At 70.5% G+C, this 56,191-nt stretch carries 50 protein-coding genes and 1 tRNA gene (1 of these 51 only partly in view); 30 read left to right on the top strand and 21 right to left on the bottom strand.

Translation table 11 applies throughout. From position 1 onward, the window contains the following. Positions 1-557 carry the 5' portion of a DUF2066 domain-containing protein gene (locus ABKA19_RS13400; protein WP_162377583.1) on the bottom strand. It extends 541 nt beyond the left edge of the window, so the window shows 557 of its 1,098 coding nt (coding positions 1-557); it begins with the start codon at positions 555-557; its stop codon lies beyond the left edge, outside the window. A gap of 161 nt (positions 558-718) precedes the next feature. On the opposite strand from ABKA19_RS13400, the gene purM reads away from it, so the two are divergent. From purM to ABKA19_RS13380, 4 genes are read left to right on the top strand one after another with little or no spacing between them, the layout of a single operon-like run. Next, on the top strand, positions 719-1,768 hold the full coding sequence (gene purM, locus ABKA19_RS13395) for a phosphoribosylformylglycinamidine cyclo-ligase (protein WP_353689313.1): 1,050 nt from the start codon (positions 719-721) through the stop codon (positions 1,766-1,768). A gap of 10 nt (positions 1,769-1,778) precedes the next feature. Continuing rightward, complete coding sequence (gene purN / locus ABKA19_RS13390; RefSeq protein WP_353689312.1) at positions 1,779-2,462, top strand: phosphoribosylglycinamide formyltransferase; 684 nt, start codon at positions 1,779-1,781, stop codon at positions 2,460-2,462. Positions 2,463-2,509: 47 nt separating this feature from the next. Beyond that, a complete protein-coding gene (locus tag ABKA19_RS13385) occupies positions 2,510-3,310 on the top strand; it encodes a DUF3108 domain-containing protein (RefSeq protein ID WP_353689311.1) in 801 nt (266 codons plus the stop codon). Between the two features lie 5 nt (positions 3,311-3,315). Then, positions 3,316-4,002 (top strand): DUF3108 domain-containing protein, encoded by a 687-nt coding sequence (locus ABKA19_RS13380; protein WP_353689310.1) that lies wholly within the window; start codon positions 3,316-3,318, stop codon positions 4,000-4,002. 51 nt (positions 4,003-4,053) lie between these two features. Here the strand turns inward: ABKA19_RS13380 and ABKA19_RS13375 are convergent, their stop codons facing one another. From ABKA19_RS13375 to ABKA19_RS13365, 3 genes are read right to left on the bottom strand one after another with little or no spacing between them, the layout of a single operon-like run. Further along, a complete protein-coding gene (locus tag ABKA19_RS13375) occupies positions 4,054-4,371 on the bottom strand; it encodes a hypothetical protein (protein WP_353689309.1) in 318 nt (105 codons plus the stop codon). Beyond that, the gene (murA, locus tag ABKA19_RS13370; RefSeq protein ID WP_162377578.1) at positions 4,371-5,645 is read right to left on the bottom strand and encodes a UDP-N-acetylglucosamine 1-carboxyvinyltransferase; all 1,275 of its coding nucleotides are present in this window, start codon (positions 5,643-5,645) and stop codon (positions 4,371-4,373) included. Before murA ends, ABKA19_RS13375 begins: the two co-directional genes overlap by 1 nt. A 32-nt stretch (positions 5,646-5,677) precedes the next feature. Next, complete coding sequence (locus ABKA19_RS13365) at positions 5,678-5,908, bottom strand: BolA family protein (protein ID WP_136260146.1); 231 nt, start codon at positions 5,906-5,908, stop codon at positions 5,678-5,680. 65 nt (positions 5,909-5,973) lie between these two features. On the opposite strand from ABKA19_RS13365, the gene ABKA19_RS13360 reads away from it, so the two are divergent. The 16 genes from ABKA19_RS13360 (at position 5,974) to ABKA19_RS13285 (ending at position 19,596) form a co-directional block, all read left to right on the top strand. Then, positions 5,974-6,993 carry a KpsF/GutQ family sugar-phosphate isomerase gene (locus ABKA19_RS13360; RefSeq protein ID WP_353689308.1) on the top strand — a complete coding sequence of 340 codons (1,020 nt, stop codon included), beginning with the start codon at positions 5,974-5,976 and terminating at the stop codon, positions 6,991-6,993. Positions 6,994-7,018: 25 nt separating this feature from the next. Next, complete coding sequence (locus ABKA19_RS13355; protein WP_162377576.1) at positions 7,019-7,588, top strand: KdsC family phosphatase; 570 nt, start codon at positions 7,019-7,021, stop codon at positions 7,586-7,588. Further along, positions 7,585-8,145 carry an LPS export ABC transporter periplasmic protein LptC gene (lptC, locus tag ABKA19_RS13350; protein ID WP_353689307.1) on the top strand — a complete coding sequence of 187 codons (561 nt, stop codon included), beginning with the start codon at positions 7,585-7,587 and terminating at the stop codon, positions 8,143-8,145. Before ABKA19_RS13355 ends, lptC begins: the two co-directional genes overlap by 4 nt. Continuing rightward, positions 8,123-8,656 (top strand): lipopolysaccharide transport periplasmic protein LptA, encoded by a 534-nt coding sequence (lptA, locus tag ABKA19_RS13345; RefSeq protein ID WP_353689306.1) that lies wholly within the window; start codon positions 8,123-8,125, stop codon positions 8,654-8,656. The genes lptC and lptA overlap by 23 nt, the downstream gene beginning before the upstream one ends. Further along, a complete protein-coding gene (gene lptB, locus ABKA19_RS13340; RefSeq protein WP_353689305.1) occupies positions 8,656-9,375 on the top strand; it encodes an LPS export ABC transporter ATP-binding protein in 720 nt (239 codons plus the stop codon). Before lptA ends, lptB begins: the two co-directional genes overlap by 1 nt. A gap of 59 nt (positions 9,376-9,434) precedes the next feature. After that, complete coding sequence (locus ABKA19_RS13335) at positions 9,435-10,889, top strand: RNA polymerase factor sigma-54 (protein ID WP_162377573.1); 1,455 nt, start codon at positions 9,435-9,437, stop codon at positions 10,887-10,889. Between the two features lie 71 nt (positions 10,890-10,960). After that, entirely contained in the window at positions 10,961-11,278 is a 318-nt protein-coding gene (hpf, locus tag ABKA19_RS13330) for a ribosome hibernation-promoting factor, HPF/YfiA family (protein ID WP_162377572.1), read from the top strand. A gap of 108 nt (positions 11,279-11,386) precedes the next feature. Further along, entirely contained in the window at positions 11,387-12,340 is a 954-nt protein-coding gene (gene hprK / locus ABKA19_RS13325; RefSeq protein WP_162377571.1) for an HPr(Ser) kinase/phosphatase, read from the top strand. After that, positions 12,337-13,209, top strand: coding sequence for an RNase adapter RapZ (rapZ, locus tag ABKA19_RS13320; protein ID WP_353689304.1), 873 nt, complete (start codon positions 12,337-12,339; stop codon positions 13,207-13,209). The genes hprK and rapZ overlap by 4 nt, the downstream gene beginning before the upstream one ends. A 152-nt stretch (positions 13,210-13,361) precedes the next feature. Then, positions 13,362-13,754 (top strand): PTS sugar transporter subunit IIA, encoded by a 393-nt coding sequence (locus tag ABKA19_RS13315; protein WP_162377569.1) that lies wholly within the window; start codon positions 13,362-13,364, stop codon positions 13,752-13,754. Next, positions 13,747-14,016: an HPr family phosphocarrier protein gene (locus ABKA19_RS13310; protein WP_162377568.1), complete on the top strand. Its 270-nt coding sequence runs from the start codon at positions 13,747-13,749 to the stop codon at positions 14,014-14,016. Before ABKA19_RS13315 ends, ABKA19_RS13310 begins: the two co-directional genes overlap by 8 nt. A gap of 82 nt (positions 14,017-14,098) precedes the next feature. Beyond that, entirely contained in the window at positions 14,099-15,817 is a 1,719-nt protein-coding gene (ptsP, locus tag ABKA19_RS13305) for a phosphoenolpyruvate--protein phosphotransferase (RefSeq protein WP_353689303.1), read from the top strand. A 205-nt stretch (positions 15,818-16,022) separates the two neighbouring features. Beyond that, positions 16,023-17,384 (top strand): magnesium transporter, encoded by a 1,362-nt coding sequence (mgtE, locus tag ABKA19_RS13300; RefSeq protein ID WP_353689302.1) that lies wholly within the window; start codon positions 16,023-16,025, stop codon positions 17,382-17,384. A 106-nt stretch (positions 17,385-17,490) separates the two neighbouring features. Beyond that, a complete protein-coding gene (locus ABKA19_RS13295) occupies positions 17,491-18,342 on the top strand; it encodes a DNA ligase (protein ID WP_353689301.1) in 852 nt (283 codons plus the stop codon). A 161-nt stretch (positions 18,343-18,503) separates the two neighbouring features. Beyond that, the gene (locus ABKA19_RS13290; RefSeq protein ID WP_353689300.1) at positions 18,504-19,301 is read left to right on the top strand and encodes a carboxylesterase family protein; all 798 of its coding nucleotides are present in this window, start codon (positions 18,504-18,506) and stop codon (positions 19,299-19,301) included. A 19-nt stretch (positions 19,302-19,320) separates the two neighbouring features. Then, complete coding sequence (locus ABKA19_RS13285; RefSeq protein ID WP_353689299.1) at positions 19,321-19,596, top strand: hypothetical protein; 276 nt, start codon at positions 19,321-19,323, stop codon at positions 19,594-19,596. Between the two features lie 104 nt (positions 19,597-19,700). Here the strand turns inward: ABKA19_RS13285 and pgi are convergent, their stop codons facing one another. The 6 genes from pgi to pcnB form a co-directional block, all read right to left on the bottom strand. Continuing rightward, on the bottom strand, positions 19,701-21,215 hold the full coding sequence (gene pgi, locus ABKA19_RS13280; RefSeq protein WP_353689298.1) for a glucose-6-phosphate isomerase: 1,515 nt from the start codon (positions 21,213-21,215) through the stop codon (positions 19,701-19,703). Further along, on the bottom strand, positions 21,215-21,595 hold the full coding sequence (gene panD, locus ABKA19_RS13275) for an aspartate 1-decarboxylase (RefSeq protein WP_162377561.1): 381 nt from the start codon (positions 21,593-21,595) through the stop codon (positions 21,215-21,217). Before panD ends, pgi begins: the two co-directional genes overlap by 1 nt. Positions 21,596-21,692: 97 nt before the next feature. Beyond that, positions 21,693-22,535, bottom strand: coding sequence for a pantoate--beta-alanine ligase (gene panC / locus ABKA19_RS13270; RefSeq protein ID WP_353689297.1), 843 nt, complete (start codon positions 22,533-22,535; stop codon positions 21,693-21,695). A 36-nt stretch (positions 22,536-22,571) separates the two neighbouring features. Next, entirely contained in the window at positions 22,572-23,387 is an 816-nt protein-coding gene (gene panB, locus ABKA19_RS13265) for a 3-methyl-2-oxobutanoate hydroxymethyltransferase (protein WP_353689296.1), read from the bottom strand. 106 nt (positions 23,388-23,493) lie between these two features. After that, positions 23,494-24,015, bottom strand: coding sequence for a 2-amino-4-hydroxy-6-hydroxymethyldihydropteridine diphosphokinase (folK, locus tag ABKA19_RS13260; protein ID WP_353689295.1), 522 nt, complete (start codon positions 24,013-24,015; stop codon positions 23,494-23,496). After that, positions 24,012-25,355 (bottom strand): polynucleotide adenylyltransferase PcnB, encoded by a 1,344-nt coding sequence (gene pcnB / locus ABKA19_RS13255; protein ID WP_502945787.1) that lies wholly within the window; start codon positions 25,353-25,355, stop codon positions 24,012-24,014. The genes folK and pcnB overlap by 4 nt, the downstream gene beginning before the upstream one ends. An 88-nt stretch (positions 25,356-25,443) precedes the next feature. Between pcnB and ABKA19_RS13250 the strand changes: the two genes are divergently transcribed. Continuing rightward, positions 25,444-25,518 (top strand) — tRNA-Glu (locus tag ABKA19_RS13250). 189 nt (positions 25,519-25,707) lie between these two features. Here ABKA19_RS13250 and ABKA19_RS13245 read toward each other — a convergent pair. From ABKA19_RS13245 to ABKA19_RS13205, 9 genes are all read right to left on the bottom strand, one after another. Continuing rightward, positions 25,708-27,141, bottom strand: a complete 1,434-nt coding sequence (locus ABKA19_RS13245; RefSeq protein ID WP_353689294.1) for a sugar porter family MFS transporter — start codon at positions 27,139-27,141, stop codon at positions 25,708-25,710. Between the two features lie 438 nt (positions 27,142-27,579). After that, complete coding sequence (locus ABKA19_RS13240; protein WP_353689293.1) at positions 27,580-30,003, bottom strand: glycoside hydrolase family 95 protein; 2,424 nt, start codon at positions 30,001-30,003, stop codon at positions 27,580-27,582. Positions 30,004-30,010: 7 nt separating this feature from the next. Then, a complete protein-coding gene (locus ABKA19_RS13235; RefSeq protein WP_353689292.1) occupies positions 30,011-32,857 on the bottom strand; it encodes a TIM-barrel domain-containing protein in 2,847 nt (948 codons plus the stop codon). Positions 32,858-32,901: 44 nt separating this feature from the next. Beyond that, entirely contained in the window at positions 32,902-34,644 is a 1,743-nt protein-coding gene (locus ABKA19_RS13230) for a GH35 family beta-galactosidase (RefSeq protein WP_502945800.1), read from the bottom strand. Between the two features lie 22 nt (positions 34,645-34,666). Continuing rightward, positions 34,667-36,613 carry a sialate O-acetylesterase gene (locus ABKA19_RS13225; RefSeq protein ID WP_353689290.1) on the bottom strand — a complete coding sequence of 649 codons (1,947 nt, stop codon included), beginning with the start codon at positions 36,611-36,613 and terminating at the stop codon, positions 34,667-34,669. Further along, entirely contained in the window at positions 36,610-38,787 is a 2,178-nt protein-coding gene (locus ABKA19_RS13220) for a WD40/YVTN/BNR-like repeat-containing protein (protein WP_502945799.1), read from the bottom strand. The genes ABKA19_RS13225 and ABKA19_RS13220 overlap by 4 nt, the downstream gene beginning before the upstream one ends. Before the next feature lie 325 nt (positions 38,788-39,112). Beyond that, entirely contained in the window at positions 39,113-42,088 is a 2,976-nt protein-coding gene (locus tag ABKA19_RS13215; RefSeq protein WP_353689288.1) for a TonB-dependent receptor, read from the bottom strand. 309 nt (positions 42,089-42,397) lie between these two features. After that, the gene (locus ABKA19_RS13210; RefSeq protein WP_353689287.1) at positions 42,398-45,568 is read right to left on the bottom strand and encodes a TonB-dependent receptor; all 3,171 of its coding nucleotides are present in this window, start codon (positions 45,566-45,568) and stop codon (positions 42,398-42,400) included. Between the two features lie 215 nt (positions 45,569-45,783). Continuing rightward, positions 45,784-46,764 carry a LysR substrate-binding domain-containing protein gene (locus ABKA19_RS13205; protein WP_353689286.1) on the bottom strand — a complete coding sequence of 327 codons (981 nt, stop codon included), beginning with the start codon at positions 46,762-46,764 and terminating at the stop codon, positions 45,784-45,786. A gap of 253 nt (positions 46,765-47,017) precedes the next feature. Here ABKA19_RS13205 and ABKA19_RS13200 point away from each other — a divergent pair, with 253 nt between their 5' ends. The 5 genes from ABKA19_RS13200 to fdxA all read left to right on the top strand — a co-directional run bounded on the left by ABKA19_RS13200 (position 47,018) and on the right by fdxA (position 51,091). Beyond that, positions 47,018-47,674 (top strand): 2-dehydro-3-deoxy-6-phosphogalactonate aldolase, encoded by a 657-nt coding sequence (locus ABKA19_RS13200; protein ID WP_353689285.1) that lies wholly within the window; start codon positions 47,018-47,020, stop codon positions 47,672-47,674. A gap of 40 nt (positions 47,675-47,714) precedes the next feature. Beyond that, on the top strand, positions 47,715-48,863 hold the full coding sequence (dgoD, locus tag ABKA19_RS13195) for a galactonate dehydratase (RefSeq protein WP_353689284.1): 1,149 nt from the start codon (positions 47,715-47,717) through the stop codon (positions 48,861-48,863). Between the two features lie 10 nt (positions 48,864-48,873). After that, positions 48,874-49,797, top strand: a complete 924-nt coding sequence (locus ABKA19_RS13190) for an SMP-30/gluconolactonase/LRE family protein (RefSeq protein WP_353689283.1) — start codon at positions 48,874-48,876, stop codon at positions 49,795-49,797. Next, a complete protein-coding gene (locus tag ABKA19_RS13185) occupies positions 49,794-50,693 on the top strand; it encodes a 2-dehydro-3-deoxygalactonokinase (protein ID WP_353689282.1) in 900 nt (299 codons plus the stop codon). The genes ABKA19_RS13190 and ABKA19_RS13185 overlap by 4 nt, the downstream gene beginning before the upstream one ends. A 74-nt stretch (positions 50,694-50,767) precedes the next feature. Continuing rightward, positions 50,768-51,091, top strand: a complete 324-nt coding sequence (fdxA, locus tag ABKA19_RS13180; RefSeq protein WP_162377546.1) for a ferredoxin FdxA — start codon at positions 50,768-50,770, stop codon at positions 51,089-51,091. Between the two features lie 130 nt (positions 51,092-51,221). Here the strand turns inward: fdxA and ABKA19_RS13175 are convergent, their stop codons facing one another. Then, positions 51,222-51,749, bottom strand: a complete 528-nt coding sequence (locus ABKA19_RS13175) for a hypothetical protein (protein ID WP_353689281.1) — start codon at positions 51,747-51,749, stop codon at positions 51,222-51,224. A gap of 24 nt (positions 51,750-51,773) precedes the next feature. Continuing rightward, on the bottom strand, positions 51,774-52,682 hold the full coding sequence (gene dapA, locus ABKA19_RS13170) for a 4-hydroxy-tetrahydrodipicolinate synthase (RefSeq protein ID WP_502945786.1): 909 nt from the start codon (positions 52,680-52,682) through the stop codon (positions 51,774-51,776). 144 nt (positions 52,683-52,826) lie between these two features. Here dapA and ABKA19_RS13165 point away from each other — a divergent pair, with 144 nt between their 5' ends. The 4 genes from ABKA19_RS13165 (at position 52,827) to ABKA19_RS13150 (ending at position 56,170) form a co-directional block, all read left to right on the top strand. Further along, the gene (locus ABKA19_RS13165; protein WP_353689280.1) at positions 52,827-53,402 is read left to right on the top strand and encodes a glycine cleavage system transcriptional repressor; all 576 of its coding nucleotides are present in this window, start codon (positions 52,827-52,829) and stop codon (positions 53,400-53,402) included. 21 nt (positions 53,403-53,423) lie between these two features. Further along, a complete protein-coding gene (locus ABKA19_RS13160) occupies positions 53,424-53,900 on the top strand; it encodes a peroxiredoxin (RefSeq protein WP_353689279.1) in 477 nt (158 codons plus the stop codon). 145 nt (positions 53,901-54,045) lie between these two features. Next, positions 54,046-55,446, top strand: a complete 1,401-nt coding sequence (locus ABKA19_RS13155) for a PhoH family protein (protein WP_353689278.1) — start codon at positions 54,046-54,048, stop codon at positions 55,444-55,446. A gap of 16 nt (positions 55,447-55,462) precedes the next feature. Next, positions 55,463-56,170, top strand: a complete 708-nt coding sequence (locus tag ABKA19_RS13150) for a YoaK family protein (RefSeq protein ID WP_353689277.1) — start codon at positions 55,463-55,465, stop codon at positions 56,168-56,170. Positions 56,171-56,191 lie beyond the last annotated feature (21 nt).

The raw sequence follows: 56,191 nt of genomic DNA, 5'->3' as shown, positions 1-56,191 counted from the left end.
TAGCCGCGGTCCTGGGCGCGATCGAGCACGCTGCGCGCCGCGTTGACCTGGCCGGTCGTGAGCAGGCGCGGGCCGCTGCCATCGTCGATCGCCAGCCACAGCACCGGCTTGGGCCGCGGCTGCGCCCAGACCGGCAGGCCGAGCGCGGCGACCATCGTGTCCACCGCCTCCGGGACGAAGCGCACGACCAGCATGGTCCTGAAGGTCGGCGCACCGGCCGGCGACAGGCCCTGGTCCTGGCGGAAGTCGTAGCTGTCCACGTAGCCGCGGGCATTGCGCAGCTCCTGCGCCACGCCCGGCCGGTTGACCACGCCGGCATCGCCGGAGAGCTTCTCCAGCACCTGCGCCAATGCGCGGGCGTAGCCGGCCTCGCGCGCCTGCTCGGTCTGGCTGTTGACCGGCACCTCGGCCGCGTACAGGCCCTGCGCGCTGGCGACGTCGCCTTCCGTGCGCAGCGCCTCCTGGGCATGGACCGGCGCGAGGACGGCCGCCAGCAGGCACAGCCCGGCGAGGGCGATAAGCGGGAACCGGATGCTCGGGGCACGGCTTGCGCGCATGCGGGGTCCTCAGGGGCGGTCGATGCCGGAATTGTTGCGCGAATGCCGTCAGTGCGCCAATCACGCGCCGGCGCAGGAGCGGCTGCAGGCCCGGGAGGACGGGCCGGCCGCAGGCCCGGCTGGTAGAATCCGCTCCCCGATCCCCGCCGCAGGCCCTGCACGTGAGCCAGACCCCCACGCCCGCCCCCCTGACCTACCGCGACGCGGGCGTGGACATCGACGCCGGCAACGAGGTGGTCGAGCGGATCAAGCCGCTGGTCAAGCGCAGCTTCCGCCCGGAGGTGATGGGCGGCCTCGGTGGTTTCGGCGCGCTGTTCGACCTGTCGAACAAGTACCGCGAGCCGGTGCTGGTCTCGGGCACCGACGGCGTCGGCACCAAGCTCAAGCTGGCCCAGCAGCTGGGCCGGCACGACACCATCGGCATCGACCTGGTCGGCATGTGCGTCAACGACATCCTGGTCCAGGGCGCCGAGCCGCTGTTCTTCCTGGACTACTTCGCCACCGGCAAGCTGGACGTGGAGACCACCGTGGCCGTGGTCGGCGGGATCGCCGCCGGCTGCACCGAGTCCGGATGCGCCCTGATCGGCGGCGAGACCGCCGAGATGCCCGACATGTACCCGCCTGGCGAGTACGACCTGGCCGGCTTCGCGGTCGGCGCGGTGGAGAAATCGCAGCTGCTGGACGGCGCGAAGGTGCGCAAGGGCGACGTGTTGCTCGGCATCGCCTCCTCCGGCCCGCACTCCAACGGCTATTCGCTGATCCGCCGGATCTACGACCGCGCAGGCCGCCCGGCGGACCTGCAGGTCGGCGGCGTGGCCCTGGCCGACGCGCTCATGGCGCCGACCCGGCTGTACGTGAAGCCGGTGCTGGCGCTGCTGCGCGAACACGGCGAGTCGATCCACGCCATGGCCCACATCACCGGCGGCGGCCTGACCGAGAACATCATCCGCGTGATCCCCGACGGCCTGGGCCTGCGGATCGAGGCGTCCGCGATCGTGCTGCCGCCGGTGTTCGACTGGCTGCAGCGCGAAGGGGCGGTGGCCGACGCGGAGATGTGGCGCACCTTCAACTGCGGCGTCGGCTTCGTGCTGGTGGTCCCGCAGGCGGCGATGGCGGCCGTGTCCTCCAGCCTCGACGCGCAGGGGCTGGCCCATCGCGCGATCGGCCAGGTCGTGGACGCCGGCGACGGCGAACGCGTCCACATCGGCTGACCCGCGCCAGATGACCCGCGCGAGCGGAGGCAAGCCGCGCCTGGCGGTGCTGGCGTCCGGTCGCGGCAGCAACCTGCAGGCGGTGCTCGACGCCATCGCCACCGGCCACCTGCAGGCGGAAGTGACCGGCGTGTTCTCCGACCGGCCCGGCGCGCCGGCGCTGGAGCGCGTGCCGCCGGCGCTGCGCTGGAGCGGGCGGCCGCGCGACTACCCGGACCGCGCCGCGTTCGATGCGGCCCTCGCCGCGGCCGTAGAGGCCAGCAGGCCGGACTGGGTGTTCTGCGCCGGCTACATGCGCATCCTCGGCGATGCCTTCGTGCGCCAGTTCGACGGTCGCCTGCTCAACGTGCATCCCTCGCTGCTGCCCCGCTACAAGGGCCTGCACACCCACGCCCGCGCGCTGGAGGCCGGCGATGCCGAACACGGCGCCAGCGTGCACTTCGTGGTGCCCGAACTGGATGCGGGCGCGGTCGTGTCCCAGGTACGGATTCCGGTGCTGCCCGGCGATGCGCCCGAAACGCTGGCCGCGCGGCTGCTGCCACGCGAACACGCGCTGGTGGTGGCGACGCTGGCCCTGGCCACCGCCGGCCGCCTGGCTGAACAGGGCGGTCAGGTCCGGCTCGATGGTCAGACCCTGTTTAGTCCGCTGGCACTAGATTCCGCCGGGAGCCTGCGCCCGGAATCACGCAGCTGACACCGCTTTCCGGGCATGCTGGACCCGCCATCCGAAGCCTGTTCCCCATGCCCCCCTTCCCGCCGCTTCCGCGCCTGCCGCTGTTCGCCTTCTGCCTGGCCCTGGCCGGGCCCCTGTGCGCGCAGGAAGCGGCACCCGTCCCGGCCCCGGCGGTCGCGGCCGAAACGGTGGCGGCACCGGCCGAGCGCCAGGCGCCGACCCTGGAACCGTTCCTGGCGACCTACGAAGCGCTCTACCAGGGCAAGCCCGCGGGCAGCGCGACCATGCAACTGGTGCGCGGCGACGGCCCCGGCCGCTGGCGTATCGACCTGACCATCCACGGCGAACGCGGCATCGCAGGCCTGGCACGACTGAACCTGCAGCAGAGCACGGTGTTCGACCTGCATGAAGGCGAATACCGACCGCTGACCCAGGCCACCGCGCGCAAGGCGATGCTGTTCGGCAAGGAAGTCAGCGGCGTCTACGACTGGTCTACGATGCAGGCGCACTGGCAGGGCGACCTGAAGAAGGAGCGCCGCCGTCCCCTGCCGCTGCAGGCCGGCGACATGAGCGCCCTGCTGATCAACCTGGCCATCATGCGCGACGCCGTGCCGGGCGCGACCCTGAACTACCGCATGGTCGACCTGGGGCGCGCGCGCGACTACGTGTACCAGGCCGCGGGCGAACCGGAGATCATGGCCGTTGGCGACATGAGCTACGACGCGCTGCGCGTGGCTCGCACGTCCAGCGACGGCGACCAGACCGTGCTGTGGGTCGCCAGCGGCGTACCCACGCCGATCCGCATCCTGCAACGCAAGGACGGCGAAGACGAAATCGACCTGCGACTGGTCGAATACCGAGGAGTGTAGAAACGATGAGTGGACGTATCCGATTCGCCCCGGCCCTGGCCGTATTGCTGGCAGCGGCCGGCACCAGCGCGCATGCCGCCAGCCTGGAGCCGTTCACCGCCGACTACCAGGCCCGCTACCTGGGCATGCAGGCCACCGGCAGCATGACCCTGGCCGCCCAAGGCGAGAACCGCTGGAAGTACAGCCTCGACATCAGCAACCAGCTCGGCAGCCTGAGCCAGAGCACGGTGTTCGAGGAGCACCAGGGCCGGCTGCGTCCGCTCAGCAGCAGCGATCGCGCCGCGGCACTGATGAAGAAGAAGAACGTCGATGCCACCTACGACTGGGAAACCGGCCAGGCCACCTGGAGCGGCGACGTCAAGCCCGAGCGCCGCGGCCCGGTGAAGCTGCAGCCCGGCGACATGGATGCGCTGCTGATCAACCTCGCGGTCACCCGCGACCTGGCCGACGGCAAGCCGCTGAGCTACCGCATGGTCGACGAGGGCCGGGTGCGGCAGATGCAGTGGGAGGTCGTCGGCAAGGAAGCGGTCACCGTGGATGGCGCCAGCAAGCAGGCCACCAAGGTCGTCCGCCGCACCGACAAGCGCGAGATGTACGTGTGGCTGGTGCCGGGCATGCCGGTGCCGGCGCGGGTGCTGCAGCGCGAGAACGGCATCGACACGGTCGACCTCACGGTGAAGTCGGTGCGCTGAAGCGCGGCTCCTTCTCGACGCCATCCATGCGGCGTCGGCGGAAACCCGCGGTTACCGACCGCCGGCCGGAGTGCCCGTGTCGAACACGGTCCTGCAGTCGACCCGGATCACCTCGCCACTGCGGTACCAGCGGAAGGTGGTGCACTCCCGCCGGCCTTGCCGCTCGCGGCTGGCGGTGACCGCGTAGAGCGACTGCGCGATCTCGGTGCGGGTGACCGTGCCGTCCTCGTTCCAGTCCATGTCCGCGGTCTCGATGCCGCGGGTGGCGGCCATCCCGGCCCAGCCGGCCCAGGCCACGGCCAGCAGCAGCACCGCCATGATCGCCAGCAGCAGCTTGCGGCGCGGCGTCAGCTTGCCCTTGAGCAGCATCAGCCGGTGATCCTGCGGATCTTGGCGCCCAGCGCACCGAGCTTCTCCTCGATGTTCTCGTAGCCGCGGTCGAGGTGGTAGATGCGGTCGATCGTGGTCTCGCCCTCGGCCACCAGCCCGGCCAGGATCAGCGACGCCGACGCGCGCAGGTCGGTCGCCATCACCGGCGCGCCGCTCAGGCGCTCGTTGCCGCGCACGATCGCCGTGTGCCCGTCGATCTGGATGTCCGCGCCCAGGCGCAGCAGCTCGTTGACGTGCATGAAGCGGTTTTCGAAGATCGTTTCGCTGATTACGCCCACGCCCTCGGCCACGCAGTTGAGCGCCATGAACTGGGCCTGCATGTCGGTCGGGAACGCCGGATACGGCGCGGTGGTCAGGCTCACCGCCCGAGGCCGCTTGCCATGCATGTCCACGGTGATGCTGTCCGCGGTCGTGGTGACCTCGGCGCCGGCCTCGGCCAGCTTGACCAGCACCGCGTCCAGGGTGTCCGGTCGCGCCTTGCGCGCGGTCACGCGGCCGCCGGTCATGGCCGCGGCGACCAGGAAGGTGCCGGTTTCGATCCGGTCGGGCAGCACGGCGTGGCGGCCGCCGCTGAGGCGTTCGACGCCGTGGATGGTGATGCGCGACGTGCCCGCGCCTTCGATCCGCGCGCCCAACGCGTTGAGGCAATCGGCCAGGTCGACGACCTCCGGCTCCATCGCCGCGTTCTCGAGCACGGTGGTGCCTTCGGCCAGGGTCGCGGCGGCCATCACGTTCTCGGTGCCGGTCACGGTGACCATGTCGAAGACGAAGCGCGCACCCTTCAGCCGCTGCGCCCTGGCCTTGATGAAGCCGTTCTCGACCGTGATCTCCGCGCCCAGCGCCTGCAGGCCCTTGATGTGCTGGTCGACCGGGCGCGAACCGATCGCGCAGCCGCCCGGCAGCGAGACTTCCGCGGCGCCGTGGCGGGCCAGCAACGGGCCGAGCACCAGGATCGAGGCGCGCATGGTCTTGACCAGCTCGTAGGGCGCCACGTGCTGGTTGACGCTGCGCGGATCGACCACCAGGCTGCTGCCGCGCGCCAGCGTGCCCTGGTCGAACTCGACCCCGGCGCCGAGCTCGCTGAGCAGCTTGATCGTGGTGACCACGTCGTGCAGGTGCGGGACGTTGAGGATCTCCACCGGCGCATCGGCCAGCAGGGTCGCGCACAGGATGGGGAGCACGGCGTTCTTGGCGCCGGAAATGACGACTTCGCCCTGGAGCGGCGCGCCGCCGGTGACAACGATCTTCTGCATCTGCAATCCGATTGGGGTGGCGGCGCGGCGGCTCAGGCCGTCTCGTCGGGGGTGACGGTCTTCAGGGCCAGGGCGTGGATCGCCCCGCCCATGAGCTCGCCCAGGGTCGCGTAGACCATGCGGTGGCGGGCCAGCGGCAGCTTGCCGCGGAAGGCCTCGGCGACCACGGTCGCCTCGAAGTGCACGCCGTCGTCGCCCTGCACCTGGGCGCGGGCGCCCGGCAGGCCGTCCTCGATCATGCGGCGGATGGTGTCGGCGTCCATGGATCGCTTGGCCTAGAATGAAGCCCCGCATTCTAGCGAATCCGGCCGCCCCGGACCGAGCCCGCATGAGCCAGCCGCCCCAGACGGCCGCCACCGCACCGACCACACCGGCACCGACCCCGGCCAGCCTGGCCGCCAGCGGCCGCCGCGTGCTGGAGATCGAGCGCCAGGCGCTGGCCGCCGTCGGCGAACGCATCGGCGGGGAGTTCGCCCGCGCCTGCGCGCTGGTCATGGCCGGGCGTGGCCGCGTGGTCGCCACGGGCATGGGCAAGTCCGGCCACATCGCGCGCAAGATCGCCGCCACCCTGGCCTCCACCGGCACCCCGGCGTTCTTCGTCCATCCCGGCGAGGCCGGCCACGGCGACCTGGGCATGATCACCGACGCCGACGTGGTCCTGGCGATTTCCTACTCGGGCGAGTCCGACGAGATCCTGATGCTGCTGCCGGCGCTGCGCCGCCAGGGCAACACCGTCATCGCGATGACCGGCCGGCCGCAGTCGACGCTGGCGCGCGAGGCCGACGTGCACCTGGACGTGTCGGTGCCCGCCGAAGCCTGCCCGCTGCACCTGGCGCCCACGTCCAGCACCACCGCCACCCTCGCCCTGGGCGACGCGCTGGCGGTGGCGCTGCTCGAGGCGCGCGGCTTCACCGCCGACGACTTCGCCCGCTCGCACCCGGCCGGCAGCCTCGGCCGCCGCCTGCTGCTGCACATCGACGACGTCATGCACGGCGGCGATGCCCTGCCCCGGGTCGATGCCGGCGCCAGCGTGGCCGAAGCGCTGGTTGAGATGAGCCGCAAGCGCCTGGGCATGACCGCGGTCGTCGACGACGGCGGCAGGCTGCTGGGCCTGTTCACCGACGGCGACCTTCGCCGCGCGCTCGACCAGGGCGTGGACGTGCGCCAGACCCCGATCGCCGAGGTCATGACCCGCAACCCACGGACCGTCCGCGCCGGGCAGATGGCCACCGAGGCGGCGCACCTGATGGAGCAGCACCGCATCAACGGCCTGGTCGTGGTCGACGCCGACGGCCGCGCGGTCGGCGCGCTCAACATTCACGACCTGTTGCGCGCGCGCGTGGTTTAACGGCCCATCCGCAACAGGACCCCCCGTGCCCTACGATCCCCTCGCCCACGTCGATGCCCAGATCCGCGAACGCGCCGCGCGCATCGGCCTGGTCTGCCTGGACGTGGACGGCACCCTGACCGACGGGCGCCTGTACTTCGACGGCGACGGCCGCGAGATCAAGTCCTTCAACGTCCTGGACGGCCAGGGGCTGACACAGCTGCGGCGCTTCGGCATCCATGTCGCGCTGATCACCGCCCGCAACAGCCAGGCCGCGAAGCGGCGCGGCGACGACCTGCGCCTGGAGACCTTCATCGGGGTCAAGGACAAGCTGACCTGCATGGACGAGCTGGCCGCGCGCCATGGCCTGGACCGCCAGCGCACCGCCTTCGTCGGCGACGACCTGCCGGACCTGGACTGCCTGCGCGTGGCCGGCCTGTCGGTCGCGCCGGCCAACGCCCACCCGTGGATCGCCGAGATCGTGCACTGGCGCACCCGGGCGCGCGCCGGCGAGGGCGCGGTCCGCGAAGTCTGCGACGTGCTGCTGGCCGCGCAGGGCCACGTGCCCGCGATCCTGGCAGGCGCGGCCCATTCGCGCGACGGATCCCGCGCATGAGCTGGCGCAAGCTGCTGGGCCTGGCGCTCCTGGTGGCGGCCGTGGCCACCGGCTGGCTGGCCTGGAACCGGCGCGACCGCGGCGAACCGCAAGCCGACGTCACGGAGCGGTCCGACTACGTATTGCGCGATTTCGAGATGGCGATGCTCGGCAAGGACGGCATCGAATCGGTGCGGCTGCAGGCGCCGGAACTGCAGCGCAATCGCGAGGACCAAAGCCTGGCCATCCTCCAGCCGCTGTTCCTGATGCCCGGCGAGGACGGCGGCTGGCGGCTGGCGGCCGACCAGGGCTGGGTCAATTCCGACGGCAGCCTGGCAAGGCTCGAAGGTAATGTGAAAGGCGACAGCGCCGAAGGCCACCCGGTGCCGACCACCCTCCGCACCGACCGGCTGGAGCTGCTGCCGGACAAGCACCTGGCCCGGACCGACGACCGCGTCACCCTGACCCAGCCGGGTATCATGCAGACCGGCGTAGGCTTCGAGGCCAACCTGCGGACCCAGCGGTACAAGTTCCTCTCCCAAGTCAAGACCCGCTATGAACCCTCTTCGCGCCGCTGACCTGCGCCGCCTCCTGGCCGCGACCCTCCTGTCGGCCGTCGTGCTGCCCGCGCTGGCGCTGGCCAAGACCTCCGATCGCGACCAGCCGATGACGCTGGACGCCGACGCGTCCGTCTGCAACCAGGCCGACGCCAACTCGCGCTGCGTGTTCAACGGCAACGTCGTCATCGTCCAGGGCACGCTGGAGATCCGGGCGGACCGCGCGGAGATCGTGCGCAGCAACGGCGACATCGCCCAGGTCATCCTCACCGGCAAGCAGGCGACGATGAAGCAGCAGATGGACGACGGCACGATGATGAACGCGCGCGCCGACCGCATCGTCTTCGAGCCGCCCAAGGACCTGCTGACCCTGACCGGCAACTTCAACATCGAGTCGCCGCGCGGCAGCAACAGCGGCCAGCGGATGGTCTACAACATGGGCACCGGGCAGATGCAGAGCGGCGGCGACGGCACCCGCGTGCGCACCGTCATCCAGCCGCGCGCCGCGGCCCCGGCCAAGGGAAGCAACTGATGCTCGTCGCCGAAGGCCTGCGCAAGAAGTACAGGCAGCGCGAGGTGGTCAGGGAGTTCGGCCTGACCCTGGACGCGGGCGAAGTGGTCGGCCTGCTCGGCCCCAACGGCGCCGGCAAGACCACCTGCTTTTACATGATCGTCGGCCTGGTGGCCGCCGATGCCGGCCGGATCGTCCTGGATGGCCGCGACATCACCTCCGAACCGATGTACACGCGCGCCCGCCTCGGCGTGGGCTACCTGCCGCAGGAAGCCTCGGTGTTCCGCAAGCTCACCGTGGCCGACAACCTGCGCCTGGTGCTGGAGCTGCGCCAGGACCTGGACGGCGAAGGGATCGAGCGCGAGCTGTCCTCGCTGCTGGACGAACTGCAGATCGGCCACGTCGCCGACCAGCTCGGCGCCAGCCTGTCCGGCGGCGAACGCCGCCGCTGCGAGATCGCCCGCGCGCTGGCCGCCAAACCGCGGCTGATGCTGCTGGACGAGCCCTTCGCCGGCGTCGACCCGATCTCGGTCGGGGAGATCCAGCGCATCGTGACCCACCTCAAGAACCGCGGCATCGGCGTGCTGATCACCGACCACAACGTGCGCGAGACCTTGGGAATCTGCGACCGTGCGTATATCCTCGCCGAGGGAAGCGTACTGGCGCAGGGGGCGCCGGACGCGCTGCTGGCCGATCCGGACGTGCGCCGGGTCTACCTGGGGGATGAGTTCCGCCTGTAACCCCCCCGGGGGGAACATCCCCTTGCCGGCAGTCCCGTCGCCCCACTACTGGCAGGGACATGAAGGCACGGCTGCAGACATCGCTGGGACAGCAACTGGTCATGACGCCGCAGCTGCGCCAGGCCATCCGCCTGTTGCAGATGTCCACCCTCGAACTGCAGGCCGAGGTCGCCGAGGCGATCGAGACCAACCCGTTGCTGGAATGGACCGAGGACGCGCCGTACGACGCGCCCACCCCGGTCGATGGCACGTCCCCCGGCAGCGGGGCCAGCGGCGCGGACGACGCCGGCGACAGCAGCCGCGACGACCGCGACGGCGAAGACTGGACCCCGGACGAAGCCAGCTGGGATGGGGTCGGCAGCGGCAGCGGTGGCGGCGGCGGTTCCGACGACGACCGCGAAGGTGCCGCCGAGCGCATGGCCGAGCCGGAAAGCCTGGGCGACCACCTGTTGTGGCAGCTGCATCTGTCGCCCCTGTCGGAGCGCGACCGCCGGATCGGCGCGGCGCTGATCGACGCGCTGGACGAGGACGGCTACCTGCGCGAACCGCTGTCGGCCATTGCCGAGACCCTGCTGCCGGAAACCGTGGCCGGCGAGGACGAGATCCTGACCGTGCTGCACCAGTTGCAGCGCTTCGACCCGGTCGGCATCGGCGCGCGCAATCTCGGCGAATGCCTGCGCCTGCAGCTGGAAGTACTGCCGGACTGCACGCCCGGCCGGGCGCTGGCGTTGCGGATCGTCGACGGGCCGCTGGAACGCCTGCCGCGCAGCGGCATCGCCGGCATCGCCCAGGAACTGCGCAGCCCGATCGACCAGGTCGAACAGGCGGTGCAGCTGGTGCGCTCGCTCGACCCGCGCCCGGGCAAGCAGGTCGGCGAAGTGGACCCGGACAACTACGTGATCCCCGACTGCGTGGTCTGGCGCCAGCGCGGCGTGTGGAAGGTCGCGCTGTCACAGCAGGCGATGCCGCGGGTGTCGATCCACCGAGGCTACGAGCAGATGATCCGCCGCTGCGGCGAGAGCGACGCCGGCTACCTGCGCACCCAGTTGCAGGAAGCGCGCTGGCTGCTCAAGAGCCTGGAGGCGCGCGGCGAGACCCTGCTCAAGGTGATGCGCTGCCTGCTGCGGATGCAGGCCGGCTTCCTCGAGTTCGGCGAACAGGCGCTGCGCCCGCTGACCCTGCGCGAGATCGCCGGCGAAGTCGGCCTGCACGAATCCACGGTCTCGCGCGCGATCGCGCGCAAGTACGTGCGCACCCCGCGCGGGACCTTGCCACTGAAGGCGTTCTTCGCGTCCGGCATCGACACCGAGGGCGGTGGCGAGGCCTCCAGTACCGCGATCCAGGCGATGATCCGCCGTCTCATAGACGACGAGAACCCGCGCAAGCCGTTGTCTGACGCCAAGCTGGCCGACCTGCTGAAGCAGGCCGGTATCCCGGTGGCGCGGCGGACCGTGGCGAAGTATCGTGAGGCCATGAACATCTCGGCTTCGCACGAGCGGGTCCGGATCGGCTGAGCGGCACGCACGACCGAAACGCCCGCCTGGGGCGGAGCCGCCATTCGCGGCAACGACCAAGGAGGTACATGATGCGCATCGAAACGTACGGGCAGCAGCTTGAAGTCACCCAGCCCCTGCGCGAGTACGTCGAGGAGAAGCTGCAGCGCCTCGACCGCCATTTCGACCAGCCCATCCAGGTCCGCGTCCAGCTGGGGCTGCGCAAGCCGGCCCACCACGCCGAGGCCAACCTGACGGTGCCCGGCAAGACCCTGCACGCCGACGCCGAAGGCGAGAACATGTACGCGGCGATCGACCTGCTGGCCGACAAGCTCGACCGGCTCATCCTCAAGCACAAGGAAAAGCAGCAGGACCACCACGCCCCGCGGGTGGTCACCGACGCACTCTGACCGGCGCCCTTTGCCCACCCCCGCTCCGTGCCGGCCGCCGCGCGCCGCCGGCACGGACGCCGCATTTGCGCGACAATCGCCCCGTCCCCATCGACGAGGCCGGGCTGCATGAGGAACGCCAGCATCACCGCGCGCGAGCTGTTCGAACAGCAGCAGGAAAAGCTCGGCCTGCGCTGGCTGGCCGGCCGCAAGGGCGAGAACCGCGGGATCGAATCGGGCGACACCAATGCGCGCCGCCCCTCGCTGGCCGGCTACCTCAATGCGGTCTACCCGAACAAGGTGCAGATCCTCGGCAGCGAGGAGCTGGCGTGGCTCGATTCGCTTGACGCGCGCCTGCGCTGGGAGACGATCGAGAAGATCACCCAGTTCCGTCCGCTGGCGCTGGTGATCAGCAAGAACCAGTCCTGCCCCGAAGACCTGCGCACGGCGGCCGAGGAAAGCGACACCCCCCTGTGGGTGTCGCCCAAGCGCGGGCACGAGCTGCTCAACCACCTCTCCTACCACCTCGCCCGCCACCTGGCGCCGCGGGTGACCCTGCACGGGGTGTTCATGGAGATCTACTCGATCGGGGTGCTGATCACCGGGGAAGCCGGATCGGGCAAGAGCGAGCTGGCGCTGGAGCTGCTCAGCCGCGGCCACCGCCTGGTCGCCGACGATGCCCCCGAGTTCACCCAGATCGCACCGGACGTTCTCGACGGCACCTGCCCCGAGCTGCTGCAGGACCTGCTGGAAGTGCGCGGGCTGGGCGTGCTCAACGTGCGCGAGATGTTCGGCGACACGGCGGTGAAGAAGAACAAGTACCTGCGATTGATCGTGCACCTGACCCGGCCGATGACCGAGCCCAACCCGCACGGCTACGAGCGCCTGACCGGCGATTCGGGCACCCGCCACGTGCTGGACCTGGACGTGCCGCTGATCACCCTGCCGGTCATGCCCGGCCGCAACCTGGCCGTGCTGACCGAGGCGGCCACCCGCCTGCACATCCTGCGCACCAAGGGCATCGACCCGGCGGCGATGTTCATCGCCCGGCACAGCAACCTGCTCGAGCGGCGCGGCTCGTGAACGGCGCCCGCCCCACCCTGGTGATCGTCAGCGGCCTGTCCGGGTCGGGCAAATCGGTCGCGCTCAAGACCTTCGAGGACCTGGACTACTACTGCGTCGACAACCTGCCGGTGGAGCTGCTGCCTGCGTTCGTGCGCAGCATGATCCGCGAGGACGGGCTGCCGCCGCGGATGGCGGTGGGCATCGACGTGCGCAGCCGGCACAGCGACCTGAGCCGGCTGTCGGAGTGGCGCGCGACCGCCGAATCCCTCGGCGTGGACGCGCGCCTGCTGTATTTCGAATCAAGCGACGAGGTGCTGCTGCGCCGCTTCGCCGACACCCGGCGCCGGCACCCGCTCACCCGGCTGGGGCTGTCCCTGCCCGAGGCGCTGGCCCGCGAGCGCGAGCTGACCGCGCCGCTGCGACAGGAAGCGGATACCGTCATCGATACCAGCACGCTCAACGTGCACCAGTTGCGGCGCCAGGTCATCACCGGCTTCGCCCTGGAGCACAGCCCGGGGCTGTCGCTGCTGTTCGAGTCCTTCGCCTACCGTCGCGGCGTGCCGGAAGAGGCCGACTTCGTGTTCGACGCGCGGGTGCTGCCCAACCCGCACTGGGACGCTGAATTGCGGCCGCTGACCGGACGCGACGGCCGGGTCCGCGACTACCTCGACGCGCAGCCGGACGTGACGCTGTACGTCGGCCAGGTCGCCGGCTTCCTCGACACCTGGCTGCCCAGGCTGCGCAACGAGACCCGGGCCTACGTCACCGTGGCCTTCGGCTGCACGGGGGGCAAGCACCGCTCGGTCTACCTGGCCGAGCGGCTGGCGGCCCATGCCCGGACCCAGGGCTGGGACGAAGTGGCCACCTACCACCGCGAGCAGGACTGACCGGGCGGACCGGGATCTGCGCCACCGGCGCCGGCCGACGCGCGTCCCCGTAGAGCGGGGCTTGCCCCGCCTCCCCTGTGGCACCGGGCCGGCCGGCAGCGGGGCAAGCCCCGCTCTACCCGGCGGTCATAGCGCTCTGTTAACTTTCCGCCATGGCCTGTGGCATTCTCCTGATCACCCACCCCGGCGTCGGCAGCGCGGTCCTGGCGGTCGCAACCACCCTGCTGCGCAACCTGCCGCTGCGGACGGAAGCGTTCGAAGTGCCCTTCGATGCGGATCTGGAACAGCTGCTGCCGGCCGCTTCCGCGGCGCTGCGCCGGGTCGACGACGGGGACGGCGTGCTGGTGCTGACCGACCTGTACGGCGCCAGCCCCAGCAACCTGGCCGCGAAGGTGGCCCGGTTGGGCACGCCGGTGCGGCGGGTGGCGGCACTGAGCCTGCCGATGCTGCTGCGGGTCATGAATTATCCGGAACAGGGACTGGACCACCTGCCCGCCACGGCGGCGGCAGGCACTCGCAATGGAGCGATCATCGACGATGCTTGAACGTGAACTCACCGTCTCCAACCGCCTCGGCCTCCACGCCCGGGCCACCGCCAAGCTGGTGCAGGAACTGGCGCCGTTCCGCTGCGGCGTGACCCTGCAGGCGAAGGGGCGCGAGGTCAACGCCAAGAGCATCATGGGCGTGATGCTGCTCGCCGCCGGCCAGGGCACCCCGGTGACCGTACGCACCGACGGAGTGGACGAGGCCGAAGCGATGGAGGCCATAGCGTCCCTGTTCGAGCGCCGTTTCGACGAGGACGCCTGAGCATGGGCGCGCCGGGGCTGCCACGCGCTCGGTCGCGCCGTCCCTGCATCGCCGCCACGGCCGGAAGCGCCGGGCCAACGCCATGAGGCACGACTTCGCCGGCCATGGCGCCTCGCGCGGCCTCGCCCTGGGCCGCGCCCGCGTGCGCCTGCCGCACGCGCTGGAGATGGCCGAGCAGCGCGTCCCCGCGGCGCAGGCGGATGCGGAAGCGCAGCGCCTGCATGATGCGCTGGAGGCGGCGCGCGCGGAGATGCGCGCGCTGCGCGAGAAGCTGCAGGGCGCGCTGTCCAAGGAAGCAGTCGAGTTCATCGACCTGCACGCGCTCCTGCTCGACGACCCGGAACTGGTCCAGGCCCTGGAAACGCTGGTCCGGCAGGAGCGCTACTCCGCCGGCTACGCCCTGCGCGTGCAGCGCGACCGCCTGGCCGCCGTCTTCGAGCAGATGGACGACCCCTACCTGCGCAGCCGGCTCGACGACCTCGACCACATCATCGGCCGGATCAACGCGCACCTGCAGCGGCGCGAGCCCCTGCCCCGCGGCACCGCCGGCGAGGTGCTGGTATGCGACAACGTCGCCCCGTCGGAGCTGGCGCAGCTGCAGGCCCAGGGCGTAGTCGCCATCGTCTCGGCCGCCGGCAGCCCGCTCTCGCACAGCGCCATCCTCGCCCGCAGCCTGCACCTGCCACTGGTCGTCGGCGCCGCCGAGGCGCTCGCCCGGATCAACGACGGCGACGTGGTCATGGTCGACGGCGAGACCGGCGAGGTCGTGGTCGACCCCGACGCGGCCGACCTGCGCCGCTACCAGCAGCGCGAACAGCAGGACGCGCGCGCGCGGCGCGACCTGGAACGCCTGCGCAGCAAGCCCACGCGTACCCGCGACGGCGTCGACGTCGCCCTCTACGCCAATGCCGAATCCCGCGAGGACGTGGCCCGCGCGCACGCGCTGGGCGCGGCCGGGGTCGGCCTCTACCGGACCGAGTTCCTGTTCCTGCAGCGCAACGAGCTGCCCGACGAGGACGAACAGTTCCAGGTCTACCGCGACGCGGTGCTGGGCATGAGCGGGCGGCCGGTGACCTTCCGCACCCTGGACCTGGGCGCGGACAAGGCCGACCGCACCGGCCTGAGCCTGGCCAACGAGGACAACCCGGCGCTGGGCGTGCGCGGCGTGCGCCTGTCGCTGCTGTACGACCAGGTGTTCGACACGCAGCTGCGCGCCATCGCCCGTGCTGCCGCCTACGGACCGGTGCGCGTGCTGGTGCCCATGGTCAGCTGCCGCGAGGAGGTGCTGCTGGTACGCCGGCGCCTGCGCCGCGCGGTGGCCGCGGTGAAACGCCGGGGCGTGGTGGTCGAGACCCCGCCGCTGGGCGCGATGATCGAGGTGCCGGCCGCTGCCATCGGCGTGCATGGCCTGGTCGACGCGGTCGACTTCATGTCGATCGGCACCAACGACCTGGTCCAGTACCTGCTGGCGGTGGACCGCAACAACGACGCACTCGGCGACCTGTACTCGCCGCTGCATCCAGGCGTGCTGCGGCTGCTCGCGCACGTGATCGGCGCCGGCGCGCAGTCGGGCACGCCGGTGGCGGTCTGCGGCGAGATGGCGGGAGACACCCGCCTGGCGCCGCTGCTGCTGGCGATGGGACTCAGGGAGTTCAGCCTGCATCCGGCGAGCCTGCTCGAGCTGCGTCGCGCGATCCGCGAATGCCGGCTCGACAGCCTGCGCGAACGGGCCGGCAAGCTGCTGCAGGCCCGCGACCGCAACGCGATCGAGCGCTGGCTGCAGGAAGCGGTGTCCCGGTAGGAGCCGGGGAGACCGGACATCCGTCCGTGGAAAAGCGCCCGCGACACTGGCGCCGTCGGCACAGGCGACGCCTTCATGGTTCCGCGCCCGGTCGCCAGCAAGCGGCTCCTACACAAGGCGGCGCATGCGGGCGATAATGGCGGCCATGAACGCCTGACCCGCCGCGCACCTCCACCGCGGCACCCGCCCGCCACCGGAGACGCGCATGGCCGAAGCCGTCCGCCACGACAAGACCGCGCGCCAGCTGCGCCTGCTGTCCGATGCGCTGGACAGCGGCCGGCTGGGCCCGGTGCGGCGGCTGGTCAACACCCTGGCCCCGGCCGAGATCGGCAACCTGCTCGAGTCGCTGCCGCCGGGCAAGCGCGAGGTCGTCTGGGGCCTGGTCGACGCCGAAGACGACGGCGAGGTGCTGCTGCACGTCGGCGACGAGGTCCGCGAGAGCCTGATCGCGGACATGGACCCGGACGAGCTGGTCGCCGCGGTCGAGGACCTGGACATCGACGACCTGGCCGACCTGGTCGAGGACCTGCCCGACACGGTCATCGACGAGGTCCTCAAGTCGATGGACCGCGAGAACCGCGAGCGCCTGGAGCAGGTGCTGTCCTACCCCGAGGACAGCGCCGGCCGCCTGATGAACCCCGACGTGGTCACCGTGCGCGCCGACGTCAACGTCGACGTGGTGCTGCGCTACCTGCGCCTGCGCGGCGAGCTGCCCGACCACACCGACCACCTGTACGTGGTCAGCCGCCGCCACCAGTACCTGGGCCGGGTGTCGCTGGCGTCGCTGGTCACGCACGAGGATTCCACCCCGATCAACCGCCTGATCGATGACGAACAGCCGGCCATCGACGTGGGCGAAGGCGCGCAGGAAGTGGCGCGCCAGTTCTCCGACCACGACTGGGTCTCGGCGCCGGTGGTGGACGACAACAACATCTTGCTCGGCCGCATCACCATCGACGACGTGGTCGACATCATCCGCGAGCAGGCCGAGCACCAGGCCCTGGGCGCGGCCGGCCTGGACGAGGACGAGGACCTGTTCTCGCCGGTCAGGCGCGCCGTGCGCGGTCGCGTGGTCTGGCTGGGCATCAACCTGTTCACCGCGTTCCTGGCGGCCAGCGTGATCGGGCAGTTCGAGGTGACCCTGCAGAAGATCGTCGCCCTGGCGGTGCTGATGCCGATCGTGGCCGGCATCGGCGGCAACGCCGCGGTGCAGGTGCTCACGCTGATGGTGCGCGGCCTGGCCCTGGGCCAGGTCGGCCCGAGCAATGCCAGGATCCTGCTCTGGAAGGAGCTCCGCGTGGCCCTGATCAACGGCATCCTGATCGGCGGCATCGTCGGGATCATCGCGTTCCTCTGGTTCCACAGCCCGCTGCTGTCGCTGGTGATCGCCCTGGCCCTGGTGTTGAACTTTTGCGCCGCCGCCAGCGCCGGCGTCCTCCTGCCCCTGCTGCTCAAGCGCATGAACATCGACCCGGCCGTGGCCGGCACGGTGGTCGTCACCGCGGTCACCGACGTGATGGGCTTCTTCTGCTTCCTGGGCCTGGCCACGCTGATCCTGCTGCACTGACTCGGCCCGGCACGGGGCTTTTTCCTACGCGTACCACCGCTCCGCGCCGAGCGCGGACGCAGTCCGCCTGGGCGAAGCTGCGGGTCCATCCTCCGCGAACGCTGTCATGCGCGCCTTGCTGCTGGTCCTGCTGTGCTTCCTGGCCTGGCCGGTGCTGCCCGCACCCGCGACCGCGCCGATGCTGGCCACGTCGTACCGGCACGGCGTCGCGGTGCCGGAGTTCCTGGTCAGCGAGAAGCTCGATGGCGTGCGTGGCCGCTGGGACGGCCAGCGGTTGTGGACCCGGGGCGGTGCGCCGGTCACTCCCCCACCCGGCTTCACGCGCGGTTGGCCGGGCGAGCCGATGGAGGGCGAACTGTGGCTCGGGCGCGGCCGCTTCGACGAGGTGAGCGCCCTCGTCCGTCGCCTCGACGCCGACCCACGCGCCTGGCGCGGAGTGCGGTTCATGGTGTTCGACCTGCCCGCGCACCCGGGGCCGTTCACCGGGCGGGTCGTGCGCATGCGCCGGCTGGTGGCGGCCGCCGGCTCGCCGACGCTGGCGATGATCCCACAGCGTCATTTCGGGTCCGCCACCGAACTCGATGCCGAACTCGCCCGCGTGGTCGCCGCCGGCGGCGAAGGGCTGGTGCTCCACCGCGGCGCTGCGCTGTACCGCGCCGGTCGCAGCGACGACCTGCTCAAGTACAAGCCCTACCAGGATGCCGAGGCGCAGGTGGTCGCGCACCACCCCGGGCAGGGCAAGTACGCCGGGCGGCTGGGCGCGGTGCAGGTCCGCACCGCGGACGGCCGGCAGTTCCGCATCGGCAGCGGCTTCACCGACGCACAACGCGGCGACCCGCCACCGGTGGGCACGTGGCTGACCTACCGCTACAACGGGCTGACCTCCAACGGCCTGCCACGCTTCGCCCGCTTCGTGCGCGTGCGCGACGAGCTGCCGCCGCCGGATCCGCTCCGCTGAACCACCCCTCGCGCCAGGCACGAATGCCCTTCCATGCGACAGCACTGCCTCCCTGCATGCATCCGCTGGAGTGGCGCCAACGCCTGCCGGCGCCCTGCTTCACCGCCGCGGAGTGTGCCGGCGGCTATGCTGGCGTCCTCGACCGTCCCCACGCCAAGGCGATGCGCCCGAATCCCGTCCTGATCCTCGCCGCCATCCTTTCACTGTTCCTGCCGGTGCTTCCCGCGCATGCCGCCGCGCCTCCTGCGCGTGCCGGCCACTTCGTCGACCGCGAACTCGTGCACGAGGGCCGCCGCTACCCTTATGCGGTGTTCGTACCCTCGTCGACGCACCAGGCGCCGCTGCCGGTGGTGCTGTTCCTGCATGGTTCGGGCGAACGTGGCAGCGACGGCCAGGCGCAGGCCACGGCCGGCCTGGGCAACTGGCTGCGCCGGGACATGGATGCCTTTCCGGCCCTGGTGGTATTCCCGCAGGTGCCCCGCGGCGAGGAGTGGATGGGCAGCAACGCGCGCATGGCGCTGGCCGCGCTCGATGCGGCCAGCGCCGAATTCGGCGGCGACCCGGCGCGCACCTATGCCACCGGCATGTCGATGGGCGGCTACGGCACCTGGGAGGTGGCGCTGGCCGCGCCGCAGCGTTTCGCCGCGCTGGTGCCGGTCTGTGGCGGCGTTAAGCCGCCGCGTGCGGAGCGGCCCACCCTGTTCGTGACCGCAGTCGCCGGCGAGGCCGACCCGTACACCGCACTGGCATCGCGCCTGAAGCACGTTCCGGCCTGGCTGTTCCATGGCGCCCGCGACGACCTGGTCCCGGCGGAGGACGACCGCAGGCTGCACCGCGCCGCACAGGCGGTCGGCGCCGACTTCCGCTACACCGAATACCCCGACGGCAACCACAACGCCTGGGACGCCACCTACTCCGATCCTGCCATGTGGGCGTGGCTGTTCGCCCAGCGGCGCTGACCGACGCCCGGAACACGCGATGCCCGACCTGATCGACGACTACTTCCAGCCCGGCTGGCGCACGCGCGCGGTGGAATGCGCCGCTTGCGAATGGCGTGGCGACAGCCGCGACATGAGCCTGCAGCCGCACGAGGACCTCAGCGAGTACCTGTGCCCGCGGTGCGAGGACATCCTGCTGGTGGTCCGCCATCCCGACCTGGCGCGGGTGCGCGAGGCGGCCGCAGCGGGCCACCCGGAGGCGATCGGGCAGCTGGCCCTGCTGGAGGAGTACCTGCAGGGCCGTCCCCGCAGCTGACCCGCGTCCGGCGTAATCCGCCCACCTGCCCGTAGAGCCGGGCTTGCCCGGCTGCTCCGCGGGCGTCCCGGTCGGGAGCAGCGGGGCAAGCCCCGCTCCACGCGTCAGCCGCGCAGGCGCGCGATCAGCGCTGCGGTCACCGGGTCGGAGGCCTTGGACTCGCCGCGCAACGCCGGCAGCAGCGTATTTGCGACCTGCTTGCCCAGCTCCACGCCGAACTGGTCGAACGCATTGATGCCCCACACCACCGACTGCACGTAGACGCTGTGCTCGTACATGGCCAGCAGCGCGCCCAGCGACTGCGGCGTCAGCGCGTCGAGCAGGATCGTCGTGCTCGGCCGCCCGCCCGGATAGACCTTGTGCGGATCGCCGCTGTCCTGGCCGTTGGCCAGCGCTTCGGTCTGCGCCAGCAGGTTGGACAGCAGCGCCTCGTGGTTGGCCGCATACGGATCGTCGTTGCGCACGGTACCGACGAAATCGGCCGGCACGATCCCGGTGCCCTGGTGCAGGGCCTGGAAGAAGCTGTGCTGCACGTCGGTACCCGCCCCGCCCCACCACACCGGCACGGTATCGGCGGCGACCGGGCTGCCGTCCAGCCGCACGCGCTTGCCCAGCGATTCCATCACCAGCTGCTGCAGGTAGGCCGGCAGCAGGGCCAGCCGCTGGTCGTAGGTCATCACCGCGTGCGAGGCCAGGCCCAGCGCATTGCGGTTCCACACCGCGGCCAGCCCGTGGCGCACGGCCAGGTTGGACTCCAGCGGCGCCTGCAACGCATGCGCATCGAACTGCGCCGCGCCGGCGAGCAACTCCTCGAAGCCGTCCATGCCGATCGCCAGCGCGATCGGGAAGCCGACCGCCGACCACAGCGAATAGCGGCCGCCGACCCAGTCCCACATCGGCAGCACGCGCTCGGCGGCGATGTCGAACGACGCGGCGGCGCGCCCGGGGTTGGCGCTGACCGCGTAGATGCGCTCGCTGCCGCCGAGCCAGTCGCGCACGATCGCGCCGTTGAGCAGCGTTTCCTGGGTGCCGAAGGTCTTGGAGATGAAGATCGCGGCGGTGCGCTTCGGGTCCAGCGGCGCGAGCACGCGCTGCGCGGCGGCGCCGTCGACGTTGGAAATGAAGTGCACCCGGAAGCGGCCCGGCAGCGGCCCGCGCAGGGCGTCGACCACCAGCCGCGGCCCCAGGTCCGAGCCGCCGATGCCTACGCTGACGATGTCGGTGACGTCGCTCGCCGCCAGCGCCTCGACCAGGCCGCGCATGCGCTGGCGCACCTCCGCCGCGACGGCATGGGCCTCGCGCGCGGCCGGTGCCTGCGACAGGTCGCCGCGCAGCGCGGTGTGCAGCACGGCGCGGCCTTCGGTGACATTGATCTTCTCGCCATCGAACAGCCGCCGGAACGCCCCGGCGAGGTCGCGCTGCCGGCCCAGCGCCAGCAGCGCCTCCCACGCCCGGGCGTCGTAACGCTGGCGGGCGAAGGTCGCGTACAGCGGCCCGACCTGCAGGGCCTGCGCTTCGATCCGCCCCGGCTCGTCCTTCAGCAGCCCGGCGATGCTGGCGCCGGACAGGCGCGCGGCGTGGGACTGGAGATCGTCGAAACCGGAAGCGGATGCGGACATCAGGCGGCCTGCTTGGGGATGGAGTGGTTGGTGTGGGTGATGCGGTTGCCGGCGTCCACGTAGACCAGGTCGGGCTTGAACGTGGCGGCTTCGTTGGCGTCGAGCTGGGCGAACGCGGCGATGATCACCAGGTCGCCCACCTGCACGTGGCGCGCGGCGCCGCCATTGAGCGAGATGATCCCGCTGCCTTCGTCGGCGCGGATGGCATAGGTGGTGAAGCGGCTGCCATTGGTGACGTCCCACACATGCACCTGCTCGAACTCGCGGATGCCGGTGGCATCGAGCAGCAGGCCGTCGATCGCCACCGAGCCTTCGTAGTTGAGTTCGGAGTGGGTGACGGTGGCGCGGTGGATCTTGGCTTTCAGCAGGGTCAGGTGCATCGGGACGTCCAATTCTTTCGTGGATGGTAGCAACGCGGCAGGCGTTGCACTGGAAACGATGGCGCGCATCGCGCGATGGCCACCGGCGGATGCCGGCTCAGAACTCGAGGTTGTCGATAAGCCGGGTCGCACCCAGCCGCGCGGCGACGAGCGCGACCTTCGGCCCGGCTTCGCCGTCCAGCGGTTCGGACAGGTCGGGCCGGCGCAGGGTCGCGTAGTCGACCACGAAGCCGGCCTGGCGCAGCTGTTCGGCCGCCTGCGCCTGCACCACCGCGCGCGGCGCGCCGGCCAGGTGCGCCTCGCGCATGTCGCGCAGCACGCGGTGGATGGTGGCCGCGCGCGGGCGATCGTCCGCGCCCAGGTACTGGTTGCGCGAACTCATGGCCAGGCCGTCGGCCTCGCGCACGATGCCGCCGCCGAGGATCTCGATCGGGAACTGCAGGTCGGCGACCAGCTGCCGGATCACCGCCAGCTGCTGGTAGTCCTTCTTGCCGAACGCGGCCACGTCCGGCTGCACCTGGTTGAACAGGCGGCTGACCACGGTGCACACGCCGTCGAAATGGCCCGGCCGGCACTCGCCCTCCAGCACCGCGCTCACGCCGGGCACGCGGATGCGCGAGGCCAGCTCCACGCCGAACGGATACATCGATTCCACCGTCGGCAGCCACAGCACGTCGCAGCCGGCGCCCTCCAGGCCGGCCGTGTCGGCATCGGGCGTCCGCGGATAGCGGGTGAAGTCCTCGTTCGGCCCGAACTGGGTCGGGTTGACGAACACGCTCGACACCACGCGGTCCGCGTACTGCCGGGCCAGCATGACCAGCGAATAATGGCCGGCGTGCAGGTTGCCCATGGTCGGCACGAAGCCCACCCGCAGGCCGTCGCGCCGCCAGCCACGCACGCGCTCGCGCAGCGCCGCCAGTTCGGTGATGGTTTCGATCATGATCCGGTTGGTCTCGGCGTGGAGCGGCGCGTGGGCTCAGGCGTAGGCGTGGGCGGCATCGGGGAAGCTGCCGTCGCGCACGGCATCGGCATAGGCGCGCACCGCGCCGGCGACCGAACCGCCTTCGGCGAGGAAGTCCTTGACGAAGCGCGGGCGGCGGTGGCCGCTGTCCAGCCCGAGGAAGTCGTGCAGCACCAGCACCTGGCCGTCGCAATGCGGGCCGGCGCCAATACCGATGGTGGGCACTGAGACGGCGGCGGTGATCTTCTGCGCGAGCGGGGTCGGCACGCATTCGAGCACCAGCAACGAAGCGCCCGCCTCGACCGCGGCCTGCGCATCGGCCAGCAGCTGCGCGGCGGCCTTCTCTTCGCGCCCCTGCACCTTGAAGCCGCCCAGCTTGAGCACCGACTGCGGGGTCAGGCCCAGGTGCGAGCAGACGGGGATGTCGCGTGCGGCCAGGAAGCGGACCACCTCGAGCTTGTGACCGGCGCCTTCCAGCTTGACCATCTGCGCGCCGGCCTGGAGCAGGGCCACCGACGCATCCAGCGCGCGCTCGGGGGTGGCATCGGACTGGAACGGCAGGTCGGATACCAGCAGGGCCCGCTTCAGCACCCGCGCCACCGCGGCGGTGTGGTAGGCCATGTCGGCCACCGTGACCGGCAGGGTCGAGCCGTGCCCCTGCACGACCATGCCCAGCGAATCGCCCACCAGGACCAGGTCGATGCCATTGGCATCCAGCACCCGGGCGAAGCCGGCGTCGTAGGCGGTCAGCATCGCCAGTCGGCGGCCCTGGCGCTTGGCTTCGGCCAGCGATGGCACGGTCCAGGGCTTCTGCTCGGCATGTACGCTCATCGGCGGCATCTCGTGGGGGGCCTGCGGCGCGCGGCCGGTCCGGCAAGCCCGGCATTATCGCCCAGGGACCGGCAAAGGACAGGCCATCGCCCGCCCGGCGGCCGGATCAGTCCATTCCAGCCACACCCTGCACCGGCTCCACGCCCGTGCCGTCGATCGCACGCAGCGCCTCGGCCACGGTGCCATGGCCGGGGAAGGGTTCGGCGGCGGCGACCTCGGCCAGCGGCACCAGGGCGAACGCGCGCTCGTGCAGGTGCGGATGCGGCACCCGCAGGCCGGGCCGGTCGATCACCTGGCCGCCGTAGAGCAGCAGGTCGAGGTCGAGCACCCGTGGCCCCCAGCGCGACTCCGGCCCGCGTTCGCGGCCGGCCTCGCGCTCGATCCGCAGCAGCGACTCGAGCAGGGCCTCCGGCGCCAGGCGGGTATGCACCAGCGCAGCGGCGTTGATGAAATCGGGCTGGTCCACGCGGCCCCAGGCCGGGGTCCGGTAGAAGCGGGAAAGCGCCAGCAGGCGCGTTTCCGGCAGCGCAGCCAGCGCGTCGGCGGCATGCCGCAGGGCCAGCGTCGGCTGGCCCAGGTTGGCGCCCAGGCCAATGCAGGCGCGAACGCCGTCGAGCGCGGCGGTCATTCGGCCGATGCGGTGGCCGGCCGGCGACGGCGACGGCGGCGACGGCGCGTGGGCGCGTCGTCGCCCTCGCCATCGCCCGCCGCACCGGCCGCTTCCAGGTTCGCCGACAACTCGTCGCCGGAGCTGAGCTGGGCCTGCCGCCAGAACTCCACGTCGGCGGCGTGCGAATCGGACGCGGCCAGGCGCAGGACCAGGAAATCGTAGGCGGCCCGGAACCGCGGGTTGGCCAGCAGGCGGAATACCCGCTTGCGCTGGCGCGAGGAGAAGCGTTGCTGCAGCAGCCAGATCTCCTGCATCGGCAGCGAGAAGCGCTTGGGCAGCGCGATCGTCTGCACCTGGTGCAGGGTCACCCGGTCGGCGGCGCGGCGCTGCGCCTCCTCGGCATGCATGCCCTGCGCCTGCAGCCCGGCCAGGGCACGACAATAGGCCGGCCACAGCAGCAGCGCGAACAGGAACGCCGGCGAGACCGGTTCGTCGGCCGCCACCCGCGCATCGGTGTTGGCCAGGCCCTGGACGAGCATGCGCCGCAGCGCGCCGCTGCGGTTGGAACGCAGCGCGGCGGCCGTTTCCGGCAGCAGCGCGCCCAGCAGCCCGTGCGCCTCCAGGCGCTCGAAGCTGGCCACCGCATGCCCGGACAGGAACAGCTTGAGCATTTCCTCGAACAGGCGCGCCGGCGCGGCCTCGCCCAGCAGCGGCGCCAGCAGCGGGATCGGCGCGGCGGTGGCCGGCTCGATGGTGAAGTCCAGCTTGGCCGCCAGGCGCACCGCGCGCAGCATGCGCACCGGATCCTCGCGGTAGCGGGTCTCCGGGTCGCCGATCAGACGCATGACCCGGGCCTGCACGTCCTCGTAGCCGCCGACGTAGTCGCGCACCGAGAAGTCCTCGATCGCGTAGTACAGGGCGTTGCAAGTGAAGTCGCGGCGGATCGCGTCGTCCTCGATCGTGCCGTAGACGTTGTCGCGGACCAGGCGCCCGTCCTCCAGCTCGCGGTCGCCGCTGCCGTCGTCGCTGTTGGCGCGGAAGGTGGCCACCTCGATGATCTCGCGGCCGTAGACCACGTGGGCCAGGCGGAAGCGCCGGCCGATCAGGCGGCAGTTGCGGAACAGCGACTTGACCTGCTCGGGCGTGGCGTCGGTGGCGACGTCGAAATCCTTGGGGTGCAGGCCCAGCAGCAGGTCGCGCACGGCCCCGCCGACCAGGTAGGCGCCGAAGCCGCCCTCGCGCAGGCGATAGAGCACGCGCAGTGCGTTGGGACTGATATCCCGGCGGGAGATGACGTGCTGCTCGCGCGGAATGCTGCGCAGGACGGGGTGCGGGAGGGGGTGCGGATTGATGGGCATGCTTCCGTGAACGGGACCGGTCCGGCCGGATTGCCGTCCGCCGGGCGCGTGAATATACTAGCGCGCCTTCGCCGGCGACACCTGCAACGCTCCCTTCGTCTAGTGGTTAGGACGTGGCCCTCTCAAGGCTAAAACAGGGGTTCGAGTCCCCTAGGGAGCGCCACTTCGCCGGCTGAAGCACAAGAAAAAGCCCCGCATCGCGGGGCTTTTTTGTTTTTCCGGGCCAGGTGGCCCGATCTGGGCGGACTGCCCGGAGGACCGGCCCCGGGGTCGGGCCGGTCCGCGTGAAGACGCCCCCGGTTCCGTCCGGAGCAGCCCGGCGGCGTGGACCACCGGGCCGCCCGGAAGGCACTCAACCCTCCATCTGCTCCAGCTCCTTGCCCTTGGTCTCGTGCACGAAGCGCAGCACGAAGAACACCGACAGCACGGCGAACGCCGTGTAGATGCCGTAGGCGCCGGCCAGGCCGATGCCGGTCAGCAGCATCGGGAAGGTCCAGGTGATCAGGAAGTTGGCGGTCCACTGCGCCAGTCCGGCCACGGCCAGGCCCGAGCCGCGGATCTGGTTCGGGAACATCTCGCCCAGCATCACCCACATCACCGGGCCCCAGGACACGTTGAAGAAGATCACGTAGACATTGGCGGCCACCAGCGCCAGGGTGCCCATCGACGGCGTCAGCTGCAGCTTGCCGGCCGCGTCCAGGCCGCCGGTCGCGAACGCCCAGGTGACCAGCGCCAGGCTGATGGCCATGCCGACCGAGCCGACCCACAGCAGCGGCTTGCGCCCGACCTTGTCGACCAGGGCCACGGTCACCAGGCACGCGCCGATGCTCAACGCGCCGGACAGCACGTTGATCAGCAGCGCGTCGTTCTCGGAGAAGCCGACCGCCTGCCAGAGCACCGCGCCGTAGTAGAACACCACGTTGATGCCGACGAACTGCTGGAACGTCGCCAGGCCGATGCCGACCCACACGATCGGGCGGATCCTGCCGGTGGCCTTGTTGACCAGGTCCGACAGCCGCGGACGATGGTGGTCCTTGGCCAGCGACGCATCGATCTCAACAAGCGTGCGCTCGCCCTGGACCGCGCCATAGAGGCGCGCCAGCACCGACGAGGCGCGTTCGCGCAGGCCGCGCGCCACCAGGTAGCGCGGGCTCTCCGGGATGAAGAACAGCGCGACCAGGAACAGGGCCGCCGGCAGGATCTCGGCCCAGAACATCCAGCGCCAGGCCTCGAAGCCCCACCACAGCACCTCGGTCGACGCACCGGCCATCCTGGCCAGCAGGTAGTTGCTGAGGAACGAGAAGAACAGGCCGGAGATGATCGCGATCTGCTGCACGGTGGCCAGGCGGCCGCGGTAGCGCGCCGGGGCGACCTCGCTGATGTAGGCCGGGGCCATGACGCTGGCCGCGCCGACGGCGAAGCCGCCGATCACGCGGTAGACCACGAATTCCAGCGACGAGGTGGCGATGCCCGAACCCCAGGCCGACACCAGGAAGAACACCGCCGACCACAGCAGCATGGTGCGGCGGCCGTAGCGGTCGGCCAGGGTGCCGGCGAACCAAGCGCCGATCGCGCAGCCCAGCAGCATCGAGGCCACGTTGAAGCCGGTGACCGCCGCATCGGAACCGAAGGCCAGCTTCAGGCCGTCGACCGTGCCGTTGATGACGCCACTGTCGTAGCCGAACAGGAAGCCGCCGATGGTGGCGACCAGGCTGATCAGGATGATGAAGCGGGTGTTCTCCCCGCTGTGCGCGGCCGACTGGCCGGTGATGGATGGACTGCTCATTCGAACCCTTGTCGTCGTATTGGTCTTCCGCACCGGCACGCCGGTACGCCCTCCCCCACGGTCCGCCCTCGCGGACCGCCCCAACTGCCCGCGACTGCGGACCCCTCAAACGCACGGACCCGCCCTCACGGATCCCCCGGTGCCGCGGTGCGGCGGCGGCGACCATTTCGTGTCGCCGGCCCCCGCGGCGCAGCCCCGTCGAGCGGACTGGCGCGGCACAGCTTACCCTCAATGGCAGCGCTGTCGTCATCCGTTCCAGGTGAATGTGTCAGCCGTCGGCCGCGGTCCAGGGCGAGCGAAGACCCATGGCTGCCCAGGGCGGGCCGCCGCGGCGCTGCAGCATGGAACGCACCCGGAAATCGCCGGGCGGTCCGAGGTGCGCGCAGCCTCTTCGAGCCGGGCCGGCCGGTCCTGTGACCGCGCCCGTCCCGGCCACGGTCACGCCCGCTGCAACCTCCCGCCACGCCAGGCCAACCCGGCCGCCTGGCCTGGCGCCAGCTCCAGGTCCACGGCCTGTCCGCGGTACTCGATCCGGTATCGCCCGCCGCGGTCGCTCGCGATCCGCGCCCGGCGCAGTTGCCCGTCCGCCCACTCCAGGTCCACGCCCGCCGCGCCACGCACCCGCAGGCCCTGCACGCGACCCTCCGGCCAGGCGCCGGGGAGCGCGGGCAGCAGGAACACGCTGCCGCCCCAGCTCTGCAGCAGCATCTCGGTGATGCCGGCGGTGCCGCCGAAGTTGCCGTCGATCTGGAACGGCGGGTGGGCGTCGAACAGGTTGGGATAGGTGCGCGAGGGACTGAGCAGCATCGCCAGTACCTTCCAGGCATGTTCGCCGTCGCCCAGCCGCGCCCACAGGTTCAGCCGCCAGCCGATGCCCCAGCCGGTGGCATCGTCGCCACGGATCTCCAGCGAGCGGCGAGCGGCGGCGGCCAACCCGGGTGTGTCGCGCACGTTGATCTGGCTGGACGGATGCAGCGCGTACAGGTGCGAGACATGGCGGTGGTGGATCTCCGGCACGTCCATGTCCCAGTCCTGCTGCCACTCCTGCAACTGCCCTGCCCGGCCGATCCGGTGCGGCGGCAAGCGGTCGCGCAACGCCGCCAGCCGCTGCGCCAGCGCCGCGTCGACCCCGAGCCGGCCGGCGATCTCGATGCACTGGCCGAACAGGTCGCGCAGCAGTTGCGCGTCCATCGACGGCCCGGCGCACAGCGCGGCGCCGAACGGATGCTCGTTCTCCGGCGAGATCGACGGCGCGGTGACCATCGCACCGGTATTCGGATCCTCGACCAGGGTGGCGGCGAAGAACTCCGCCGCCCCCTTGAACAGCGGCCAGACCTTCTGCAGGTAGCCCGGCTCGCGCCCGTAGTCCCAGCGGTCCCACAGGTGCTGCAGCAGCCAGGCTCCGCCAGTCGGCCACAGGCCCCACTCGGCCCCGTCGATCGGCGCGGTGCGCCGCCACAAGTCGGTGTTGTGGTGCACGACCCAGCCCGGTGCGCCATACATGTCCCGCGCGGTCTGCACGCCAGCCTCGGCGAGTTCGGCGACCATCCGCTCCAGCGGCTCCACGCACTCGCCCAGCGCGTTGGCCTCGGCAGGCCAGTAGTTCATCTCGGTATTGATGTTGATCGTGTACTTGCTCTCCCACGGCGGCGACAGCAGGTCGTTCCAGATGCCCTGCAGGTTGGCCGGCTGGGTGCCGGGCCGCGAACAGCAGATCAGCAAGTAGCGCCCGAACTGGTGGTACAGCGCGGCCAGCGCCGGATCGCCCCCGTCCGCGAAGCGCGCCACGCGCTCGTCGGTAGGCAGCGTGGCAACCGCCTCGGGCGTGCGGCCCAGGTCGATCGCGACGCGATGGAACAGGCGCTGGTGCGCGGCCACGTGCGCTTCCAGCAGCTCGTCCCAGGACTTGCGCGCGGCCGCCTCCAGCTGCGCGCGGGTGATGGCGTCGGGATCGGCGCCGATGTCGTCGAAGCGGCGGAAACCGGTGGCGGCGGTCAGTAGCAGCACGACCTCGTCGGCACCTTCCACCTCGATGCCCTCGCCGCGCCGGCGCAGGTCGCCCCCCGTCGCCACCACCCTCAGGCGCGCGGCGAACGGCAACCGGCCCTCGATGCCGAAGGCATCGCCGCTGCGCCCCCGCAGCAACAGGCCAGCGTCGCCGTCGGCGGTGACGGACGCCTGGGCATGGTCGCTGCCCAGGCCGACCCGCACCCGCACGCGACCGGGCTGGCTGGCGGACAGGCGCACCGCCAGGCACTGGTCCACGGCCGACACGAAAGCCTCGCGCCGGTGGTGCAGCTTCCACCCGGACTCGAACGTGCTGGTCGCCAGCGCGCGGTCCAGGTCCAGCTCGCGCCGGTAGCCGTTGACGTCGGAGACCTCGAGGAAGTCGAGCCGCAGGTCGCCCAGCGGCTGGTAGGGCATCTGCTTCTTCGGCCGCCCCATCATCGTAGCGTTGGCCAGCGCCTGGGCTTCGACGTAGCGGCCGGCGAACAGCAGCCGGCGCACTTCCGGCAGCGCGGCCAGCGCATCCGGCGGGGTCGGGTCGTAGGGCCCGCCGGCGTACAGCGTGTCGTCGTTGAGCTGCAGCCGCTCGTACCTGCCACCGCCCCACACCATCGCACCGAGCCGGCCGTTGCCCAGCGGCAACGCCTCGACCCATTGCGTGGCGGGGCGCCGGTACCACAGCCGCAGCGGTTCGGTGCCGGCACCAACCACCGCAGCGGCAGGCCGCGTGGAGTCCGCTCGCGCAGCGCCCGTCGCGCCCGTCGCCGCCACGGCATTGCCGGCGCCGATGCCCGCCAGGGCACCGGTTCCAGCGGCGGCCGCCGCCTTGAGCAGGTCGCGCCGGGTCAGGTCCATCCGCGCCTCAACCGCGCGGACGGCGGACCGTCACCGCCTTGCCGGTGTAGCGGACCGTGCGGTCGGCCTTGGGCTCCACCGCGCCCGCGTCCTCGCGCGGGCCGTCGATCCAGCGCACCCGCACCTCGCGCTGTGCCTGCATGCCCGGGTACTGGCCCTGGCGCGCGCCGATGGTCAGCTCGCCGGCCTGTTCGTTCCAGCTCAGCGGGATGCGGCTGAACTCGCCGCGCTCGTAACCGTAGTTGCGGCCATCGTCCTCGTACAGCGAGAAGCTGCCGTCGGCGCCGGTGTAGACCTCGACGGTCAGCGGCGCGCCGGGCTGTTCGTCCACGTACTGCTGGACCACCGTCCGCGGCACGATCGAACCGGCGCGCACGAACAGCGGCATGCGCTGCAGCGGCGCGGCCGCCTCGACGGTCTGCCCGCCCTCGTAGCGCCTGCCGCTCTCGAAGTCGATCCAGCTGGTGCCGGCCGGCAGGTATACCGGCCGGCTCGTGGCGTTGAACCGCGCCACCGGTGCGACCAGGAAGGCCGGGCCGAACAGGTACTGGTCGGCGATGCCGCGCGCCTTCATGTCGCCCGGGAAGTCCATCGACATCGTGCGCAGGATCGTGCCGTCCCTGTGCCAGGTGTCCGCGGCCAGGGTGTAGATGTACGGCAGCAGCGAATAGCGCAACTTCAGGTAGTGGACGAAGCTGTCGTAGTGCGGCGTGCCTTCCGGGGCGATGTTCCAGATCTCGCGGTACGGGAACTGGCCATGCAGGCGGAACACGGGCACGAACGCGCCGTACTGGAACCAGCGCAGGTTGAGCTCGCGCCACTCGGCCAGGTGCGCCGGGTCCTGGGTCTCGTAGCGCTTCTCCGGCGAGAAGCCGCCGATGTCGAAGCTCACGTTCGGCGCGCCGGCCATCGATGCGTTCACCAGGCCCGAGATCTGCTCGCGCATGTCGTCCCAGCGCGGCACGATGTCGCCGCTCCAGAACGCCGAGGCGGCGCGCTGCTGCCCGGCGAAGAACGCGCGCGACAGGATGAACACGCGCTTGTCCGGGTTCACCTCGCGCGAGCCGCGGTACACGCCTTCCGAATGCACCAGCGGGTAGGAGTTGAAGTACTCCACCGACGGGCCGAACGCGGTCGGCGTGGTGCGGGCCTTGCGCTCGCCGATGTCGATGTTGCTGTGCAGGTCCGGCTCGGACGCGTCCAGCCACCAGGCGTCGAAGCCCTTGCTGTTGAGCTTGGCGTTGACCTGGCGCCAGAAGATGTCCTGGGCCTCCTCCGAGTACGGGTCGTAGAACGAGTTCAGGTAACCCTTCCCGATCCAGTCCAGTTCGCCGACCTCGACGTTGCGCCGGTACATGTGCCCGGCCGCGTCCAGCTCCTTGTAGTGCGCCGTGGTCGGGTAGAACTTGGGCCACACCGAGATCATGATCTGCGCGTTCCGGTCATGGACGTGCTTCACCATCCCGTCCGGATCGGGGAAGTTGTCCTTGTCGAAGTCGTGCGAGCCCCAGGCATCCTCGGGCCAGTACGACCAGTCGAGCACGATCGCGTCGATCGGCAGCTTGCGCCGGCGGTACTCGTCCAGCGCGCCGGTCAGCTCGCCCTGGGTCTTGTAACGCTCGCGGCTCTGCCAGAAGCCGTACGACCACTTCGGCAGCATCACCGCCTTGCCGGTCAGTTGACGGTAGCCGGCGATCAGGTCATCGGCGTTATCGCCGGCGACCAAGTAGTAGTCGATCATCTGCCCGGCCTCGGACCAGATCGACAGGTCCCTGGCCTCGTCGGCCGGCAGCGGGTCGCGGTGCAGCAGCGCGATGTAGGACGGGTCGATCGCGTTCCACTCCACGCGGATGTCGTGCGGCTGGCCGGCCTGCAGGTCCAGTGCGAACTCGTGGTGCCACGGGTTCCAGTTCTGGCGCCAGCGGTCAACGACCGGCTTGCCGTCGACGAAGACCTTCGCATATTCGCTGTTGTACAGCGAGAAAGTGTGGCGGCCGCTGGCCTTGGCTTCGATGGTGCCTTCCCAGACGACCTGGGTGCGGCCGCCCTGGGCCGTGTTCCAGCCCGCCTTCGGCAGGTTCTTCAGGTCCTTGATGTACTGGTAGTTGATCTGCCCTTCGCGGCGGACCACCTTCTCCTGGCCGTCGATCGAGTAGCGCGCGGTCAGCGCACCCGGCTTGCCATCGGCGTCGCGCAGCACCAGCGTCTCGCCGAGCGGACGCAGGCCACGCGGGTCGCCGAAGCGGGTGATCGAATTGTTGTCCCAGAGGATGCCGTAGCGACGGGATGACTGGACGAACGGGATCGCATTGTCGATGTTGTGCTGGAGCAGCTCTACGTCGCGGCCCTTGAGGTCCATCCAGCCCTGCTGGTGCAGGCCGGTGCCGTAGAAGGACTCGTCATCGGGCGAGGTGAAGCGCTGGCGAACGCTGTACAGCTGGCGGCCTTCGGCCTGGAACGGCGTGAACGTGCGCGCGCCGGCGGTCTCCTCCAGCAGTGGCTTGCCCTCGGCATCGAAGAACTTCACCCGGCCGTCCGCCAGCGACACCTCGGCCGATATCCCCTTCGCCTGCAGGCGCACCGTCCCGGCGGCCTGGCTGACCTCGAACGCAGGCGTGCCCTGCACCGGCACCCGCATCAGGCTGCGGCTGCGCTGGAAGTCGCCGTCCGGATCGGCGCTCACGCGCACGATCGAGTCGTTCACCAGCTGCAGGCGCACGTCGGCCGCCTTGGCATCGGCCGGGCGCACGATCACTCCATCGGCCTGCTTCTCGACCGTCTGCGCGGCCGCGGCCAGCGGCAGCAGCGCCACCACGAACAACGCCAGCGGCGCCGGCTTCATCTTTCCCCTCATCGCACTCCCTCCCTATCGGCGCCCGTGGGCGCCCGTCTTTCGAATCAGTAAGTCGCCAGCTTGACCCGCAGCAGCTGCGGCGCGCTGGAGAAATTGAGGCCGTAGTCGGTCTGGTCGCCGTTCCAGCGGCGATGGAATACCCACTGGCCGTCTTCGTAGGTGCCTTCGTCCACGTACTCGTAGATCTGGCGGTCGGCGACGGCCGGGTCGTTGGCCACCAGGTTCACCCGCGCGTGCATGCCGGTAACCAGGAACTCGTCCGGGCCCAGCTGTACGACCAGCGCGCCGCCGATCGGCTCGGGGTTGCCCGGCGGCTCCCCCTGGAACCAGAACTGCGGCACGCCATAGGTCACCACCGCCTTCCAGCGCGCGTCGATCGGCAGCGTCTGCACGGCCTGCCCCGGCTGCTCGGCGGTGCCACGCACCTTGCCCTCCAGGCTGGCCTTGGCGATCAGCCGTGCCGCCGGCGCCACCAGCCGGTAGTTGAGCGCGAACGGCTCCAGCGTCTCCGCGTCCACCACCTTGGCGCCGAGCGGGTAGTTCGAATACCGGGTGAAATCGATGCCGAAGGGAGACCAGCCGATCGCCTGTTCGCCCAGCGCGGAAAAGAAGTAGCGCGCGTACTCCCCGCGGTTGCCGGTCTCGGCCACGAACAGCGGGTTGTCCGCGCGTGAATACCGGTCCAGCACCGTGGTGTAGTGCATGTATTCGGGCATGTAGATGTCGGGTGCGAGCAGGTCGATATGCGGCGCGGCGGCCTTGTACACGTCCAGCACGTTGTCGGTCGGCCCGCCGCTGGCGTACTGCCCCGGCTGCCCGGGATTGAACGGCCCGCGCAAGGCGGCGTTGACGTACATCGGCAGCGGATACACGGCCTTGCCCGCCGCGGCCACCTGGTCGATGTAGTGGGCGATGTGCCAGGCATGGAAGAACTCGTCGGCATCGATGCCGAAGACCTCGCGCCAGGTGCCCGGCGACTTGCCCAGCCGGTCCAGCAGCGGCTGCGGCACCCGCCCCTCGAACACCTCCTGCGCCAGCGGCGAGAAGTCGCGCACGCTGCCGTAGGTGCCAGGCTCGTTCTGCGGCTGGACCATGATCACCGTGCGCTGCGGATCGGCAGCCTTCAGGTGCTTCATCAGCTCGACGAAGGCCTTGCGGTCGGCGTCGAGCGTGGCCTGCCCATGGGGGGACAGCGAGTTGAGCGTGCGCCCGTCGGCGGTGACCACGCGCGGGAAGCGCTCGTTGTCCAGCTTCACCCACTTCGGCGCGTAGTTCGGTCCGTTGTTCTTCCAGGTGGCGAACCAGAGCAGGACCAGGCGCTGGTCGTGCTCGCGCGCCTGCTTCAGCAGTTCGTCGACGAAGGAGAAGTCGAACTTGCCCTCTTCGGCCTCCACCTGTTCCCACGCCACCGGGACCATCACCGTGTTCGGCTTGACCACCTCGATCGCCGGCCACACGTCGTCCAGCGCGCCAGGCCAGTTGCTGGAATTGTTGACCTGCGCGCCAAGGATGAGGAACGGCTCGCCGTCCACCAGCAAGGCATGGCGTCCGTCGCGGCTGACGATCTGCGGGATCGGCGCTTCGCCGCCCTGCGCCGGCGCGGCGGCCCGGACCTCGTTCCCGCTGGCTGCGGCAGCGTCCTTCGACGCGACACCACCCGCCTCCTGGCCGCGCCCGCAAGCCGCCAGCGCCAGCGCCAGCAGGCCGGCCGCCAGCAGGCGCCATCGGTTCATGGTGCGCGCAGGCATCGTGCATCCCGTCATCGTCGCCACCCCTTCCGTCGCCATCTGCTTGTCCATTCGCCCGGCCTCACCATTCACGCGTGCGGAAGGGCGACGCGGGGAGCCCGTCGCGTCCGACCAGGTCGGCCTGCGCCGGATTGTCGCTCCAGGCGTAGCGCGCCGAATCGGGAGCGGGCACCGCATCGCTGTGCAGCACCACGGTATCGCCGACGATGCGCGCGTGCGCCGGATGGAACCGGCCATCAGCACCCGCCACTTCGAAACCTTGCGGTGCGTTGCCACCGCCACGGACCGCCAGCACGCCACCCGGTGCGTCGAAAGCCACTACCAGCTGGCCGCCCTCGGCACGTGCCTGCCTGAAGACCGGCCCCCGGTACACGACTGCCTCGTCGCCGTACGCCACGCGCCGTGCGGCCCGCGACAGGCGCTGGCCGACGGTGCGCTTGTCGCGTGGATGGATGTCGTCCGCCGCGCCGACATCGATCGTCACCGCCTGCGCGGTCGCCGGCAGGGCCAGCGCCGCCGACTGCGACTCGCGCAGCGTCGCCCACGGACTGTCCAGCACGACACCGCGCGCATCGCGGCGATCGTCGCCGGAATCGAACGCGGCCAGCTGCACCCACAGGAACGGCATCGCGGGTGCGTGCCAGCGCTTGCGCCAGCCGTCGATCAGGGTCTTGAACTGCTCGCGATAGCGATACGCGCCGCTGTCGCTCGCGTTGGCCTCGCCCTGGTACCAGATCACCCCGGCCAGCGGGTACGGCTGCAGCGGATGGATCATCGCGTTGTACAGCAGGGTGTCGACCTGGTTCTTGTCACCGGCCGTGTCCACCGTCACCGCGGCGGTGCGGAAGCGCCAGTCCCCGGCCAGGCTGCGGCGCGGGCCGCCCACCGGCTGGACCCAGACCTCCGTGGCGCTGCCGGCGACGCCGCCGCCACCGCCGTCGTCCTGGACCCGCACCGCGATCGTGTTCAGTCCCGGGCGCAGCACCGACGCGGGCACGCGATACTCGCGCGGCACGTTGTAGCCGTTGCTCACCCCGCCCACGCGCTGGCCGTTGACCCAGGTCGTGTCGGTGTCGTCGATCTGGCCCAGGCCGAGCGTGACGCCGGCAGCGGCCTCGCTCGCGCTCAGTTCGAAACTGGTGCGGTACCAGGCCACGCCGTCCATGCCGGTGTAGCCTTGTGCCTCCCACAGCGACGGTACGCGGATCGGTCGCCAGCCATTGTCGTCAAGCTCCGCGACGGCGAAGGCCTCCGAAGCCGGATCCACCGCCGGCCAGCCTTCGAGCCTGGCCCGCGTGGCGGCTTCGAGCTTCGCATCGGAGGCGCGGCGCTCGCGCATCTTCGCTTCCAGCGCCACCGCATCCAGGCCGAGCATCGACGCATCCATCCAGGCTTCGATCGAGCTGCCGCCCCAGGTGCTGTCGATGATGCCGACCGGCACGCCGAGTACGCGGCGCAGTTCGCGTGCGAAGGCATAGCCGACCGCGGAGAACTCGCCGACCGTGGCCGGCGAGGCCGCCTTCCAGGCACCGCCCTGCAGCTGCGCCTGCGGCGTCTCGGCCCAGGACTTGGGAATCTTGAAATGACGCAGCGAGCCGTCGCCGGCGGCGGCGATGTCCTCCTCCGCGTGCAGGGTCTGCGCGACCGGCCACTCCATGTTCGACTGGCCCGAAGCCAGCCATACCTCCCCGACCAGCACGTCGCGCACGCGCTGCTCCTGCGTGCCGGCGTGCACCACCAGTTCGTAGGGCCCGCCCGCCGCATGCGCCGGCAGCTGCAACGACCAGCGGCCGTCGGCGCCGGCCAGCGCCTGCGCACTGCGCCCGTCGAAGGCCACCGTCACCTGCGTGCCGGGCGCGGCCTGGCCCCACACCGGCAGCGGCCGGTCGCGCTGCAGCACCGCGCCGTCGGAGAACAGCAACGGCAGCTCCAGGGACGTGCCGGCGGCACGGGCCAAGGGCGCGATCAGGAGCAGTGCCAGGGTCGCCAGCAGCGGACGCAACGTCATGGGTTGGGTTCTCCGTAGATGATTCCGCGGCCGCCCGTGGCCAGGTAGACGCGTCCGTGGACGCGCGAATCGCCGGTGAGCATGCGCAGGCCGCCGAAGCGGTGCCGGGCGTCGTCGATGCGCACCCACTCGCGCCCGCCATCGTCGGACCGGTACAGGCCCACCGCGCCATCGACCTGCCCATGCACGAACAGGGCCGGCGTGGAGCTGCCCGGCCGGGGCGCACCGAGGCCGGCGGCGAAGGCGTTCTCCACGCCGGGCAGGCGTTCCAGCCCACCCTCGCCCCAGCGCATGAGCCCGCGCGAGGCGGCGGCGAAGAAGACCTCGCCGGCCTTCTCCGGCGACGGCAGCAGTTCGCCGCGGAATCCGCCGGCGATCGCATCGACCCCGTCCCGCGCTTGCGCGAACGACTCGCCACCATCGTCGCTGGTGAACAGCCTGCCGCTGGCGGGATCGAAGCCGTACCACCGCGCCGGCTGGAAGCGGTCGGCCGCCACCACCGCGCTGGCCGGCAGGCCGCGCACCTCGCGCCAGCGTCCGCCGAAATCTTCGGTAGTCCAGTGCGGGCCGCCACGTGCCTGCCAGACAGCCCGGCTGCCGTCGGCGGACACCGCGATCGCCAGGCGCCCCTCGCCTTCGCTGGCCGGCGGCTCGCGGGTGAACGCGGTCCAGGTGCTGCCGCCGTCGCGCGAGTACGCCGCGCGCACGGTGGCCGGATCGGGATGGTGCAGGTGGCCTGCACGGACCAGCAACAGCGGGTCCAGGCCGGCGTAGTCCAGGCTTTCGGTGTTGCTGTAGCGCGGCGGCCTGGCGAACTGGGTGGTGGTGCGTTGCAGGTCGTCGTGGCGGAAACCGTCGATGTCGCCCAGCCCGCTGACCAGCGGCGCGCCTTGCGGCGGACTGACCAGGTCCAGCGGCACGGTCTCGTCCAGGCCGGCGTCGTCGAAGATCCAGTTCACCGTGGCGCCGCGGTCGAACGCGGTCATGTCGCGCGAGGCCCACAGGCCGTAGCCGGTGACGAACAGCACGCGGTCCGGATCGTGCGGGTCGATTTCGACGTCGGCCATCCAGTGCGGCTTGGCCTGCGCGGTCCAGGGCGACGCGGTGTGGTCGAACCGCGAACGCTCGAACACCGGCTTCCAGCTCCTTCCGCCATCGGTGCTGCGGTAGATGTCGTCGCGCGGGGCCCAGCGGTTGAACGTGGTCGCCACGATCACGTCCGGGTTGCCCCTGGCCACCGCCACGGCACCCCATCCGAAACCGTCGCCCTCCAGGTCGCTCGACTGCGGCGCCGGGGTGATCTCGGTCCACGCCCCGCTGGCCGGCGACCAGCGCCAGACCGCCCCATCGTTCATGCGGTCGGGCCCGGGCTCGTCGCCGTAGCTGAGCAGGAAGTCGCCGCGCCCGTCGCCCACCATGTGGTTGGGCCGCAGGCCGGTCGGCTGGCCCGGCACGGCCTGCCAGGTGCGGCCCGCGTCGGTGGAGCGGAACAGGCCGCCCTCGCGGCTGGAAACGCCGGCGTAGACGACCGGCGTCGGCGCACCGGCCTTGCCGCTGGCCGCGTCGAAAGTGACGAAGACGATGCCGATGTGCTGCTTGCGCCAGCCGATGGCGGTGGCCGATTCGCCGGTCGCCAGCGCGGGGAACGCCTCGACCCGCGACCAGCGCGCGCCGTGGTCGTCGCTGCGCCACAGCCCGTGTGCGCGCGAACCCAGGAACAGCACGCGCCCGTCGTTCGGATCCACCGCCAGGCGTTCGCCGTTGCCGCGTCCCAGTTCATTGCCACCCAGCTTGAACGGCAGGTCGCTGCGCTGGAACGTGGCGCCGCAGTCGCTCGAACGCAGGATCGCACCGTTGCCCGCGCGCTCGTGGGTGTAGGTGCCGGCGGCCAGGTAGAGGCGCCGCGGATCGGACGGATCGACCGCGATGCTCTCGATGCCGGTGAGGTTGGCGTCGTCGCGGCCGAGCCAGTCGGTCAACGGGATCCAGCGCCGCGCCGTGGCATCCCAGCGGTACGCACCGCCCACGTCGGTACGCGCATAGGCCAGGCCGCGCTCGGCGGGATGGAACTCGATGCCGGTGACGAAGCCGCCGCCGCCGATGGCCACGTTGCGCCAGGTGTAGGACTCGGCCGCCGGGCCTGCCGTGGCTTCGCCGCCCGGCCATGCCAGCATGGCCAGCAGGATCGCGATGGGACGCACGCGCCGTTCCCTCCCAGGACTGACTTCGTGTGGATTGGCGCTCGCGGGAAAGTCCCGCGGGCGCATGGCGACCGCCACATCGCCTGCGACGGTGTCCGGACCGAGGATAGGCGAGACATCCATGCCGGACCAATGACTTATTGCACCCAAGCTATGCCGTGGCGGAATCACGCGAGCACTGCGCGCGAAGAAGAAAAATCGCGATGCCGGCATCGGCCGGCATCGCGTCGAGGTCTGCGGCGTCCCTGCCCCGGGGCGGAAGTCGCGCGGGCGGCGACTCGCCACCCGCGCCGCGGCATCAGAACGTCAGGCGGATGGTCGCCGCATAGCGACGGTCGTTCACGTACCAAGAGGTGACACGGCTGCCGGCCTCGTTCTGGTCCATGATCGTGCGCTGCTCGGCGTTGTTGAGGTTGTTCATCTCCAGGCCGATCTGCAGGTTGTCGCTGATCCGGTAGAAGACCGAGCCATCGAGCTGGCCGTAGTCGTCGCTGTACACCGGCAACTTCCAGACGATGTTGTTGTTGTTGCCGTTGTAGCCGTTTGGCCCCACCGAGAGCAGGTACTTGCTGCGCCAGTTGTAGGCCAGGCGCACCTGCCACGGGCCCTTCTCGTAGAACGCGGCGAGGTTGAACGCGTTCTTCGACAGTCCATCGGCCGGCAGGTCGTCGAACGTCGAACCATCTGTGTCGACCGGCTGCACGTCGATGTTGTTGGGCACCTCGGTGGAGCTGTCGATGTAGGTGTAGTTGGCCGACATGCCGAAGCCGTCGAACGGCTCGGGCAGGAAATCGAAGAACTGGTTCCAGCCCAGTTCCGCGCCGCGGATCTCCGCCGTGCCCACGTTCACCGGGCGGCTGATCAGGTAGTCGTACGTGTTGCCGTCCGCGCCGGGGAATGGAACCTCCTGCGTCTGGCGGCGGAAGTAGTCCTTGATGTCCTTGTAGAACAGGTTCACCCAGGCCATGCCGCCGTGGTCGGGATCGAAGTACCACTCCGCCGACAGGTCGAACTGGTTGGCCTTCATCGGCTCCAGGTACGGGTTGTCGTAGGAGCTGCCGGTCAGGTCGAGGCACTCGAGCGAGGCCACCGGCACGTCCGGACAGGCGTTGCCGGCGTCGTCGAAATCGCGGCGGCTGACATTGAGGATCTGGTAGGCCTGCATGTCGCTGAAGGCCGGGCGCGCGATGGCCTTGGACGCGGCGAAACGGAAGATCACGTTCGTCATCGCTTCCCAGCGCATGTTCAGGCTGGGCAGCACGTCGGTGTAGGAGTTCTCGGCCGAGACCGGCTCGGACTGGCCGCTGCCCAGGAACGGTGCATAGACCTGGTTCGGGAACACCACGTAGCCCTTGGCGGAATTCTCGGTGCGCACCACGCGCACGCCGACGTTGCCGTCGAACGCCACGTCGTCCAGGCCGAAGTTGAGCATCAGGTAGCCGCCGTTGGTGGACTCCTCCTGCACGTTGGTGTGCTGCGGCCCCGGAAGCATCGGCGTGTAGGGAGTGAAACCGCCCGGATTGATGTAGTACTCCTCGGCCGCCGCGTGGATGGCCTGGTAGCTGCCCGGGTATCCGAGCGCCGTGGCCAGGATCGGCGCATAGAAGCCGCCCGGCGTGTTCGCGTCGCCGCGGTAGAAGTTCTTGAACTCGTTGAAGTGGGTCAGGCTGGAGTTGACCTCGCTGCTCAGGTCCAGGCCCGGCAGCGGCACGCCGCCAGGCAACTGCCACCACTGCATCCAGGGCTGGATCACGGCCGCCCAGTTGTAGCCGGTGTCGATGCTGGTCGCGTCGCGCCGGGTGGTGCGCACGCCGCCCCGGATCGAGCGGAAGAAGCCGCTGTCGAAGCTGTACTTGATGTCCGCCCGCCAGGCCAGCTGGTCCGCCTCGTTGTCGTCCTGGTGGTCCATCGTGAACCCCCAGTAGTAGTTGTCGGGGTTCGCGGTGAACTGCTGGTCGACGCTGATCGACGGCAGGCCGCCGGTGAGGTCGACGTCGATGTACGGCATCAGCAGGCCCAGCGCCACCGTGGAATCCAGGCTCTTGGTGTCCGCCTTGATGTACTGCAGGTCGGTCGACAGCTCCACGTTGTCGTTGACCGTCCACTTCAGGCCCGCGGAGAAGTCGGTGGTCTTGGAGTCGCGGTTGGACGCACGGATGTCCGTGCCCATCGGCACGCCGCCCGGCTGGATGATGCGGCCGGAGCGGAACACGTTGCCATCCAGCTCGAACGGCTGGCTGGTGTCGAGCGCGACCTGGGTCGGGTCGTTGTCGACGAAGATCGCGTCCTCGTTCCAGAGCTCGTTGTACTCGCTCTGGAAGGCGGTGGCGACGACCTCGATGTCGTCGTTGGGCCGCCACTGCATGGCCAGGTAGGCGCCGGAACGCCTGCGGTCGTAGTTCAGCGTGCGCCAGTCGGCGCCACGCGGCACCCAGGCCTCGTCGTTGGTGCCGTCGCCGTCGATGTCGGCGTTGCTGTTGTTGAAGAACGGGCGGACGAACATGCCGTCGGTGCGGGTCGCCAGGTCCGAGCGGGCCACGTCGACCAGGATGCCGAAGTCGCCGGCGCCGGTGTTCCAGCGGTTGCTGTACAGGACCGAGGCCGACGGGCTGGTCTTGTCGGCGAAGTCGCCGTTGTTGACGCTGAAGCTGGCGGCGAGCTTCTCGCCCTCGAAGTCGAATGGCAGGCGGGTACGCAGGTTGACCGTGCCGCCCAGGCCGCCTTCGATCATCTCGGCGGTCTGGTTCTTGAACACGTCGACGCCGGCCATCAGCTCGGACGGCACGTCCTGGAAGCTGAGGCCACGGCCGCCGGAGGCCGAGAAGCTGTCGCGCCCGTTGAGCTCGGAGCGGACCTGGGTGAGTCCGCGGACCTGCACGCCGTTGCCCTCGGCCGAGAAGTGCTCCGGGTCGCCGACCGCGAGGAAGCGGTCGATGGTGACGCCGGGAATGCGCGACAGGGTCTCGGTGACGCTGCGGTCGGGCAGCGCGCCGATGTCCTGCGCGGTGACCGAGTCGACGAAGGTGTCGGCGTCGCGCTTGATGTCCTGGGCGCGCATGACGCTGGCGCGGATACCCTGGACCTGCACCGCGTCCAGTTCCACTGGCGCGCTCTCGTCGGTCGTACTGCTGTCCGCATTCTCGGCGGCAGCCTGTTCTTGGGCGTGGAGCACGCCGACCGGCAGGGCCAGGGCGATGCCCAGGGCCAGGGCCGAACGGGCGAGGTGGGCAGGCAGGCGCGACACGGCGCCGCTGCGGAGCGGGTATTTCGGCATCACTGTTCCCTCCCAGGACACTGACTTTCGAATCTTCGAGTTGTAGGCCGGCGGTGCCGGCGGCGGAATGGACCAGCGCTGTCATCCGATGGATCGCCCATCGAGGCCTGCCGGGCTGGAACTCCCGGCGGCCACCTTAGGCGCGCTGCGTCACGGATTGCCAATGAAGAATTCGGGGGGATCTATGCCGTGAGGGAATATGTTTACCGGTGACTTATTCAAGCCCAGTCGCGTCGAGTCAGGAAACCGGCGCGAAAAGAAAGAAGGGCCCGCGCCTTCCGGCACGGGCCCTCCATCCGTTGCGTTGCCTTACCAGCTGGCGCGGAGCACGGCCGAGTAGCGGCGGTCGTTCTCGAACCAGGCACGGCTGTACAGGGTGTCGTCCTCGTAGCCGTCGCGCAGGTACTTGCGCGGCCCGACCAGCAGCTTGGTGATGCTGTTGGTCAGGTTGTTCACCTGCAGGCCGATCTGGAAGTTCTTGTTGATGTTGTAGAAGAACGATCCGTCCAGCTGGCCGTAGTCGTCGTTCCATACCGGCAGGAACACGATCGCGTCGCTGCTGGTCAGCAGGTACTCGCTGCGCCAGTTGTAGGCCAGGCGTGCCGAGAAGCGGCTGGTCTCGTAGATGCCGATGACGTTGTACGAGTGCTCGGACAGGCCCTCCAGCGGCAGCTCGACCGTGCCGGCACGCGCGGCGCTGCCGTTCGGGACCCCGACCGCGGCATTGGTGCCGCCGCTGCTGTCGACGAAGGTGTAGTTGGCCTGCACGCCGAAGCCCGGCAGGAAGTCGAAGAACTGCGAGTAGCCCACCTCGTAGCCGCGGATCCTGCCCTCGTCCAGGTTGCGCGGACGGGTGATCAGGTATTCGTCGCCGAAGATGAGCTCGGTGCCGGCCTGGTTGGCGAAGTAGTCCTTGATGTCCTTGTAGAAGAACGTCGCGTACAGCATGTTGGCCGGGCCGAAGTACCATTCCAGCGCCGTGTCGAACTGGTTGGCGCGCATCGGCTTCAGGTCCGGGCTGCCGCCGCTGCCGGTGAAGGACAGGTCGGACGGCCCGCAAAGCTCGGTCCGCAGTCCGTCGTCCAGCGCCTGCTGGCACGCCGACGCGCTGGCCGACAGCGGCAACCAGGCCTGCATCAGGCGGAACTCCGGCCGCGCGATCGCCTTGGACGCGGCGAAGCGCCACTGCACCCCATGGTCGAAGCGCATGCGCAGGTTCAGGCTCGGCAGCACGTCGGTGTAGGTGGTCCGGGTATCGGTGATGAAACCCTGGCCGGCGTACCGCTCCAGCACCTCGGGCGTCACCACGTCGGCCCAGCTGGACATGTCCGGCATCACCCCGCCGCCGAGCGTATCGACGCTGGTCTGGACCACGCGCACGCCGATGTTGCCGTCGAGCGGACGCTCCATCGCGTCGTTGCCGAAGTACAGCACGCCGTAGGCGGCCTGGGTGCGTTCGTCCTGGGTATTGGTGCTCTCCGGTCCGTACTCGATCGGCGTCCACCGCGCCCCGGGCAGCTGGCCCAGGGTGGCGGCCACGGTGGCGATGTCGACCATGCCGTCCTTCGGCGACCAGAACGTGGTCGGCACGTCGGCCTTGCCGCCGAAGAAATCCTTCATCGTGTACAGGGTCGAATCGTTCGAATAGAACTGGTCCAGCCAGGCGACGTTGGCGCGGGCCGGGTCGGCCGGGGTTCCGGTGAGCTTGTTCCAGTCGTCGCTGATGACGCCCCAGTTCCAGCCGGTGGACAGGTTGTCGTAGCTGCGGTCGGCGATGCGCGCGCCGAAGCGCACGAACTGCAGCCAGTTGCTGTCCTGGAAGGTGTACTCCAGGTCCACGCGGGCGGCGTGCTCGGTGCCCTCGCTGTCGGCGATGTGGTCCATCGCCGAACGCCAGAAGTAGTTGCGCTGGTCGGTGACGGTGGACGGGTCGGCGACGCTGACCGACGGATACTTGCCGCTCAGGTCGAGGGTCATCTCCTGCAGCAGGGTCGAGGCATGGACCGAGAAGTCGACGTTGCTCGCCTCCGCCTTTACGTACTGGTAGTCGCCGCGGATGATCAGGTTGTCGGTGATGAAGTGCTGGAAGCCGGTGGACCAGTCGGTGGTCTTGGAGGTCTGTTCGTTGACGCGGTTGCCGCTGATGAACTGGATGCCGGAATTGCCCTGGTAGACGCCGGGGTTGCCGTTGTCCAGGTCCGACGGCTGGCCGAGCCAGCCGCCCTGCCGCACCGTGCCCTTGATGAAGCGGCCGCGGCTGTCATAGACGAACTGGGTGCCGACCGCCGGGATCAGGTTGTTGCTCATGTCGGCCAGGCCGTCGGCGTAGATCGGATTGAAGTGGTCCGGGTCGCCGTTCCAGTTGGGCTGGTTCTTCTGCGAAGCACCACCGAACTCCATGAAGTGCTCGCGCCAGGTCATGTCGTACTGCGAGGTGATGAACTGGGTGTAGACCTCGGTGCTGTCGTTCGGCCGCCACTGCAGCGCGAACGCGCCGCCCTGGCGCTTGCGCTCGAAATCGGTACGCCGCCAGTTGGCGCCGCCGGGCACGAACACCTGGTCCAGGTCGGTGCCGGCCAGCAGTGCGTCGCGCTGGGATTCGGCCGACTGCCAGGAACCCTGGTCCCAGTCGTACACCCAGTCGGTTTCCGAGCCTTCGGTCTGTTCGGCCGGCTTGCGGCCGCGGCGGTCGAAAGGCATGACCTGGACGCCGTCCGATCGGGTCGCCAGCTCGGAATAGAAGACGTTGGCCAGCGCGCCGATCTCGCCGAAACCGGTCTGCCAGCGATCGCTGAACAGGAACGAGGCCGAGGGCCGCGCATCCTTGGCCTTGTCGCCGTAGTTGTAGTCGATGCTGCCGGCGACCTTGCGGCCGGGTTCGTCGAACGGCTTGCGCGTGCGCAGGTTGATCGTGCCGCCCAGGCCGCCCTCGATGATCTCGGCCGAGGGGTTCTTGTAGACATCCACGCCGGCCATGAGTTCGGCCGACACCTCCTCGAAGCTGATGCCGCGGCCGCCGGCGGCGCTGAAGATGTCGCGTCCGTTGAGCTCGCCGCGCACGAAGGTCAGGCCGCGGATCATCACGCCGCTGCCTTCTGCGGAGAAGTGGTCGGTATCGTCGCGCGCGGCGAATCCGGTGACGGTCACGCCGCTGACGCGCTTGAGGGTCTCGGTGACCGAGCGGTCGGGCAGCGCGCCGATGTCTTCGGCGGTCACCGAGTCGACGATCTGCGCGGCATCCTGCTTGATGTCCTGGGCGCGCATCACCGAGCCGCGGATGCCCTTGACCTCCACCGCCTGGAGCTCGGTGGCCGCAGCGTCCGCCCCCTGCCCGCCGGACGGCGCGTTGGCCTCCTGCGCCTGAAGCGTGCCGGCCGCCAGTGCCAGGGCGACGCCCAGGGTGAGCGCGGAGTGGTTGATTCGGTGCGACGGACGTGGAGCGGCGCTGCGCGCACGGGCACAGGTCGGACGGTTCGACATTGACAGTTCCCTCCCCAGGAGACTGGTGGCTTGCGGAAAATGACCCGGTGGTCCGGCAGCCCTCACTGCCGGTGGTAGCGCTATCACCTGCCCAGAAAAAAAAAGCCGGTGTTCAACGGCCTGCGCTACGCGTGCCCACACTAGTCGGGCACGGGAGACGGGACCAATGACAATATCGAATGCAAGAACGCGCTCGATATCCCTGAATGGACATATCAGGCCGGAGACTCGGGCGCCATGTCGGCGAAGCCGTAGAGGCGCCGCGCGACGGTCCGCAAGGAGTCCAGCATCTTCTGCGCCGCCGGCGAAAGCAGGTGGCTCCGGCGGCGCACGATCCCGAACGACTCCATGCCCACGCCCAGGTCCAGCGGCAGCACCGCCAGCTGGCGCGCCTGCACGTAGGGCGCCACCGACTCCGCCGGCAGCGCTGTCACCAGGTCGCTGACCCGCAGCAGGTTGATGGTCACCGACAGGGAAGACGTCTCGATGGTGTTGCGCGGGCCGAGCAGCCCGTGTTCGAGGAACATGGTTTCCAGCCGCGTGCGCAACACGCTGTCCGGCGGCGGCAGGATCCAGCCGTAGGGCGCCAGCTCCCCGTGCCCCACCTGCCCGCGGCCGTCCAGCGGATGGCCGGCGCGCACGATCACCGAATGGGGCTCGTCGGACAGCGGCTCGAACAGCAGGTCCGCCCCACCCTCCGGATCCATGATCCGGCCGATCACCAGGTCCAGTTGCCCGTCCAGCAGCTTGGCCACCAGCGGCCGGCTGTAGTCCATCTCGATCCGCACCAGGATGTCGGGGTGTTCGCGCTTGACCGCGGCGACCGCCTGCGGCACCAGGTTCGTGCCGGGGTTGACCACCGTGCCGATCGACGCCTGCCCCATGCGCCCGTCGCGCAGCGCGGCGATCTCCTCCTGGGCGCGGCCGATCTCCAGCAGCGCGGTGCGGGCGCGTCGGATCAGGACCTGGCCGTACCAGGTCGGCTCCACGCCACGGGCATGGCGCTCGAACAACGGCACGCCCAGCAGCCCTTCCATCTCGGCCAGCAGCTTCGAGGCCGCGGGCTGTGTCATCCGCGCGGCCTCGGCCGCGCGCAGGACCGAGCCTTGTTCTTCCAGGTGCATCAACAACAGCAGGTGTCGCGTTTTCAGTCGCGACGGGTTGAACCAGTGCGCATTGCCGGTCGGCTTGCCCATTTCCCCTCCCAGAGAAACTATTCGAAGCCGGAATAGATTACGGCGAAAATTTCATTTGCCCAACATAACTTGTCGGGGGAGGCTACGGCCGCTGCATCTGCACGTGACCGACCCGGCCCCGCCAGGGCGTCGCGTGCCTCCAGAAACGGCCTGGGAGGAGGGCCATGGCACGCTTCCAGCACACGGCCGTGCACCTGCGCGCGCACCCGGGCGGACCGATCCGCACCTTTCAAGTCCTGCATCGAGGCCTGGCATGACCGACCCTGGCCACCCTGCCAGCCCCGGCGGGCGGATCGCCCAACCGCCGTTCAGCCTGCCGCTGATCGCGATCCTGCGCGGCATCACGCCCGGCGAAGCTGCGGCGCACGTGGGCGCGCTGGTCGAAGAGGGCTACGACGCGATCGAGATCCCGCTGAACTCGCCGGACTGGGCGCAGAGCATCGCCATCGCCGCGCGCGAGCATGGCGGCCACGCCTGGATCGGCGGCGGCACGGTGCTGCGCCCGGCTGAAGTCGACACGCTGCAGCACCTGGGTGCGCGCTTCATCGTCACCCCGCACACCCATCCGCCGCTGATCCGCCACGCGGTGGCGGCAGGGATGCAGGTGGTGGCCGGATTCGCGACCGCCTCGGAGGCGTTCGCCGCGCTCGATGCGGGCGCGCAGATGCTCAAGCTCTTCCCTGCCGCCACCTACGGCCCGGGCCACGTCCGCGCGCTTCGCGCTGTGCTGCCAGCCGTGCCGCTGTTCGTGGTCGGCGGCGTCACCCCGCTCACGCTCACCGAATACCTGGCCGCCGGGAGCACCGGCGCGGGCATCGGGGGCGAACTCTACCGTCCCGGCCAGCCGATCGAGCGCACCCGTTCCGGCGCGCGCGAATTCCGCCTGGTACAGACCGCCTACCGCCCATGAAAAACCTGTCCCCCGGACGCCCTCCGACCAAGGCCCGTGCATGAAGATCCGCCGCCTCACCACCTACCATGCGGCGCCGCGCTGGCTGTTCCTCAAGATCGAAACCGACGAAGGCATCACCGGCTGGGGCGAGCCGGTGGTGGAGGGCCGCGCACGCACGGTCGAGGCGGCGGTGCATGAACTGGGCGATTACCTGGTGGGCCAGGACCCGGCACGGATCAACGACCTGTGGCAGACGCTGTACCGCGGCGGCTTCTACCGCGGCGGGCCGGTGCTGATGAGCGCGATCGCCGGCATCGACCAGGCCCTGTGGGACATCAAGGGCAAGGCGTTGGGCGTGCCGGTGTACCAGCTGCTGGGCGGCCTGGTCCGGGACCGGATGAAGACCTACCGCTGGGTCGGCGGCGACCGTCCGGCCGAGCTGGTGGAACAGATCCGTGGCTATCGCGCCCAGGGTTTCGACACCTTCAAGTTCAACGGCACCGAGGAGATGCGCCTGGTCGACAGCCCGCGCGCGATCGACGCGGCGCTGGCCAAGGTGGCGGCGGTGCGCGATGCATTCGGCGACAGCGTCGACTTCGGCATCGACTTCCACGGCCGCGTGGGTGCGCCGATGGCGCGGGTGCTGCTGCGCGAGCTGGAGCCCTACCGGCCGTTGTTCGTCGAGGAACCCGTGCTGCCCGAGCAGGCGGAGTACTACCCGCAGCTGGCGGCCGCCAGCGCGATCCCGCTGGCGGCCGGCGAGCGCATGTACTCGCGCTTCGAGTTCAAGCGCGTGCTCCAGGGCGGCGGCCTGGCGATCCTGCAGCCGGACCTCTCGCACGCCGGCGGGATCAGCGAATGCCTGAAGATCGCGGCTATGGCCGAAGCCCACGACGTCGCCTTGGCGCCGCATTGTCCGCTGGGGCCGGTGGCGCTGGCCGCGTGCCTGCAGGTGGACTTCGTCTCGCACAACGCGATGCTGCAGGAGCAGAGCATCGGCATCCACTACAACCAGGGCGCGGACCTGCTCGATTACGTGGCCAACCGCGAGGACTTCGCCTGCGAGGACGGCTGCATCCGCGCCCTGCCGCTGCCGGGGCTGGGCGTGGTGATCGACGAGGACCGCCTGCGCCACGCCCATGCCAACCCGCCCGACTGGCGCAATCCGGTCTGGCGCCATGCGGACGGCAGCGTCGCCGAATGGTAGAACGTCGACGATGGATCCCGCCCCGTCCGACCCGGCCCGCCTGACCGTCGATTCCCGCTGCGCCCACGGCGAGGGCGTGCTGTGGTGCGAGCGCCGCCAGGCGCTGCTGTGGGTCGACATCGACGGCGCCCGCCTGTGGATGCACCTGCCGGCGCAGGGAACCTCGCGGTCCTGGCCCCTGCCCGACCGCCCCGGCTGCATCGGCCTGGGCCAGGCGGGCGACCTGCTGCTGGTCCTGGCCAAGGCGCTGTACCGCGCCGACTTCGACGCGGCGTTGGCCGACGGCGCGGACGCGGTGCCGCTGGTGCACCTGGCCGACGTGGAGCCGCACGAGCCGCGCACGCGCAGCAACGACGGCCGCGCCGACCGGCATGGCAACTTCGTGTTCGGCACCATGGACGAATCGGCGACGAAGGCTCCGATCGGCGCGTTCTACCAGTACTCGGCCGCGCACGGCCTGCGACCGCTGCCGCTGCCGCCGGTGGCCATCTCCAACTCGATCGCGTTCTCGGCCGATGGCCGCACCCTGTACTGGTGCGACTCGATGTCGGCGGAGATCCACTGCTGCGACTACGACCCGGACCGGGCGCAGGTGGGCCGGTCGCGGGTGTTCGCGCGGGTCGACCTGCCCGGTGCGGTGGCGGACGGCTCCACCATCGACGCGGAAGGCCACCTCTGGAACGCCCAGTGGGGCGGCGCGCGGGTGGTGCGCTACCGCCCCGACGGCACGGTCGACCGGATCGTGCCGATGCCGGTGCCGCAACCCTCCTGTTGCGCGATCGGCGGCCCGGGCCTGGACACGCTGTACGTGATCACCTCGCCGCAGGGACTCGGCCAGGCTGCGCGCAGCGCCTGGCCCGGCTCGGGCAACCTGTTCGAGCTCCGCCTGCCGCGGGCGCTCGGCCTGCCGGAAGGCCGGGTGGTATTGCCATGATCGCGGTGGACTGGGGCGGCACCCGCCTGCGCGCCTACCGGCTCGCCGCGGACGGTCGCGTACTGGAGCGGCGCCGCAGCAACGAGGGGGCACTGGCCTGCCATGGCCGCTTCGGCAAGGTGCTGGGCGCGCTCCTGGCGGACTGGGACGATCCGCTGGTGGTCATGGCCGGCATGGTCGGCGCGCGCGGGGGCTGGATCGAAGTGCCGTACGTGCGCTGCCCGGCCGACGCCGCGGCGCTGGCCGCAGGCATGCTGCACCTGGACGCGTCGCTCGAGGCGCCCGGGCTGGCCCGGCGCACGCTGTGGTGCGTCCCCGGAGTGGCCGACCACGGGCCACTGGTGGGCGACGTGATGCGCGGCGAGGAAACCCAGGTGGCCGGCCTGCTCGACACGCTCGGGCCCGGCACCCACACGCTGTGCCTGCCCGGCACCCACAGCAAGTGGGTGCGCGTGCGCGAGGGCGCCATCGTCCACGTCTCCACCGCGATGACCGGTGAGCTGTATTCGGTGCTGCGCTTGCACAGCATCCTCGGGCGCGGCATGCCCGAAGGCGAGCCGCCGATGGACCTCGCCGCGTTCGACGCCGGCCTCGAATGCAGCCGCGATCCCGCCAGCGGGCTGCTGCACGACCTGTTCGGCGTGCGCACCGCGTCGCTTTTCGGCCACTTCGCCCAGGCCGCGCTGCCGTCGTACCTGTCCGGCCTGCTGATCGGGCACGAACTGCAGGCCGCGCTCGCCGGCTTGCCGGCGCCGGTGCACCTGGTCGGCAGCGAGGCGCTGGTGGAGCGCTATGCGCGCGCCCTGCAGGCACGCGGCATCGAAGTGCAGCGCCATTCCGAGGAGCTGGCCGCCGCCGGAATGCATCGCCTGGCACGGGCCCGCGGCCTGGCGTGACGCGTCCCCGGCGCGACGCCGGCCGGCCGGTGGACTAGAATGGCGCGCCCTGTTCGCCACGTCCCGCGCCGCCCATGCCCTTCGTCGTCACCGAGAACTGCATCAAGTGCAAGTACACCGACTGCGTGGAGGTGTGCCCGGTCGACTGCTTCCACGAGGGCCCCAACTTCCTCGTGATCGATCCGGACGAGTGCATCGACTGCACCCTGTGCGAGCCCGAATGCCCGGCCAACGCGATCTACCCGGAGGATGACGTGCCCGCCGGCCAGGAAGGCTTCGTTGCGCTCAACGCCGAGCTGTCGCAGGCCTGGCCGGTAATCACGGTGCGCAAGGAACCGCTGGCCGATGCGGCCGAGTGGGACGGCAAGCCGGGCAAGTTGCCGCTGCTGGAACGCTGAGCGTAGAGCGGGGCTTGCCCCGCTGCCCGTTTCGGGTACTCGCCTGGTGGCAGCGGGGCAAGCCCCGCTCTACGAAGAAAGGCGCCCAGGGGGCGCCTTTCTTGCGACGGCGATGGCAGGCGCTGTGTCGTCAGCCCTTGGCCAGCGCCGCCTGCAGTGCGGCGACCACCTTCAGCGGCGCCTCGGCGGTGGCGGGCAGGCCGCGCGGATCGACCGCCGAAACATAGGCACCGCCCTCGACCGCGACCACCCGCACCAGGAAGTCCACGCCCTGGTAGCTGACGTCGTAGGTGCCCAGCAACTGGGCGCGGCTGGCGATGGTCACGCCGTCGATGCCTTCCAGCGCGGTGCCGACCTGGGCGAACACCGCATCGCGGGTACCCGGCACGGTGAAACCGCTCGGCGAAGCCGCCGGGGCGGCGACCGGCGCCTGCTGCGGACGCGGCGCGGCACCGCCGGCCGGCGGCAGGGCCATCGCTCCGGAGGTGTCGGGCAGGTTCAGGTCCGGCGGCACCTCCAGCGGACGCTCCTCGGCCGCCAGCGCGTAGTCGCCCTTGGGACCCTTGCTGAACCAGGAGCAGCCGCCGAGCAGCACGGTGGCGGTGGACGCCAGCAGCACGGCCACGGAGGCACGGGCGAAGCGGGAAGTGTTGGACATCAATGCTCTCCGGGGTTGTCTGGATCAGGCCGCGAGCGCTTCGCGGCCACTGAGTGATTCGAGTTCGCGCGCCAGCGCGACCATGGCGGCCGCCTCGCCCTGGAACTGCGCCGACAGCGGCAGCAGCGGCAGGCGCAAGCCTTGCCCGTGGCCGAGACGCTGCAGCAGCGCCTTGACCGGGATCGGATTGGACTCCACGCCGCAGAAGCCATGCAGCGGTGCCAGCCGTGCATCCCATTCGCGCGCGGCGACCGTGTCGCCACGGCGCGCCAGGTCGCACAGGCGACGGTAGGCGGCCGGGGCCGCGTTCGAGCCGACCGAAACCAGGCCATCGGCGCCGGCGAGCATGGCGCCACAGGCGCTGCCGTCGTCGCCGCCGAGCACGCTGAAACCGGGGCCGCGCAGCGCGACCAGTGCCGCCATCCGCGACGGGTCGGCGACCGCTTCCTTGATGCCGACGATACGTTCGTGCGAGGCCAGCTCGGCCACGGTATCGGGCAGCATGTCGGCGCCGGTGCGGCCCGGGACGTTGTATAGCAGCACGGGCAGTCCGCCCTGCTCGGCCACGGCGCGGTAGTGCGCCAGCAGCCCGGCCTGGGTCGGGCGCACGTAGGAAGGCACGACCACCAGCGCCGCATCGGCGCCCGCGGCGGCCGCGCGGCGGGTCTGGGCGATCGTGCGCGCGGTGCCCGCCTGGCCGGTACCGGCCAGCACCGGCACGCGGCCGGCGACGGTTTCCACCGCCAGGCGCAGCAGCGCGTCGTACTCGGCATCCTCGAGCATCGCCGCCTCGCCGGTCGAGCCGGCCACGACCAGGCCCTGCACGCCGCGGGCCAGCTGCCATTGCAGCAGCCGGCGCCAGGCGTCGAGGTCCAGTGCGCCGGCCTCGTCGAACGGGGTCGCAAGCGCGGTGATCAGGCCGGTGGGGTGCAAAGCGGTTGGCTCTGGATTCTGCGGGTTGCGCGCATGGCGCAGCCCGGTTTTCAGGAGGCCCGATCATACTTGCGGCCTGAAAGCACGGGCAAGTATGCTGCGCCAAGCGGCCGGGCGAGCCCAGCCGCCATTCAGCCTCTCGCAATGCCGGAAGCCTCCTTGACCGATACCCCGCCCCGGCCTTCGCCGAACGAAAACCACCTCCTGATCAACGCCTATACGACGCATCCGGAGTCGCCGCTGCTGTCGGTGACGCGCCGCATTGCCGACAGCGGGTGCAACCTGGTGGATGCGCGGCTGGCCTCCGTGGGCCGCGACGTGTCGATGACCGCGCTGGCGACCGGTTCGTGGGACGCGGTGGCCAAGCTGGAAGCCATGCTCGGCCGGCTCGACCGCGAGGAAGGCCTGAAGCTCAACTGGTACCGCACCGGCGCCAAGCAGATCCAGTCCAACCTGCTGCCGTACATCGTCGAGGTCGTGGCCGCCGACAAGCCCGGCATCCTGTTCCAGCTGGCCGACTTCTTCGACCGCCAGGGCATCACCATCGAGAACCTGCAGAGCACCCGCTACCGGGCGATGCAGACCGGCGCGGAGATGTTCTCGGCGCAGGTGACGATCGGCGTGCCCGCGAACATGCACATCGCCGCGCTGCGCGACGATTTCCTCGAGTTCTGCGACCACTTGAACCTGGACGCGATCATGGATCCGATGAAGTTCTGACGGGAGCGCGGTTCCGGCACGATGAAGCAACCCAGGCTCGACCGCTCCACCCTGAAACTGCCGCTGGCCCTGTCCGGCGGCCGCACCGCCTCCCTCGCCGATTACGCAGGCCGCTGGCTGGTGCTGTATTTCTACCCCAAGGACAGCACGCCCGGCTGCACCACCGAGGGCCTGGAATTCAACGCGCTGCTGCCGCGGTTCCGCGAGCTCGGCGCCGAGGTGCTGGGGGTGTCGCGCGATTCGGTGAAGTCGCACGACAACTTCTGCGCGAAGCAGGGGTTCGACTTCGCGCTGGTCAGCGATGGCGACGAAGCCTTGTGCCGCGCCTTCGACGTCATCCACGAGAAGAACATGTACGGCCGCAAGGTGCTGGGCGTGGTCCGCAGCACCTTCCTGCTCTCGCCCGATTCGCGCATCGCGCGCGAATGGCGCGGGGTCAAGGTCCCCGGGCACGCCCAGGCCGTGCTCGATGCGCTGAAGGCCGAAGCCTCCCAGTGACCGCCGCCCCGATCCAGAGCCTGCGCCGCCCTGCCCTGCAGGCCGCGGCGGCTCGCCCCTGTCCGGCACCGGTGCGCGCGACCCGCGCCGGTGCGTGCGACCGCGTTCCACCCCCATGCAACGCACCATCCACCAGGAAGCCACGATGACCCGAGGCAAGCGCATCTACGTGCTGGATACCAACGTGCTGATGCACGATCCGACCGCGCTGTTCAAGTTCGACGAGCACGACATCTTCCTGCCGATGCAGGTCATCGAGGAGCTGGACAACGCCAAGAAGGGCACCTCCGAGGCGAGCCGCAACGCGCGCCAGGTCAGCCGGTTCCTCAACGAGCTGGTCGAGAACGCCGGGCTGGAGCGGCTGGCCGACGGCATCCCGCTGGTCCAGCCGCAGGGCGTGCAGCTGCGCGGCCGGCAGAGCGCGGGGCTGCTGCGCTTCCAGACCAGCCACTTCGAGGCCGGCAAGAGCTTCGGCGCGGTCATCCCGGACAACGCCATCCTCGGCGCGATCCTGGCGCTGAAGGAGCAGACCCTGGCCGAGATCCCGGTGGTGTTCGTCTCCAAGGACATCAACCTGCGGATCAAGGCGGCCATCGCCGGGATCGTGTCGGAGGACTACGAGAACGATCGCGCGCTGGACGACTTCAGCCTGCTCTACACCGGCGCCACCGAGCTGCCGGAGGACTTCTGGGACCGCCACGAGAAGGACCTGCGTTCGTGGTCGGACAAGGGCCGCACCAGCTACGAGGTGGTCCTGCGCGAGGACGAGGACTGGCACCCGAACCAGTACCTGTACCTGCCCGGCGAAGACGAGGTCGAGCTGCGCGTGGTCAAGGTCGAAGGCGGCAAGGCCACCCTGGCCCTGGTCGACGACTTCCGCAGCGGCCAGCACGCGGTGTGGGGCATCAGCGCGCGCAACCGCGAGCAGAACTTCGCGCTCAACGCGCTGATGGATCCGGACATCGATTTCGTCACCCTGCTGGGTACCGCCGGCACCGGCAAGACCCTGCTGGCGCTTGCCGCCGGCCTTGCGCAGACGATGGACCAGCAGCGCTACCGCGAGATCATCATGACCCGCGCCACGGTCAGCGTCGGCGAGGACATCGGCTTCCTGCCCGGCACCGAGGAGGAAAAGATGACCCCGTGGATGGGCGCGCTGACCGACAACCTGGAAGTGCTGACGCACAACCAGGAGGGCGGCGCCTGGGGCCGCGCGGCGACCAACGACCTGCTCGCCTCGCGGATCAAGATCCGATCGATGAACTTCATGCGCGGCCGCACGTTCCTGTCGCGCTACCTGATCCTGGACGAGGCGCAGAACCTCACTCCCAAGCAGATGAAGACGCTGATCACGCGCGCCGGCCCGGGGACCAAGATCGTCTGCCTGGGCAACGTGGAGCAGATCGACACCCCGTACCTGACCGAAACCACCTCGGGCCTGACCTACGCCGTGGACCGCTTCAAGAACTGGCCGCACAGCGCGCACATCACCCTGCGCCGCGGCGAGCGTTCGCGCCTGGCCGACTTCGCGTCGGAAGTGCTGTAGCGCAGAGGCCACGGGCATGGGCCTGCAGCTGCCGCGCTGGGTCTGGGTCGGGGCGGTCACGCTGGCGTGCATCGCCGGCATGGTCAACGTGGTCGGCTACCTGGGCTTCGAGCACCAGGCGGTCAGCCACCTGACCGGCACGACCAGCCTGCTGGGCGCGGCGCTGGCGGCCGGGGACTGGCGTGCGGTCGCGCACCTGTGGGGCGTGCTGATCGCTTTCTGCGTCGGCGCGATGCTCAGCGGCCTGATCATCCAGGACGGCACGTTGCGCCTGGGACGGCGCTACGGCGTCGTCCTGGCGCTGGAATCGCTGCTGCTGGCCGCGGCCGTCCCGCTGTTCGTGCGCCAGCAGTTGTCCGGCGCCCTGCTGGCGGCGATGGCCTGCGGGCTGCAGAACGCGATGGTCACCGCCTACAGCGGCGCGCTGGTGCGCACCACCCACCTCAGCGGCATGTTCACCGACCTGGGCATCGGCCTGGGCCACCTGATCCGCGGCCTGCCGCTGCCGGTGCGGCGGCTGACGCTCAGCGGACTGATCATCAGCGGGTTCCTCGGCGGCGGCATCCTCGGCGCCTGGCTGTTCTCCCTCCTGCGGTACCACGCCTTGCTGGTGCCGTCCGCGCTGACCGGACTGACGGGCGTGGGCTACGTCGCCTACCGGCATGCGGTGCTGGTACGGCAACGCCGCGCGGGGAACGGGCCGGCATCGCAGGATGCGCCCTGACCGGCTCGACGCGCCGGCGCG

Origin of the sequence: Pseudoxanthomonas sp. Soil82 (genome assembly GCF_040446535.1) — a bacterium.
GTDB classification, from domain to species: domain Bacteria; phylum Pseudomonadota; class Gammaproteobacteria; order Xanthomonadales; family Xanthomonadaceae; genus Pseudoxanthomonas; species Pseudoxanthomonas kaohsiungensis.
This window is presented reverse-complemented; position numbering and strand designations above follow the sequence as displayed.

What these genes read in the sequence shown, in the direction of transcription:
- ABKA19_RS13220 (WP_502945799.1), bottom strand. Translation starts at nt 38,787, where the DNA reads ATGCTGGCATGGCCGGGCGGCGAAGCCACGGCAGGCCCGGCGGCCGAG.
- panC (WP_353689297.1), bottom strand. Translation starts at nt 22,535, where the DNA reads ATGATCGAAACCATCACCGAACTGGCGGCGCTGCGCGAGCGCGTGCGT.
- ABKA19_RS13240 (WP_353689293.1), bottom strand. Translation starts at nt 30,003, where the DNA reads ATGGACCTGACCCGGCGCGACCTGCTCAAGGCGGCGGCCGCCGCTGGA.
- panD (WP_162377561.1), bottom strand. Translation starts at nt 21,595, where the DNA reads ATGCACCTGACCCTGCTGAAAGCCAAGATCCACCGCGCCACCGTCACC.
- ABKA19_RS13190 (WP_353689283.1), top strand. Translation starts at nt 48,874, where the DNA reads ATGGATCCCGCCCCGTCCGACCCGGCCCGCCTGACCGTCGATTCCCGC.
- ABKA19_RS13225 (WP_353689290.1), bottom strand. Translation starts at nt 36,613, where the DNA reads ATGACGTTGCGTCCGCTGCTGGCGACCCTGGCACTGCTCCTGATCGCG.
- ABKA19_RS13295 (WP_353689301.1), top strand. Translation starts at nt 17,491, where the DNA reads ATGCGCGCCTTGCTGCTGGTCCTGCTGTGCTTCCTGGCCTGGCCGGTG.
- ptsP (WP_353689303.1), top strand. Translation starts at nt 14,099, where the DNA reads ATGAGGCACGACTTCGCCGGCCATGGCGCCTCGCGCGGCCTCGCCCTG.
- ABKA19_RS13230 (WP_502945800.1), bottom strand. Translation starts at nt 34,644, where the DNA reads ATGGCGACGGAAGGGGTGGCGACGATGACGGGATGCACGATGCCTGCG.
- ABKA19_RS13235 (WP_353689292.1), bottom strand. Translation starts at nt 32,857, where the DNA reads ATGAGGGGAAAGATGAAGCCGGCGCCGCTGGCGTTGTTCGTGGTGGCG.
- fdxA (WP_162377546.1), top strand. Translation starts at nt 50,768, where the DNA reads ATGCCCTTCGTCGTCACCGAGAACTGCATCAAGTGCAAGTACACCGAC.
- ABKA19_RS13310 (WP_162377568.1), top strand. Translation starts at nt 13,747, where the DNA reads ATGCTTGAACGTGAACTCACCGTCTCCAACCGCCTCGGCCTCCACGCC.
- ABKA19_RS13185 (WP_353689282.1), top strand. Translation starts at nt 49,794, where the DNA reads ATGATCGCGGTGGACTGGGGCGGCACCCGCCTGCGCGCCTACCGGCTC.
- ABKA19_RS13360 (WP_353689308.1), top strand. Translation starts at nt 5,974, where the DNA reads ATGAGCCAGCCGCCCCAGACGGCCGCCACCGCACCGACCACACCGGCA.
- ABKA19_RS13385 (WP_353689311.1), top strand. Translation starts at nt 2,510, where the DNA reads ATGCCCCCCTTCCCGCCGCTTCCGCGCCTGCCGCTGTTCGCCTTCTGC.
- ABKA19_RS13315 (WP_162377569.1), top strand. Translation starts at nt 13,362, where the DNA reads ATGGCCTGTGGCATTCTCCTGATCACCCACCCCGGCGTCGGCAGCGCG.
- ABKA19_RS13375 (WP_353689309.1), bottom strand. Translation starts at nt 4,371, where the DNA reads ATGCTGCTCAAGGGCAAGCTGACGCCGCGCCGCAAGCTGCTGCTGGCG.
- ABKA19_RS13335 (WP_162377573.1), top strand. Translation starts at nt 9,435, where the DNA reads ATGAAGGCACGGCTGCAGACATCGCTGGGACAGCAACTGGTCATGACG.
- pgi (WP_353689298.1), bottom strand. Translation starts at nt 21,215, where the DNA reads ATGTCCGCATCCGCTTCCGGTTTCGACGATCTCCAGTCCCACGCCGCG.
- ABKA19_RS13155 (WP_353689278.1), top strand. Translation starts at nt 54,046, where the DNA reads ATGACCCGAGGCAAGCGCATCTACGTGCTGGATACCAACGTGCTGATG.
- ABKA19_RS13245 (WP_353689294.1), bottom strand. Translation starts at nt 27,141, where the DNA reads ATGAGCAGTCCATCCATCACCGGCCAGTCGGCCGCGCACAGCGGGGAG.
- ABKA19_RS13215 (WP_353689288.1), bottom strand. Translation starts at nt 42,088, where the DNA reads ATGCCGAAATACCCGCTCCGCAGCGGCGCCGTGTCGCGCCTGCCTGCC.
- pcnB (WP_502945787.1), bottom strand. Translation starts at nt 25,355, where the DNA reads ATGCCCATCAATCCGCACCCCCTCCCGCACCCCGTCCTGCGCAGCATT.
- ABKA19_RS13290 (WP_353689300.1), top strand. Translation starts at nt 18,504, where the DNA reads ATGCGCCCGAATCCCGTCCTGATCCTCGCCGCCATCCTTTCACTGTTC.
- mgtE (WP_353689302.1), top strand. Translation starts at nt 16,023, where the DNA reads ATGGCCGAAGCCGTCCGCCACGACAAGACCGCGCGCCAGCTGCGCCTG.
- ABKA19_RS13285 (WP_353689299.1), top strand. Translation starts at nt 19,321, where the DNA reads ATGCCCGACCTGATCGACGACTACTTCCAGCCCGGCTGGCGCACGCGC.
- purN (WP_353689312.1), top strand. Translation starts at nt 1,779, where the DNA reads ATGACCCGCGCGAGCGGAGGCAAGCCGCGCCTGGCGGTGCTGGCGTCC.
- ABKA19_RS13365 (WP_136260146.1), bottom strand. Translation starts at nt 5,908, where the DNA reads ATGGACGCCGACACCATCCGCCGCATGATCGAGGACGGCCTGCCGGGC.
- hpf (WP_162377572.1), top strand. Translation starts at nt 10,961, where the DNA reads ATGCGCATCGAAACGTACGGGCAGCAGCTTGAAGTCACCCAGCCCCTG.
- murA (WP_162377578.1), bottom strand. Translation starts at nt 5,645, where the DNA reads ATGCAGAAGATCGTTGTCACCGGCGGCGCGCCGCTCCAGGGCGAAGTC.
- lptB (WP_353689305.1), top strand. Translation starts at nt 8,656, where the DNA reads ATGCTCGTCGCCGAAGGCCTGCGCAAGAAGTACAGGCAGCGCGAGGTG.
- ABKA19_RS13210 (WP_353689287.1), bottom strand. Translation starts at nt 45,568, where the DNA reads ATGTCGAACCGTCCGACCTGTGCCCGTGCGCGCAGCGCCGCTCCACGT.
- folK (WP_353689295.1), bottom strand. Translation starts at nt 24,015, where the DNA reads ATGACCGCCGCGCTCGACGGCGTTCGCGCCTGCATTGGCCTGGGCGCC.
- ABKA19_RS13200 (WP_353689285.1), top strand. Translation starts at nt 47,018, where the DNA reads ATGACCGACCCTGGCCACCCTGCCAGCCCCGGCGGGCGGATCGCCCAA.
- ABKA19_RS13165 (WP_353689280.1), top strand. Translation starts at nt 52,827, where the DNA reads ATGCCGGAAGCCTCCTTGACCGATACCCCGCCCCGGCCTTCGCCGAAC.
- panB (WP_353689296.1), bottom strand. Translation starts at nt 23,387, where the DNA reads ATGAGCGTACATGCCGAGCAGAAGCCCTGGACCGTGCCATCGCTGGCC.
- lptC (WP_353689307.1), top strand. Translation starts at nt 7,585, where the DNA reads ATGAGCTGGCGCAAGCTGCTGGGCCTGGCGCTCCTGGTGGCGGCCGTG.
- dgoD (WP_353689284.1), top strand. Translation starts at nt 47,715, where the DNA reads ATGAAGATCCGCCGCCTCACCACCTACCATGCGGCGCCGCGCTGGCTG.
- ABKA19_RS13150 (WP_353689277.1), top strand. Translation starts at nt 55,463, where the DNA reads ATGGGCCTGCAGCTGCCGCGCTGGGTCTGGGTCGGGGCGGTCACGCTG.
- ABKA19_RS13205 (WP_353689286.1), bottom strand. Translation starts at nt 46,764, where the DNA reads ATGGGCAAGCCGACCGGCAATGCGCACTGGTTCAACCCGTCGCGACTG.
- lptA (WP_353689306.1), top strand. Translation starts at nt 8,123, where the DNA reads ATGAACCCTCTTCGCGCCGCTGACCTGCGCCGCCTCCTGGCCGCGACC.
- ABKA19_RS13380 (WP_353689310.1), top strand. Translation starts at nt 3,316, where the DNA reads ATGAGTGGACGTATCCGATTCGCCCCGGCCCTGGCCGTATTGCTGGCA.
- ABKA19_RS13175 (WP_353689281.1), bottom strand. Translation starts at nt 51,749, where the DNA reads ATGTCCAACACTTCCCGCTTCGCCCGTGCCTCCGTGGCCGTGCTGCTG.
- ABKA19_RS13160 (WP_353689279.1), top strand. Translation starts at nt 53,424, where the DNA reads ATGAAGCAACCCAGGCTCGACCGCTCCACCCTGAAACTGCCGCTGGCC.
- hprK (WP_162377571.1), top strand. Translation starts at nt 11,387, where the DNA reads ATGAGGAACGCCAGCATCACCGCGCGCGAGCTGTTCGAACAGCAGCAG.